The organism is Streptomyces sp. ML-6, from assembly GCF_030116705.1.
Classification (GTDB): Bacteria; Actinomycetota; Actinomycetes; order Streptomycetales; family Streptomycetaceae; genus Streptomyces.
On record NZ_JAOTIK010000003.1, the window covers coordinates 1 to 57671 of the forward strand.

The window sequence follows — 57671 nt, forward strand, 5'->3', positions numbered from 1 at the left end:
GCACCAGCCACAACAGGGCGTGCCCGGGGGGCGGAGCGCCCCGGGCACGCCCGGGGCGGCGCGGCACCGGCCCCAGCCCCCCGGGAAAGGTCCTCAGGCGCGCCCCAGCACGCCCGCGCCGCTCCCCGCCCCTGTGCCCCGTCCCGTCGACGGCTGCATGCTGCGCCCGTCATGCCGTCAGGCACGGCCCCCTCTGCACCCTGCCCCGCAGCCGGGCGGAATTCGGGCCGTCAGGCGCGGCTGAAGAGCCGTCAGGCTCTCCAGCCCGTGCTTGGGCGCTCCCCCAGCCCCCGCATCGCCGCGCCTTGGCCCCCGCACTCCGCGTTCCGGGCCTGCGCTGCGGCCTGATCGTGGCGGGTAGTAAGGCCGGTAGCGCGGAGGGGGCGCAGCGGTGTGACGGGCGGGGTGTGGGTGTGGGCCTCGGCGAGGTGCTGGCCGACGACAGTTCGGCGCTAGCGGGCGGCCGCGCTCGGCCAGGGCCGCGCCGAGGCCCACACCCACACCCCGCCCGTCGGTTCGCTGTCGTGTCAGGTGCGCCTGCCTCCTCGGCACGCCCTCCCAGCGGGTACGTGCAGGTGCACCATGGCCGGCCTTGTCGGACCGTCGACGCCGAGTGGTCGCGTCGCTGCCTCCGGGGAGGGCCCGCCCCGGAAAAACAGGATTAGGCAAAATGGGGTGGAAAATGCTCCCGAGTCCGGGATAATTAATTTCCGCTGCACTGCCTGGATCGCTCGACAAACAGTTAGGAATATCCGATGAAGAAGATCGCCTTATTCGGCCCTCCTGCGAGCGGGAAAACGACGATCGCGAAAGAACTTTCCGCTTCGCTGGAAATTCCTTGCACTGACCTTGACAATGTGCTGTTCACCGAGAACGGTCCTCTTCCACTCGATGAATTCCGGGGCAAGGCCGAGCGGATCACGCGGGGGGAATCGTGGGTGGTCGAGGGGAATTACTCAAAGCTTGCAGACGTGGTGTGGCACCGGGCGGATGTCCTGGTCTGGCTCGACCTCCCGTTGCCCCTGATCGTGCGCCGGATCGTGTACCGGAGCCTGCGCCAGCTCACCGGCCTGGACGCGAGCATCCAGGCGCAGCGGCTCACGTGGAAGCGTGCCTTCTTCGGGCGGCGGTCCCTGCTGCGCACGGCTGTCCGGAAGTATCGCAACAACCGCCCCCGGTATGCCCGGCAGGTCGCCGAGACGGCCGAGCTGGGCGTCCGTGTCGTACGGCTCCGCAGTGGGCGGGAGGCGGATGCATGGCTCGCGCGGCAGCTCTCGGGACGGTGAGCGGGTCGCAGGGGATGAAGGCGGCACCGAAGAGTCTTAGATACTGTAATGTTGTAACTGTCGAATGCTGGGTCGGGAAAAGGTCGAGGCCGACGGAGAGCCGCTCTGAGAGCGACCCGGCACACCGCCGGCCTCGTAACCACGTCGCAGGCCCGGAAAAGGAACCAGCCTGCACCCAAACTCTACAGGTCGCACCTGCGGCACAGCAGCCCTCGAGGAGACGATGTGATCCCCCGTAACCGGCCGGTCATCAACGAAGCCGACGTCGCCCGCCGCATCGGCGTGCCGCTGGCCACCTGGCGCCGCCGCGACGCTCCTGGCTTCCGCAGCCGCGTCCCCAGCCTGCTCCCTGAGAGTCGCTACCTGGTCTACGACCTGGCCCAGGCCGAGGCCTACATCGACGGCAAGCCGATCCCCGCACTGCCGCAGGACGAGCACCCCGAGGACCTGCTCACCGCCGACGAGGCCGCCGCGGTCCTCGGCATCAACCCGGGCACTGTCCGCGCCTACGCCGTTCAGGGCTACCTCTCGGCCGGCACGACCGTCTACGGAGCCCGGCTGTGGCCCCGCCGCGAAGTCAACAAGCGCCGCGACAACCCGCCGGGCCAGGGAAAGGGCGGCGGCCGCCGCGCCGGCGAACCTCAAGTCCCCCGCAAACAGCACTCCTACGAAGGAGACCCGCGGCTCCGTACCGCCAGTGAGGCCCTCGCTGCGGCGAACAGCGCGCCCAAGAGCCGCATCGCCGCCGAACTGGCCGCAGAGCACGGAGGTACACCCCGCACCTGGGAACGGCTCCTCACCGCAGCCGCGGCGCTCCAGGACGGCGCCCCCGAGGCCCGTGCCTGAGAGACCACCCCTGACAACGAGCGCACGGAAGCGGGCCTCCCCGAGGCGGGGCACCGCATCGGTGCTTCCTTCCTGATTACGCGTCACCCGCGAAAAGGAGAACACGGGACATGACCGTGATGAAGCTGCGTGACCACCAGATCGAGGCCGTGAGCGCGATTGTGCGCGGTCTCGATATCCCGCCGGGCGGTATTCCCTGGAATGGTCTGCGCGGCCAGGTGCACGCCGCGTGCGGAACGGGAAAGACCATCATCGCGGCGGCCTCCGCGAAAAGGATTGTTCCCAAGGGCCGCGTTCTCGTGGTGGTGCCGACCCTCGATCTCCTGGCGCAGACCGTGAAGGCGTGGAGCAGCGTCGGGCACAGAGGGCCGGCGGTCATGGTGTGCTCGCCGCTGGAGGATCCGGAGCTGTGGCACCTGGGAGTGCGGTGCACCACGAACCCCGTGCAGCTGGCGCTGTGGCACGCCACGGGGCCAGTGACCATCTACGCCACCTACGCCTCGCTGGGCGTGCTCAGGGAAGCCTTTGAGGGCGCCTACGGCCAGAAACTCGGCCCGGTGGACCTCGCCTGTGTCGATGAGGCGCACCGGACGTCGGGGTCGATGGGGAAGGCGTGGGCGGACATCCATGACCAGACGAAGATCCCGGCGCGCCGGCGGCTGTATCTGACGGCGACGCCGCGGATCTGGGAGGAGCGGCTGAACCGTGAAGTGGCCGAGGGGGTGCGTGACCCGTTGCCGCGGGAGATGGCGGCCTCGATGGATGACGAGAAGGTCTTCGGGCCGGTCCTCTACAAGCTGTCGCTGGCGTCGGCGGTGTCGCGCAAGTTGCTGGCGCGGTACCAGATCATCGTTCTGGAGCTCCAGGACCCGGTCGTGACGCCGGAGCGGCTGATGGGTGAGGAGCGGCACACCGAGGAGGTCCGCGGGCAGCGCCTGGGTGCCCTCCAGGCTGCGCTGCTGCACACGATGGAGCAGCACAACCTGTCGACGTGCATCACCTTCCACCACCGGACCATAGAGGCCGCGGCGTATGCGGAGGGTCTGGAGCGGGTGGCCGAGCGGCTGCACGCCGACCGGCCCGAGAAGTACCCGGCTCGGATCTGGGCGGACTGGCTGTGCGGTGAGCACGTGCCGGAGCGTCGGCGGGAGGTGCTGCGCGGGTTCGGCTCCACCGCCCGGCGGGCTGTGCTCTCGAACTGCCGCGTCCTGGGTGAGGGCGTGGATATCCGGGCCGTGGACTCGGTGGCCCTGCTGGACCCCAAGGGGGCCCCGCACGACATCGTGCAGGCGATCGGCCGCGCTCTACGTCAGAAGCCCGGTGAAGGAAAGCTCGCTTCCCTGATCGTGCCGGTATTCCTCCGGCCTGACGAAAGCCCGGAGGATATGTTCACCTCTGGTTCGTACCGGCCTTTGGTGAAGGTATTGGAAGGTCTGCGGGCTCACGATGAAGAGGCAATCGAGTTGCTGGCTATTCCGCAGGAGCCGCAGAAGGACGTCGTGCAGCCCTCCAGATACCTCGGTGCTGCGCCTGGTGATAACGAGGAGGAAACCCGGTTGCTGCTCCGTTTCGCGGCTCCCAGGGACCCTGTGATGGTCGCGGACTGGGTCAGCTTCAACGTGATCGACACGGAGCGGCAGGACTGGGCTCGTGGCTGGGCGGCGCTCAGGGGCTTCGTCGAGCGCGAGGGGCACGCCCGGGTGCCGTACGAGCACCGCGAGAGGGCGTTTCCTCTGGGGCGGTGGGTCGCGGAGCAGCGGCGGGCGTTCGGGGCGGGGCAGATGGCCGGGGTGCGTGCCCGGCGGCTGGAGAAGCTGGGCATGGCCTGGTCGGCCGCTGATGCGCGGTTCCAGGAGAATCTGGCGGCGGCGAGGGTGTACTACGAGCAGCACTGGACGCTGTGCGCGCCCCGGTCGGCGGCGGTGCTGGACAGGCCGGTGGGGCAGTGGCTGTCCAACCTGCGCCGTCCCGGCGCGCTGGCCGGGCACCCGGAGTGGGAGGCCGCGCTGGTGGCCCTGGACGAGGACTGGAATCCGTCGTGGCCGGCGCAGTGGCAGCGGCACTTCGCCGCGCTGCGGGAGCTGGTGCGCGACGAGGAAGGGCCGGCGGAGGTTCTGCCCGGGTTCACCGTGCACGGCATGGACGTCGGCAAGTGGCTGGCCCAGCAGCGCAGGCCCGAGGTCTGGGCGGCCCTGGTACAGGGTCAGCGCGAGCGCCTGGAGGCGGTCGGTGTCACCCCGCTCCCGGTGACCGTGCTCCCGGAAGTCCCTGCCCCGGCCCCGGCCCTGGCGGAGCCAAGCATGCCCGCCGAGTCGTCCACGGCGCCTGTGAGCGCCTTCGAGAGGGGCGTGGCGGCCCTGGAGCAGTACAAGGCCCGCACGGGCTCTGTGAAGGTGCCCAGGGCTCACGTGGAGGTGTTGCCGGACGGGTCGGAGGTCAAGCTCGGAGTCTTCCTGTCCAACACCAAGTCCAGGCGCGCGAAGCTGACCGTCGACAAGCTCGTCGCGTTGGCCGGCCTCGGGCTGGAGTGGGCGGCCATGGAAGGAGCGGCGTGATGATCGCAGCCGCGGAAGAGCGGGGTGTGCAGGATGCTGTGCGGCGGCACGCCCGCACCAGGGCCTTCGCGGAGGCGGAGGGCTTCGTCTCGGCTGTGCTGTCCGACCCTCGGGTGCAGGTGACGCGGGGGCGGGTGGACGGCGGAGACGGAGCTCGGCATGGAGCTGTGCATCCGTCTCCAGTCGTTCCAGGACCGCTATGACCAGGCCGTGGCGGGTGGCGACGTGGCCCGGCTCCCGGGATCTGCCCGGGCAAGCACGGCCGCTGGGGGCGGATCTGCGTCCTGCCCGACGGGCATGAGACCTCGATGGAGGAACCGCACTGGGGCCGCAACAGCGAGGGCCAGCCGATAGCGTGGGTGGGCAGCACACCTGACGACTGGTGAGCGGCGGTGGTAAGACCGGCGGAGGGACCCCGGGGCGCAGGGCGGCCCGGGGTCCTCCACTGTCCGGGGCCGGGGACGCCTCTCCCAGGTCCTACACGCACTGAGGTGCGATGCCCGGGGGTTCCGAGCTGCGGCATCGCACTGGTGTGCGTGTAGGGCCTGGGAGCTTGGGCCGCTCCCCCTCACCGAACTGCGGCGCGGCCAGGACCAGTTCAGTTCGGAGTGAGACGACCTGACCGACAAGCGCCAGGCGCTGGCTGGCCTCGGGCTGGAGTGGGCGCAGTAGCGCAATGGGGGCTCTATGGGTCCTGCTTTCGGTGCCCTTCTACATGCTGTGCAGCTAGTCGGGGGGAGCGGCAGCGGAAAGCTGCGGTTGGCGCGACTCCCACCGCGAGCAACTTTCAGTGACACTTGAAGCGGTACTGAAAGTTGGCTACGGTGGGGGCTGCACCAACCGCACGGGCAAGCCCTGCGGCATCGCCCCGGAAGGACCTGTGGAATGACCGTGAGCAAACTCCCGACACCCGTGTCTGAGACGGCGACTGTGGCGGTGCGCAACGCCCGGAACACCCTTGCCATGGTGGCCAAAGGGCCGATCCTCCGAACGGGCAACCCTGATGACTCCGCGCGTGTGGTGCTGTGCTGGGGCGAAGGCGGCGCCGGGGCCCTGAACAGGTGGGAGGTCACGGCCTCATGGCGCGGTCACGGCTTCTGGGTGGCACAACACAAGGGGGAGTGGTTCATCACTCGCGAGCGAATGCACCCGGCGGACCTCAGTAAGAACCCGAAGCAGTGGCGCAAGTCTGAGCAGGTCCGACACTCGGACCGCCGCCCGATCCGGAGCCGGGCAGAGGCGGAAGCCCTGATGATCGCCCGGGTAGAGGAGCGGCGTGGCCGTGAGTCCAAAGTGCGTGGGATCATCAAGGCCGCGGCCGATGGCCCGGCTCCGAAGTGGACCCCGGCCCCGAGCATCATCAAGCCGCGCAAGGCCCCGCGTGCGGACTGGTCCCCGGCTGACGTACTGGCCAAATGGGGCGACTCGGTGAGCTACGAGGAGATCATCGAGGAGGAGGCCGAGGACGTCGCCACTTTTGAAGGGGCTGCCGGTCCCTCGGGGCTCGTCGAGTGCCAGGCAGCGGCCGAGACCACAATCAGCCAGAGCGCGGAGGCCGGAGAGATCAAGACCGGAGCACCGACGGGGGCCAGCACGCCGGCGCCTACCAGGGTGTCCGACCCGGGCAGTGTCCAGACGTGGGAGGGCGGCGGCACGGTTCCGGGCGTCGATGATCCCTGCCCGACAGCGCCCTGTCAGGGCGTTAATGCGAACGGGTCGAGCGAGATTCTCCTGCAGGTGGCAGAACCTGTCTCCGACGCGCCCGTAGTACCAACACCCGTCAAAGGCGTGCCCCGGTACCGATTCAGGCGATGCGACGACCGGGGATGCTACCCGGTGACGGTCGATGGCGCGTTTGTCGGCCACGTCTACCGAATTCGCTGCACATGGTTGGCCATCGGCCTTTCCGAAGAGCATGCGACCAGTCACACCAGCCGCGCGGCAGCAGCGGCCCGACTCGTAGCGCTGATTGACATGCGGGTCGCTGCTGAAGCCGACATGGCGCGCAACATGCGGCGGCGCACTGAGCCACCCCAGGGATGGCGCTTCACCATGTGGGACGCGGTCGGTCCGGGCGACATCGTCCGAACCCCGGCCCGGTGCCAGCCCGTACAGGGAGCCTCGGACGGCGGTCCGTTGTATCCGGAAGTGTGGAGCGCCCCGGTGACCTTGACCGGTGTCGACTATCTGTCCAGCGGGGCCATTGTGGCGCGTGGACAGGAGGAGGGCGCGCCTGCATGGTCCGGAATGGGTGTCCTCCTGTCCACGCCAAAGTTCGCTGAGGTCGGCGTCCTGGTGCCGGAGACGACCCCGGCGCGGACGACCCCGGCACAGTGGGTCGGCGCCCAGGCCGAGGGAAAGGGAAAGGTGCTCTTCCCCTTCGGGGGAAGAGGTGTCGGCGGCTGCGTCACGCTGACCCATGCCGCTGACCTGCGAGGACAGCGGGCAAGCGAATCCACCGTTGGCAACCTGTTGAGCAACCCGTTGCGCAACCTGTTAGGCAACCCGTTACGCAACCTGTTGAGCAACCGGTGGGCCTGCGGGCTTTACGTCGACATGGTGGCGACGGTTCCGTCGTGTGGTGGGAGATCGAGCAGCATGGCGTGGAAGAGCGGGGCGGCCGGGAGGGTCGGGCGTAGGCCGCCCAGTGTCTGCCAGCCCCATGATTCGTACAGTGCCCGGACCTTGGGGTGCTCCTGGAGGACCAGGAGCGTGGCGCGTTGTTCGGGCCGGGGTATGAGCAGTGCGTCGTGGAGTCGGCGGGCGGTGCCGGTCTTGCGCCAGGGGGCGCGGACCATGAGCTCGCTGAGTGCGTAGGTGCGAGTGCCGGTCTCGGTGATGGTGTCGGCGGGTGTGTCGGTGAGCAGTCCGCTCCACCACCGGCTGGCGGGAGGCAGCGGGGCTCCGTAGGCGTAGCCGACGGGCTGGTCGTGGTCGTAGGCGACGGTGCAGGTCCAGCCGGGGCGGGTCATCCAGCTGTCGAGTCCTTCGGCGAACCGGTCGAGGGCGCAGAACGGGTCGCTCTGTGCCTCCTTCGCGTAGACCTCGGCGTAGATGTCCAGCAGGAGCGGGCGCAGGCGGGGGGTGTGGCGGGTGGTGTAGTGGCGGATTTCTATGCCGGTGGTCACTTCGGGTGGTTCTCCTATGCGGTGGCGAGGGCGCGGTGGAGGGTGGCAAGCCGGTCGGTGATGGCGCGGCTGCCGATGTGTGTGGTGTCGATGGCGGCTGTGGTGGTGTGGGCGTCGGTGGTGTTTCCCTGGGCGAGCTGGAGTTCGGCGAGCTGGACGGTGTAGTACGCGTGGCTGCGGCGCAGGCCGGGTTCGAGGAGGGTGAGGGCCTGGGCGGTGGCGGTCTCGGCGTCGGCGAGATGCCCCATCGCCTGGTGGGTGATGGCGGCGAGTCCGCTGATCTCGGCCGTGGTGAGGAAGTTCAGCCACCGGGGTGCGGGCTGGGTGGGGTCGATGCGGTCGTGTGCGGTCTGGGCGGCGAGCAGGGCGCGGGCTGCGGCGGGGCGGTTGCCGGTGTGGGCGTGGCTGATGGCCAGGCGGGATTGGAGCAGGGCGGTGTAGCGGGGGTTCTGGCGGGCTGCGCGGCTGGTGAGGGCGGTCTGGCTGATGCGCAGAGCTTCGCGGTGGTGGCCGCCGCGGCGGGCGTGGATGGCGAGGTCGGACCAGGCTCGGGCCTGGGCCTGCGGGTTGGATCCGAGGATGGCTCTTTGCAGGGCGGTGGTGCGCCACCGGTGTGCTGCGTCCAGGTTGCCGGCGTCGTCGGCGGCCCATCCGGCAGAGCTGCACAGCGATGCGATCGTGGTGTGGAGTGCCTGTTCGACGCGGGGGCCGTAGGTGCAGTGGTCGGCTGCGGTGGTCAGGCGGTCGAGGTAGGTGGTGGCGACGGTCAGGAGGGGTTCGCCGCCGATCGCTGCGAAGTGGGCGTCGAGGCGGTTGATCCTCTCCCGGGCGCGGGTGATGTCGCTCATCGCGAGGCGGCCGCCGGTGGGGGTTTCGTCGATGCTGAGGGCGAGGGCGACTGTGGTGGCGGCGGTGGCGATGATGAAACGGCGGCGGCGCACGGGCACCTCCTTCGTCGGTGCGGGAGGCCTTGGGGGGGTGGGCAGGTTCGCGCTGTTTTTGCCTCGGGGGATGAAGCCGAGTGCCTGCGCCGGGCGGTCGAAGAGCTGTTCCAGGGCGTGAAGGTAGCGGGTCCAGGGCCATCGGACCTCGCCGCTGATCCAGCGCCGTACGTGGCGGTCGGTGCACTTGCGGGGGTGGTTCTCCCCGAAGATCCGGGCGGTGACCTGGTTGATCTCGTCGGCTAGGCCCTGGTGTGTGAAGCCGTACTCGGCCATCACCGCCTCGAGCCGGGTGTTCCGCTGCCTGTCCATCAGGTCCCCCCGTAAGTACCGGTCGCGGCGCGGACGGTAGTCCTGCCGGTTTTCTCCTGTTGGTAAAACTGTCCGGTCCCTGGCCGGTACTTGCCCGGAATCCGGCCTGAGCCCACCCGAACGTGTCGCGGTTGTCTGGGAGTACGCCGACAACCGTCCCGGGGAGGCCCTCATGCCGAACTCGTCCGGCCACCACCGCACCGCCCGGCCCTTACCGGCCCGGGTGCGCAGGAAGATCGCAGCGCTCCGCGCCCCGGCATCAGACGGGCCCCTCGTCGTCCCGGTGACCGCGGTGGCGCTGTATGCCGTGGTACCGGTGCCGGGCACCGAACACCTGGTGCTGCCTCCTCTGGCCGCGCACGCAGAGGCACGGGACTGGAGGGTTCCGGCCGGGTGTGCGGTGACCGACACCGGGCCACTCGACCAGGAGACGGAGCTGCGGCCGGGCTGGGCACGCATCCGCGCAGCGGTGGACGGCGGCCGGATTTCCGGGATCGTCGTCCCTTCGTTCGCGCACATCGCCTACCGCTGGCACGACTGGAACGCGCAACGGTCCTGGCTGCTGGGCCGCAATCTGTTCGTCACCGCCACCGACACGGTCACGGGTCTGGAACCGGAGGAATCACGGGCATGAGCTACGGCGTGCTGCACGACCCCGAGGCGCTCCTGGCCGAGGAGCTGCCGCTCGACCGTACCCCCGTCACGGCGCTGGCCGACGCGATTCTGGCCCGGAAGAACGTGAAGGGTCTACGGGCGGGCGACTGCGCGCAGATCGCGCTGCTCCTCACAGGGCACGCCCGCGTCGTCGCCGCCGAAGTGGGCCGGCGCTTCGAAAACCTGCCCAAGGACAGTGACCTGCGGCCGCTGATCGACCAGGTCCTCCAGGAAGCGGAGCGCCGCCTGTCGGTCACTTCCCGGACCACCCTTGCGTACGCCCAGCAACGGGCCCGGCTGGTGAAAGCGCTGTACCGGGCGCTGGACCGGCTCCCCCAACCCCGGCCCGCGCCCGAGGACTCCTGACCTCTGCGGCTCCCCCGGTGGCACGGGATGAAGGAACCCTCGGGTCGGAGAAGGTTTCCATCCCCGGGGGTTCCTTCGTCTCGTGAGGACGGCCGGATGCTCGGGCCTCGGTCAGCCCGCCCACCCGATGTCACGGACCTCCAGACCGTCGCGGTAGGCCACGTACGAGACCCAGCACCGGCTCCCGAACACGTCGACAACGTCCTCGCCGCCGGGCGTCGGCCACCGGTCGGGTCGCTTCGCGACGTCGACGATCAGGTCCTGCACAGTGCTCCGCGCCGCGGCGGACGGCAGCCCGTCCATCACCTCCGCGGCCAGCCACTCCAGCCGTACGTACCGCATTCTGCGCACCCCCGGTGATCGGCAGGAGAGCACGCTACGACGGAACGTCTGGGCTTGCCGGGGCCTGTGGATATCCCGGTGATGGGCCTGTGGCGGCCAACGGCAGTAGTGGCATCTGGTGGTTACCCGGGTCAGCGCGAGCGCTCAGTGCGACGTGGGTCTGCTTTTGGGCAACCTTCTGACCTGCGCATTTGATGGTTTGGGTCAGCGGTCGGGTCAGGGGTGCTGAGAAGAGTTCACGGCATCACCTGAACGGGAGCTGTCGTGACTGGAACGCGGGTTTTTGAGTCGCTGGATGCCGAATGGGCGCTGGTCTGCGCCGAGGCCGGGAGCGCCGAGATGGTGCTGGGCTGGTTGCAGGAGGGCGGGGTGGTCCTCAGCTGCGGGCGAGCAGCAGGTCTCGAGGATGTGCTGGCCGAACTGGGGGGTCGGGACCGGGGGCAGGGGCGTGTGCACAGTGACCGGTGGATGCGGGTGCTGCTGGAGCGGGCGGCCGGTGAGGGTGTTGGTGCGCAGTTGGCTGCGCGGGTGGTGGTGCAGGCGATGGTGCCGGGTGCGGTGCGGCTGACGCAGCGGCTGTTGCGGGCCGGCCGGGATTTCGACGAGGTGGGGCAGGTCGTCGTCGCGTGCCTGTACCAGGTCGTACGCCGGTACCCGTTGCAGAGGGCGGGCGGGGTCGCGGCGAACCTCCTTTTGGAGACGCTGCATCTGGCGAGCCGTGAGCTGAGGGCGGATGCGGAGACGGACGCGCTGCCGTGGCACCCGGCCCTCGAATCGGCGGTGGTGTTTGACGGGCCGGTGGCCGATCCGGCGGAAGAGGTCTGGCAGACGGTCGTCGGACGGCAGGCTGTTGAGGCCGGGCTCCTCGCAGCTGGTGAGGTCCCGGACGGTGCGCGGGGCGAGCTGGTCGAGCTGCTGGTGTGGGCTGTGGCTGCCGGACTGCTCGAGGTGGTACGGGCTCGGGTGATCGCGGAAGAGTCCCGGGCTGGGGCGCGGGAGAGCGCGGAGCGGGCTGGTGTGTCCGCGATTGCGTGGCGGCAGCGTCGGAGCCGGACCGTGCGGCAGCTGCGGTCGGTCGCGGACCGGTGGGTGCAGGCGGCGTGATGACGATTTCTCAGATTTCTCGGCTGTGGCTGTCACGTCTGGGGGGCGGGCGCTCCTTGGTCTGGGTGTGCGGCGGAACGGCTGCCGTACTCGGGCTTGGAAGGGGTGAGCGGGACATGGCGGATCCGGTGCTCGCGGCGGAGGACGGCGGGGACATCGAGCTGCTGGTGCGGGCGCGTCGACGGTTGCGTGATCTGGTGGTGCAGCTGGAGGTGGCGCCGTTCGCTGACCGAACGGCGCGGTCCATGCGCGCCTACCTCGATGAGGATGCGGCACCGGCCCAGGCCGCGTTCGCCCGCTGGGCCGCGTTGCCGAAAGCGGCTCGGGACACGCTGGCCGCCCGGATGCGGCAGGAGCAGCCGTGAAGCGCCGCAAGGAGCAGCCGCAGGATGTGCTGCCTGCCGAGGCGGGTGGTTGGGCGCTGGGTTCCCTGGGCGGTGCGGCGAACGCGGTAACGGTGATCCGCCGTACGGCCTGGGTGCTGTTGGTGGCCGGGCCGGTTCTGGCGGGGTGGGCGCTCGTGTCCCGGCCTGCGGTCACGGCGCCTGCGGCCCCGGTGCGCCAGGAGCAGCCGGCGGCCGGGCAGCCTGCGGGGCCGGGTGGGTTCGCCGAGTTGTTCGTGAGCGCGTATTTGACGGCTGGGGAGGGCACCGAGGAGTTCTTGGCGCCGTTCTTGCCGAATGCCCGCGAGGTGAGTCTGACGGCTGATCCGGGCGTGCAGCGGGCGCAGGAGGTCGCGGCGGTAAGGGTGCGGGCCGTGTCTGCCGGGTACTGGTCGGTGACCGTGGCTGCCCGGGTGGTCTCGGCCGGTGCCGCGGGCGGGAAGAAGACAGGGCTGGAACCGGGTGGGGCCGGGCCGGTGCTGCGGTATTTCCAGGTTCCGGTCAGGGCCGGTGCGGGCGGGGGTTTGGCGGCTGTGGCGCTCCCGGCCGAGGTGGGTGCGCCGTTGTCGGGTGAGGCTCCGTCGCTGGCGTATGGGCAGTCGGTCCCGGTCCGCAGTACCGATCCTGCTGCGCAGACGCTCACGGGGTTCTTTGCCGCCTATCTGGCCGGCCGCGGCGAGCTCGACCGCTACTTGTCCCCCGGGACGGCCCTGGCCGCGGTGTCGCCTGCCCCGTACGGGCGGGTCGAGGTGGCCCGGTTCGCCGAGGTCGGCACGAACGACCCGTTTGGCACCGACGAGCGGGGCGTTCCCGTGTCCGACGGGGAGCGCAGGCAGCTCCTCGTCGATGTCACCGCATCCGATGCCGGCGGGCAGGAACGGCCGCTGACGTACGCCGTCACGATCACCGCGCGGGACGGGCGCTGGGAGATCGCATCCGTGGAAGGGGCCCCCGTGCTGAGCAAGGAGCCGGTCGGGGCCGGGACGAAGGAGAGCGCGCAGTGATGGACGTGACGGTACTGGCTGGGGCGATCGACGACGTCGACCAGCTCACCCAGAGGATCACCGGTTTGCTGGTCGGCTCGGTGATGTCGTTCATGGTGGTTGCGGCAGTGGTGACTGCCTGGGCCAAGTCGAAATCGATTCTGGCTGCCGGTGTGGCGCTCGCCGGTGGCGTGGCGTTGTGGTTCGCGGTGATGAATGCTGCGGTGTTCCGCGACAGTGTGGGCGAGGACATCGCTCCGAACAGCGGCTCCGTGAAGAACGCGGGCGCTGTTCATGCGGTGGTCCGAGTCGTCGAACCGGTGGACGGTGCGCGGCGATGACCAGCGTTCTCGCCGTCTTCCTGACGGCAGTTGTGGTGCTCTTCTCGGTGTCGCATGTATGGGCCAAGGTCCGCTCACTGTTTTCTTCGGTCGCAGTACTCGTCGGCACGGCGCTCTTCTTGTACGTGCTCCTGGCGGCCGTGTTCCACGACAGCGCCGGTGTCGAGATCGTCTTCGACGGTTCCGTGAAGAGCGCGGGCGCCGGTCACACGGTGGTCCGGGGCATCGAACCTGCGGCCGGTGAGCAGCGGTGAGCGGCGTTGCGGCGCCGGAAGTGCTGGTTGGCCGGTGCTACACCCGGGCGCGCCGTCACCCTTTGATGATCGGGAAGTGGCCGGGTGGGCGGGGCCGGATCTGGGGTGGTCCGTACACGGTGCCGCAGATCGTGGTCCTGGCCGCCTCGCTCGCGGGCCTGGTGCTGACGCGGGGGGTGTGGGCTCATTTCGGGCTGTTCAACTATGCGATCGCGATCGGTGGGCCCTATGGGTTGTCGCTGCTGGTGCGCCATATCCGGGTCGACGGCCGTAATCCGCTGGCGGTGGCCGCGAGTTCCGCCTCGCTGGTGGCGCGGCCGCGGGGAGGGCGGCTGGGCGGTCGTCCGCTCAGGTCGCGGGGTGGTCACCAGCCGCTGATCGGGGTGTGCAGCGTGACCTGGGCCGCACCGCAGCCCGGGGCAGGTGCCAGGGGCGCGGGCCGCCCCGTGCTCCGCCCGGTCCGGTCTCAGGCTGCGGCCTCCCGTGTGATGGGCGCCGGCCGCACCACCACAAGCGCTTCTGTGTCCGAGAGCCCTGTGCCCGTCGGCCGGAAGGACGTCGGCGCAGCCCGTGGAGCGGTTGGCCGTCGGCCGGCGCCGGTCGCGGCTTCGTTGCTCGCCGCCCGGCGCCGCGGCCGCCAGTTCAGCACGAGTGATGCGCCTGTGGCGCAGCGAGGGGAGTGACCTGTGATGCGGATGCCGATCCGGCATGTGGCCGGGAATGTGATGTGGACGGTGCACGGTCAGGTCTGGGCGGTCTACCGGGTGGCGGGGGCGGATGCCGCTCATGCCTCGCGGCGGGCGAAGGAGCAGCGGCTGGGGCAGCTGGAGGCGCTGGTCAAGGCGCTCAAGGGTGAGTCGATGCTGCTGAGTCTGTGCCCGGCCGTCGACCCGGCGAGTGTGGTCGCGAAGATGACCGAGGGGATCGATCTGGCGGGCTGTGGCCGGTACCGGCAGGCCATCGGTGTGCTGCGGGGGCAGTTGGAGCAGTTGGAGCTGACGGGGCGTACGGACTGGCTCGCAGTTCCGCTTGCGATGACGCGCGGGGAGTCGGTACGGGAGGTTTTCGCGGCGGCGCGTGCGGATGTTGCTCTGCAGCTGGGGCTGCTTCCGCGGCCGGTGTCGGCGCGCGAGGAGGACGAGCGCCTGGCCCAGGCGCAGCGGATGGCGTCGGTGTGGCCGCCGGGTATTGCTCTGCGTCCGGCGACGACGGCGGAGGTTTTGTGGATCTACGGGCACAGTGCCCGTCGTGGGGTGTTCGAGCCGGTGCTGCCGGAGGGTGCGGGGCCGGGGATGCGGGGCCGGGGGCGGGGTGCGGCGGCGCTCGGCCAGGTGGTGCTCGCCGAGGGCGGCAACCTGTTCGACGAACTCGACGGGCAGGGCCTGGGCGGTGGCGGGGCCGGTTCTGTCCGGGCGGGGAGGCAGAAGGCAGGGCGAGCGAATCCGTTCGCGCGGCGCTGGCTGGAGGTGACCACGGAGTGGGGGCCCTCGTATCAGGTGATGCTCGCGCTCTCCGAGATGCCCGAGGCGTTCGCGTTTCCCGGGTCGGAGTATCTGTCCTCCCTGGATGCGTTCTCGTTCCCGGTGGACTGGGTGGTGCGCCTGAGCGTCTCCTCCGGTACCGAGGCGGAGGCGAAGACGCGGCGTCAGGCGCGTGAGCTCGCCAACCAGTACAGCGAATACGACGGTGAGACCGCGGGTGTCCCGGCCAGCGTCGACAAGGCAGTGGGCGGGCTGGACGAGTACCGCGAGCGGCTGACCGCCTCGCAGACGGAGGTCGAGGTCCGTGCCATGACCGCCCTGTGCGTGTGGGGCGGCACCCCGGAGGAGGCCGAGCGGCGGGCCGGGGAGCTCGCCGGGCACTTCACCGGCAACGAGTACACCTTCACCCGGCCGCACGGTGAGCAGGAGAACCTCTGGTACGGGATGCTGCCTGGTACCCGCACTCCGCGGGTCATGGCCCAGTACGCGCAGTACCTGGTGGCGCGGGACTTCGCGATGGCCGGCCCTTTCACGGGCAGCGGGCTGGGGGATGCCTCGGGGCCGTTGTTCGGGCTGCAGCTGGCCGGCGGCGGGGTCAGGCCGGTGCTGACGGACTGGGCGCGCGGCCCGCGGGAGAACACCTCGGCGACCGCGGCGTTCATCGGGGAGCTCGGTGCGGGCAAGACGACCGCGATGAAGTCGGCCGTGTATTCCGTGCTCGCCGCGGGCCGGCGGCTGCGGGGCGGTACCCGGCGGGGCCGGGCCGTGATCGTGGACCGGACCCCGCGCCAGGAATGGCTCCGCTACGCGCAGGCGTGCCCCGGCGAGACCGAGTGCATCACCATCGACGACCAGGCGGCCGTTTCTCTCGATCCTTTGCGGCTGTTCGCCGGGCGGGAAGCGCAGCGGTTCACCGAGTCGTTCTTGACACTGCTGCTGGGGCTGGCTCCCATGAGCGATGAGGGCATCGCCCTGTCGGAGGCGGTCGAGGCGGTGCTGGCCGAGCCGCATCCCTCGATGCGGGTCCTGGTCGAGGAGCTCACCAACCGCGGCGCCTCGGGTGATACGCATTCGGCGATGGCTGCCCGCCGCCTGTCGGCGGTGAGGCGCAAGGACCTGGCTCGCGCGGTGTTCGACGAGTCGCTGCCCGTGGTCCGCGGCTCGTCGGCCGACACCCTGGTCTTCTCGGTGTCCTCGCTGGCGTTGCCCACCAAGAGCGAACTGCGCGGCGGGGAGCGGCTGGAGAAGATGGAGTTCGAGAAGATCTTCGGGCGTGCGGTGATGTACCTGATCGCCGCCCTGTCCCGGAAGGTCGCCTATGCGGACCTGGACGAGTTCGCGCTGGTGGTGTGGGACGAGTGCTGGTGGCTGACGTCCAGCCCGGAGGGCCTGGCGCTGGCGCTGGAGCTGGTCAAGGACGGGCGTAAGCACAATGCCGGTGCTCTCTTCGGCGGGCACGACGATGACGACATCGGCCCTGACGACGAGGGCGGGCAGATCCTGCGCGGGCTGATCCCCCGCAAGTTCGTCTTCCGGCAGACGGACCGCAATCTCGCCCGCCGTACCCTGCTCTTCCTCGGCTGCAACCCGGACGACGAGGACCTCCTCGCCCTGGTCATGACCGGGCTGTCGCCCAACAGCGCCGAGTTCGGTGACGAGGAACGGGCGGCGCGGGCCGGTGAATGTCTGCACCGCGACCTGACCGGCCGAATCGGTGCCATGCAGGTCACACTGCCCGCCGACGAGCAGGCTGTGGCCCACATCCATTCCCAGCCCATGCAGAGCGCAGCAGCATGACCAGGCGGGCTGCCGCATCGGCGGGGACACCGAGGGCGCGCGCCCGGGCCCGGGGCGTGGGGGTGCTGCAGGGGGTGAAGCGGTGGGCGCGCCCCGGGCGGTCCATGGCTGCGGGGCTGATGCTGCTGGTGCTGTCGTTCCTGGTGTCGCTGGTGCTGGCGGGCGTGTCGGCGAGCGCGGCCCCCACACCGACGCCGGCGCCTTCGCCTTCGGTGGGTCCGACGCTGCCCGGCCCGCAGAACCCGCTCGAGCCGAGCCCGCTCGTCCCCCAGCCGGGTACGTCGGGCCGGCCGGATGACTCCCCGCTGATCCGGGACGGGATCAAGGAGGCCGAGAAGGAGGAGAAGGCCGCCCGCGCCGAGTTCGACAAGCTGGTGGAGAAGTACAAGAAGGACCGGGCCGCGCAGGGCGGGGTGCTGTCCGCGTTCGAGGTGACCGACCGGGACGGGAATCCGGTCAGCTCGTACCGCATCTACTCCGACACCGGGGACTGGAACGACTGGGACCTGAGTGTGCAGGGGTTCCTCGTCGAGATGATGTTCATGGGGAACAAGTGGATCGTCAGCTTCGCCTGCTTCCTCTTGACCTGGAGCCTGGCGTTCTCCCTGGCCGGGCTGATGCTCAAGCCGGCGCTGCAGGTGTCGACGTCGCTGTACGGGAGCGTTGTCGTGCAGATGGGTCTGCCGGTGCTGTTCCTCACCTTCACGATGGTCGTCGCGTCGTGGCATCTGCTGTTCGGAAACCGGGTGCGCGGCTGGGGCGAGATGGCGGCTGCCCTGGTCATCTCCGCACTCGCGCTCGGTGCTCTCGCCTCTCCCCCGCAGCTCCTGCTCAGCAAGGACACCGGGGTGGTGGGCGTGGTGCGGGACCTGGCGGTCGAGACCGCCGCCCTGGTCCTGGACAAGGAAGCCATCGACACGGCCCGGCCGACCACTGAGAGCGGATGGGAGAAGAAGCCGTCCGGGTCGACCGTGGGTGCGCAGGTCCGGTCCTCGCCGAGCGCGCTGGCCCGCCCCATCACCGACGCCCTCGTGGACGCGTTCGTGGCCCGGCCGGCCATGCTCCTGTCCTACGGGCGGACCTTCGAGGGCAGGTGCGGGAAGAAGTTCCGCGATTCACGGGTCCAGCAGGCCGTGTTCGACCAGCTGGTCGACACCAAGATGGAGAAAGGCAAGTCCTTCCTCAAGGACCTGCCGGGCTTCGGGATCGCGCTGCCCGACAGCGTCAAGAACTGGATGGTCGACACCACCGTCGACGCCGCCACCTCCCAGATGCTGGAACAGGTCCACGCGTCCGGCCCCATCAAGGCGTTCGAGAAGGCCTGCGTCCAAAACGCCGGCACACTGAAGAAGGCGTCGATGGACAAGGTCGGCGGCGCGCTCTTCATGCTCCTGGCCGCGTTCCTCACCTGCATGTTCGTCATCGTCCTGGACGGTGCATTCCTCTTCGCCCAGCTACAGATCGCCATCGAGGCGATGATCGCAAAGGTGGCCCTCGCGGCGGGGATCCTGCCCGGCCCCGGCCGGGCCTGGCTGTGGGGCCGGGCCGCGGCCATCGCCCGCGGCCTCGCCCTGATGCTCGCCTCCATCGCCTCCATGTCCGTCTTCATCGTCGTCGTCAACGCCGTGCTGAACACACCGGAAAGCGACCTGCCGGGCGGTCTCACCGTCCGGTTCGTCCTTTTGGACTGCGTCTGCGTCGCCGCGTTCATCTACCGCAAGAAGCTCGCCCGCTCCACCCGCGGAGCGGTGGCACGCGCCCGTCACCGCCTCGGCAACTCGCCCCTGGGCGGATCCGTCTCCCCCGCCCCCGTCGACATGCCGAGGCGCGGCGGGCTCGGCAAGGGCCTGCTGCTCGGCGGGCTCATGCTCGGCGCGGCCGCCGCCACCGGGGGAACCGGTGCTGTGCTCGGCGGCGCCGGACGCATCGGCTCCACCCGGCTCGCCGGACGCATCGGCGGCTGGCTCGCTCACGGCGGGGGCCGTGCCGTGGCGGGGCTGACCCGGCTCACCGGCCGCACCATCGAGGCCGGGGCGAAAGGCACCGTGAAGGCCGGGGTGTTCGGCCTCAAAGCCACTGTCGGACTGCCGGTGTACGGGCCGCGCGCGGCCCGCAGGGTCGGCGCGGCTGCGACCGCTCTGCCCGCCCAGGCCGCAGGCCGGGTCAGCAGCGCCGTCCAGAACCTCCAGCAGAGCGCGCAGAGTTTCCACCGGAGCTACGTCCAGCCCGCCCAGCAGTTCGCCGGGGAGTACCGGCACAACGTGCGCTCCCTCGGCCGGATCGTCCGGGGCCGGCCCGGGCTCGGCCCCTACACCCCGCCCCGGGCCGCTGTTCCCGGTCCCCGGCGGGCACCGGCGCCCCGCCCCGCCCGGCCGGCTCCTGCACCCCAGCCGGCCCCCGCACCGCCCGTCCGGCGGCGCCCTGCGCCGCCGCGCGTCGCCCAACCGCCCTCCAGCGCGGCCCAGGCCATGCTCCAGCAGCGCCTGCACCGCATGCGCCAGCCGCGGAACACCGGGAGCAGCACCCCGCCTGCGCCCGTCCCCTCCGCCCCTGCGCGTCGTTCGCAGGCCGCGCCGCGCCTGGGAGGGCGCTCATGAGCGGCGCACGGAAAGTGGCCTTGGCCGTTTCCCCTGTACTGGTTTCGGCTGTGGGTGTCGTCGGCGTCCTGGTGCTGTTCATTGCCGCTGTCGCAAACGGGGCGGCCGGACACGAGAAGGAGGCCGCCGCCCCGCCGTCCGTGTCCGGGGCGGCCCCGGGGGCGGTGGCCGGCATCAGTCCGGTGATGCTGTCCGCCTACACCCGCGCCGCCGCGAACGTGCGCGCCCTGCGGCCGAAGTGCACGGGCATGCGGTGGTCCGTCATCGCTGGGATCGGCAAGGTCGAGTCCAACCACGCCTCCGGGCGCACCATCACAGTCGGCGGGGATGTCCGCCCGCGTATTCTCGGGGTCCGGCTCAACGGATCCGGGGCCGGGGGGAACACGAGCGTCTTCTCCGACACCGACCACGGCCGGCTCGACGGCGACACCGCGTACGACCGGGCAGTCGGCCCCATGCAGTTCCTGCCCTCCACCTGGAACGGCCCCAGCGGCCAGGACGGAAACGGTGACGGGGTGAAGGACCCGCACAACGCGTTCGACGCCGCGCTCGGAACCGCCGTCTACCTGTGCGGAACCGGGACCACCGACCTGTCCCGGACCGACCAGCTGCGCAAGGCGGTCTACCGCTACAACCGTTCCGAGGCGTACGTGGGCGACGTCACCGGCTACGTCGACGAGTACGACCACCTCCCCGCCGCCCAAGACAGCACGGCGGGGTCGGCGACCGGCCGGGCCGGCGCCGTCGTCGACGCCGCGCTGGCACAGCGCGGCACTCCCTACGTGTGGGGCGGCGGCAGTACCACGGGCCCCACCAAGGGCGGCTACGACTGCTCGGGCCTGATGCTCTACGCCTTCTACCAGGGCGCCCGGGTCACGCTTCCCCGCACCTCCCAGCAGATGCGGCACTCCGGTACCCGGGTCCCCCGCTCGCAGATCCGGCCCGGCGACCTCATCGTCATCAACAACGACGGAAACTGGGGACACGTCGGCCTCTACACCGGCAACAACACCATGGTCCACGCGCCCCGGCCCGGAAAGACCGTCGAGACCACCTCAACGTCCGGGTACTGGGAGCGGTACGACTGGGACGTACGCCGAGTGCTATGAAGTCGTGTAGATTCTCATTGGAGATGTCGTTGTCTCAGTGTTCTGTCATCAACTTGTCGTCCAGCAGCCCGAGTTACAGGACGGGCTCGACGTAAACGACGAACGTCATCTCGGTTCGAGAACCAGCCTTTCGCTTGGTTTTCCATGCCTTCCGTGCAGATTCCCGCTGGCCACGCGCCATCGTCCCGGTGTCGGTTCCGCCTACACAAGGGGTCGCTGTGGCACGCGCTTCGAGCCAGAAGAGCACGACAGAAGGTGAGACGGTCTCGGTCCGCTACCGGCAAGCGGATGGCCAGTTCGTTGAAGCGGTCCTGGACCGCCTCATCGTTCCCGAGGTGACCGGCGGCCTGCCGGTACGGGATTTCCGCTGGTACAAGGGCCGTCGTCATTACTCGGGCTGGTACCACGCCGCCACAGTGGGGCGGCTGGTGGCCTACGAGAGCCGGTTGGAGCTGGCTCGGATTCTGCTGGCCGATTTCGACCGCGGTGTCGTGGAGATCGCCTCCCAGCCCTTCCAGCTGGCCGGTCGTGACGGTGACCGGCTTCGGCGGCACATCCCTGACCTGCTGCTTGTCCACTCTGACGGTCTGGTGACCGTCGTCGATGTCAAAGCCCCCTCACGCATGAAGGACCCGAAAGTGACTGCACAGTTCGCCTGGACGAAGCGCATCTGCGCTCGTCGCGGCTGGTCCTACGAGACCTGGTCGGGCGGCGATCGGGCCGTGGTGGAGAACGTACGGTTCCTCGCGGGCTACCGGCGCCCTCAGCTGCTGGAGATGGACCGGGCGCCGGCAGTGCTCGCGGCGGCCCGGGGCCAGTCGACCATCGGCGGCATCGAGGCGGCCCTGGCCGCTCGGTTTCCGGCACATGCGGTCCGTCCGCTGGTGCTGCACCTGATCTGGTCGGGAGCCCTGGTCGCGGACCTGCGGCGCCCCTGGCGGCGGCCACCTCGATCGAGGTGGCGTCATGACCGGCCGGGCAGTGACCGTCTTCCCGGGGGTGCGGCTGCTCTACTGCGGCGACGTGGCCGAGGTTGTCGAGCTGGAAGGACTCACGGCCACGCTGCGCAACGAGCGGACGGGTGAGTTCAGCACACTGCCGCTCGGGCGGTTGGCGGCCGACGCCCGGTCCCTGGGGGCGGGGAGTGAGCCGGAGACGCAGGATGGGTCTGTCCTGCTGGCGAACCTGTCCCCGGCCCGGCGGGCGAGGCTGCATGAGAGGGCTCGGCATGTCCGGGAGGTGCTGACCGGCTTCCGAGCCGGGCACCCGGACGGCGCCGCGGCCGACGAGCCGCGCCCGCAGTTCCAGCCGGATCTGCCGCTCGGGGACCGCACCGCGGCCAAGGCGACGGAGCTGAAGGTCTCACCTCGGACGATCGACCGGTGGGTGGCTGCCTACCGTGAAGCAGGCGAGGCCGGGCTGGTGGACGCCCGAGCCGTCAAGGGCCGGGGTTCGCGGGTGGATCCGCGCTGGGAGGAGGCCCTGCGCTGGGTGCTGGCCGAGTTGGTGAACGCCTCTACCCCCACCCGGTCCGCGGTGCTGCGCCGCACCGAAGATCGACTGGAAGAGGAGTTCGGGGCCGGGACGGTGCCTCTTCCCTCGCGCGCTACGGCCTACCGGCGCCTGGCGGAGCTGACGAAGGGCACGAGCGCGGTGTCCGGCAGTGCCAAGTCCCGCCGCTCGATCGCGGACCGGCCCCGCGGCGCCTACGGTCGGCTGCGGGCGACGCGGCCGGGTGAGTACGTGGTGCTCGACACGCAGGACCTGGACATCTACGCGATGGAGCCGGTCACCTGCCGCTGGGTTCCCGTCCAGCTCACTGTCGCCCAGGACCTGTTCTCCCGCTGCATCGTGGGCCTGCGGGTGACAGCGTGCTCCACCAAGGCGGTCGACGTCGCCGGGGTGCTGTTCGAAGCCGTCTGCCCGCCCATGGACACTGCGGACCGCCCCGAGCTCGCTCCCTATCACGGGCTGTGGGACCACGTGGTGTTCACCGAGGAGGACGCGGTTCCCGGGCGGGGGCTGTGTCCGCCGGAGACGCTGGTCGTCGACCACGGCAAGGCATTCATGTCGGCCCACGTGATCAGTGTCTGCACCCGGCTGGGCATGTCGATCCAGCCTGCCCAGCCGAAGAAGCCCACCGACAAGCCAACCGTCGAGCGCTTCTTCCGAACGCTGCGGGAGGGGCTGATCCAGCATCTGCCCGCCTACAAGGGCCCGGACATCCACAGCCGCGGGGAGAGGATCGAGGACCAGGCGTTCTTCTACCTCCACGAGGTCGAGGAGATCGTCCGCGAGTGGATCAGCGAGGTGTTCCACCGCCGCGCCCATGAGGGACTCACCGTCCCGCACTGGCCCCACCTGCAGTTGTCCCCGCTGGAGATGCTCCGCGTCGGAGTGCACCGGGCCGGACGGCTGCGGATGCCCGCCACCGCCGAGCTGGCCTTCGAGTTCCTGCAGGTCAGGCCGCGCACCATTCAGCACTACGGCGTCGATGTCGACGGGCTGCGTTACAACGGGCCCGCGCTGGACGGGCTGCGCGGGACGACGAGCCCCTACGGCGGGCGTCTGGCCGGGCGGTGGCCGATCCGCGTCAACCCCGACGACGTGCGGTTCGTCTACTTCCAGGACCCCGACGACGGCTCCTGGCATGCCCTGGAATGGGAACACGCTCCCGCGCTGAACATGGCCTTCAGCACCGAGGCCGCCGCCTACGCCCGGCGGCTGGCCGCCCGCACCGGACGGCACATCGATGCCTCGAAGGCTCTGGGAGATCTGCTGGCCCGCTGGGACCAGGGGCTGGTCACCGACCGCCGCGAGCGTCGCATGGCGGTGCGGCTGTCGGCCGAGCGGGCCGCGCTGTCCCTGCCCACCCTGCCGGACCAGGCCACGGCCACGAGCCGGCCGGAGCTGACGGTGGTGCCAGATCCTCCCCTCGGCGACAGCGACGACGAGGACGAGCTCTTCGATGCCCCGCAGGGCGAGGACTACTACGCCGATGCCTTCGAGGTGATCGAATGAGGCAGCCGCATCTGTTCAGCCTCTCCCGCAAGGAGGGCTGGCGCCGCTTCGTCGACGAGCCGGCCCGGCAGCGCCCCGCGACCCTCACCCGGCGCCAGCTGGCGGCCCTGGGCGAGGAGGCGGCCGAGGACTACAACGACGCCCGGCACGACTGGCATGCCAACTTCGGCATCGTGCAGACACCCCAGCTGGCCTCCGTCCACGATGCGTTGGACGAGATCGTCGCGTCCAACCGGCAAGACGGCGACCGCATCCGTTCCGCGGCCGTCATCGACGCCCTGCCGGGTCTGGGCAAGACCACCATCGCCAACCTCTTCGGCCGCACCTTCGACCGCCAGCAGATGCGCCGCCTGGGCCAGGTCACCGACGCCGGGCACGAGCGCATCCCCGTCTTCCGTGTCGGGCTGACCTCCAACACCACACTGCGGACCCTGAACCGGATGATCTGCGAGTTCTACGGCCACCCGGCCGCCGACCGCGCCAATGCCGCCACCTTGGCCAGTCACGCGCTCGACTGCGTTCTATCCTGCGAGTCCCAGCTGGGGATCATCGACTTTACCGACCGCCCGTAGTCCTGCCCGTGATGTCCGTCTGGGACTGTGACCAGCACGTCCTGGGCTTGTTTACCGACCGGGTCCGGGACGTCTGTCATGTTCTGGAGTCGGTACGGAGGACAAGTGGTACGGCACGTTGTGGTGGGGGACCTGAGGGTCCAGCGGATCGAGCGGAAGGACGGGCAGCGGTCATGGACGATCGTCTGGCCCGAGGGAACACTGCACGCGGAGGCGGACCGGTTCCTGCGTGAGCACGAGGGCTCGGGCACGCAGAGGACGTACGCGTACTACCTGGTGGACCACCTGCGGTGGCTGGAGCGCGAGTGCCTGGCCTTCGACACGGTCCAACTGCGTGACCTGGAACGGTATATGGGGATCGTCGGCGCCGAGGTCCGCATACCGCTCGGGGAACCGTGGCGGGTGGGCAAGCGCCCCTACGGCCGCTCGGCGCTGTCGACCGCGGCGGCCTGCTTGAAGGGCTTCTACCTGCAGCAGGCTTCTCGCGGCATCAACGGCGAACTCGGCAAGAAGCTCGACAAGTCCCGTCTGCCGACGCGGGCCGACAAGCGCCGCTCGTTCCTCGGGCACGTGAAGAACAAGCTGCCGACCAACCCACTGGCACCGAAGGGGCCGCACCGCCGGCACCCGAAGATGCTGCCGGAAAAGGCCAGGGAGAGGCTGCTGGGGACAGTGAACGCCGCCCGGGACCGGCTGGTTATCGACTGGCTCGCCGACGGCGGACTTCGGATCGGCGAACTCTGCGGGCTGCACCTGGTCGACCTGCACCTGCGCGAGAACGCGGCCTGCGGCGAGTGCCGCACCCGCACCTGCACGTCTGCCACCGGCCCGGCAACCCGAACCGGGCCGAGGCCAAGACCAAACATCCCTGGCGGGTCGAGCGCGGGACGGTGACCGGCGGGCTGATCAAGCGGGTCAGCCCGGCGATGGTGCACTCCTACTTCGAGTACATGACGACCGAGTACCCGCGGGGCGCCGGGCACGGCATGCTCCTGGTCCAGCTGCACGGCGCCGATAGCGGCCAGCCGTGGGCTCCGGTCGGCGCCCGCCGGATGCTCGGCCGGGCCGGGAAACGCGCCGGGTTGGGGCTGGTGAAACCCCATGCCTTCCGGCACACCTTCACCTCGGCGGTTCTCGATGCCGCGGACGGCAACACCCTGATCGCCCGGGACGCCGGCGGCTGGGCGTCGGCCGCGATGGTCGATGAGGTCTACGGGCACGTCGATGTCCACGACCCGGTCTTCGATGCCGCGCTTCGCACGGTCTGGGGTGAGACGAAGTGACCGCGAACTCGCTGCTGCCCCTCTACACCGAACGTTCCGACCGCGAGGGCCGTGACAGGCTGGAGATCCTCACCGCGCTGATCAGTGCCCCCTTTTTCGACCCGATCTTCCGTGGAGTACTCGTCCGGGTTCCCCAAGACCACTCCGTCTACCAGTGGGGATGCGTCGTCGGCGCCTGCGAACGCGTCCGCTCCGGAGGGACGGACCTGTGCTCCAACCATCTCCGGCAGTGGGGAAAGGCGCGGGAATCGGGCACGACCCGGGCGGAGTTCCTCACTGCGGCACAGCCGCTGTCCCGGGCCGAGTTCGAGCGCGAGGGCCCGTGCTCGATCTGCCCCGATCGGCCGGCGGAGCCGCGAACCGACCTGCGGTTGTGCCGCGCCCACTACAGCTCCTGGAAGTACTACGTCGCCCCGCGCGATTCCGGGGCGGACTTTGAGCAGTGGGCTGCTGAACAGGAGCCCCGCGGGGGTTACGGCAACTGCAAGGTCACGGTCTGCCCCGGGCTGGCGGAGTCGCCGCTGGGTTTGTGCAGCTGGCACTGGCACCGTTACAAGCGCGACCGCCGCCCCGGCGGGGCGGCCCTTCCGGCCAGCTGGTGGCAGCGATACGAGAGCCAGGGACGCTCCGTCCCCGTCTCCTGCACGGACGAGAACGCCTTCCGCACCTGGTGCGCGAGGGTCGATCCGGCCCCGAGGCCGGGACTGGTCAACCTGCGCGGTCTGCGGCCGCTGCTGCGAGCCGAGATCCAGTACACCCTGTTCGCCCACACCCAGCAGGACCGGCACAGCATCTGGCGCCTGGACTGGATCCAGAAGCTCGTCAACCTCGCGCGAGAGCGCGACGCCGGCTCGCTGACCGACCTGGACTTGGACGACTTCCCGCGGTTTCACACCTCGATTGTGAAGAAGATGCTCCACTACCTGCGGCTGGTCTACTTCACCCCCGAGCAGACGCGGGACGCCGGGTTCCTCGAGACCGACCACTTCGGCATCCGCTTCCCTCACCGGGCCAGCCACATCGACCTGACCCGCATCACCCAGCGCTGGCTGCGTGACCTGCTCTGGGACTACACCGCCGAGCTCATCCGCTCGCCCCACCGCCCACGCACCGCAGTGCCCATCGACGGCATCCGCCGGGCCTGCACCGAGCTGAGCGCGTTCATAGAGGTCGACGCCCCCGGCGGCGGCCACGACCCGAGCGCCTTGCGGGTGGAGCACATGCACCGGTTCATCGCCGATCAGCGCCATCGTGAACGCCACGGGCTGCCCTCGCTGGTGATGAAGGGGCTCTACGGAAAGCCGTCGACGGTCACCTCCGTCACCCGCACCGACGTGTTCAACGGCGTCCGCAAGCTGCTGCGGAACGCGATGGAGAACGGCGCCGCCGAACGGCTCGGCCTGGACCGCGAGTTCATCATCGCCATGCCATTCGCCGGCGGCGAGCCGCTGCGAGCCCGGCGTCCGTTTCCCGACGAGGTCGCCCGAGCCCTGGCCGACGAGGCCAACCTCGCCCAGCTCACAGAGCAGTACGACCCCGATGACCAGGGGATGCGGGACGTCTGGGAGACCATCGTGCTGACCGGCCGCCGCGTGAACGAGGTCCTCAAGCTGCGCTGGAACTGCATCGGCCGCTACGGCGGCCTGCCGATGTTCTGGCACGACCAGACCAAGGTCGGCAACTACGACACCGCAATCCGTATCCCCGACCGGCTCTACGACCTCCTCGCCGAACGGCAGCGCAAGACACTGGACCGGTTCGTCGCCCGGCACGGACGCCGCCCGACCGGCACCGAACGCGCTCAGCTTGCCCTGTTCACCAGCAAGGTCCGCAACCCCGACGGCGCTACCGCTCTGTCCTACCAGTGGTTCCACCGAAGGTTCCGGGAGTGGGCCACCGAGCTCGACCTCGGCCAGCTCGTCCCCCATCAGGCTCGCCACACTCTGGCCACCAGCCTGCTTCGGGCCGGGGCGAGCCTCACCCACATCCGCCGCTATCTCGGCCAGGTCTCGGACCGGATGGCCGAGCACTACGTCCACCTGACCAGCGAAGACCTGGAGAACGTCCTCCAGCACGTCTGGGTCACCGGCCCCGGCACCGCCCAACCCGGCGAACTCCTCGCCGGAGAGACCACCCCACTCACCCGAGAGCAGGCCCAGGCCCTCGCCATCGACCTCTCACGCCGCAGCACCCCCTCCGAGGGCGGGTTCTGCACCTTCCAGCCCGTCGTCGACGGCGGCGCCTGCCCCTGGAACCTCGACTGCCACAACTGCGACAAGTTCGTCCTCTCCGGCGCCGACCTCCTCTACTGGCGGCGCAAACGCGAACAGTGGCGGCTGCTGGCCGAAGGCGCCCCGGACGACGCGATCGCCGACTATCTCCACCGCTACTTCGAGCCCACAGCCCGCGCCATCGACGGCCTGGAGAAGGCCCTGGTCGGCCTCGGCCTCCTCGGCGACGCCCTCGCCCTTGACCTGCGCAAACCCCAGGACTACTTCCACCGCGTGTGGTCCACGGCCTTCCGCGCCGCCGACCTCGCCGACGCGGGCGACGACGAGCAGAGCGAGTACAGCGATACGTGCACAACCGACAACGACCCCGAGCAGGACATCGCATGAAGACCTCTGCCGTTCCAGAACCCCGCACGGCCGCCGCCCTGGCCGCCCGCCGCCACAAGACCGAGACCGCCCTGAAGCGGGTCCGTGAAGCCATCATCCGGCTCCGGCGTGAGAAGGCCCAGGTCAGCGTGACCGCCGTCGCCCGTCGAGCGGACGTCTCCCGCACCTTCCTCTACGACAATCCCGAGGCCAGAGCCGTCATCGCCTCCGCGATGGCCGAGGCTGGAGAGCGCCGGACCCAGTTGCTCGCCGACCAGGGCGAGGAACGTGAGGCGACCTGGCGTGAACGCGCTCTGAATGCCGAAGACGCCCTCAAGACCGCTCACAGCGAGATCCTCGCCCAGCGGAATCGCATCGGTGAACTCATCGGCCAGGTGCGGGACTTGGAGGCCGAATGGGCCGAGGAGGCCGTCCAGCGGATCACTACCGAGAACACCACCCTCAAACAGCGAGTCCGTCAGCTCACGGCCGACAACCGCAGCCTTGACGAGCGGCTCAAGGCGGCCCGCTCCAACCTCCGCTTCCAGGACCGCCGCGTCGCTGACCTCGAAGCCCGGATCGTTGACCCAGCGTCAGGCATCTGACCTCGCCTTCGCTCTTCCGGCCTCATGGCCCGTTCTCCGTCCGGTGGACGGGCCATGTCGGCGTACACGTGAAAGTGGCCTGCAGTCACTCCAGGAATCCTCCGTTACAGAAGGCACCATCCGCTGCGAGGGTCCGGTAGGTCACGCCTTCCCACCCGTTGGGTTGGACAGCGAGTCGAGTGGCGGCTTCGGCCGCGAGGTATTCGTGCACGAGCTCCTTGCCGCCAGCCTTGAACTGTCCTTCGAGGGTGTGTTGGATGTTCCTCAGGGTCCGGTTGGCCTGCACTGCGTAGGTCTTCGCCAACCCGAACATAGTGAAGTGGTGCGTGGCCCGGGCTATGAGGCCCTGCCCCCATGTTGGTGGCGGGGTCACGAAGAACTCCAGCCGCACGGGGGCGTCGTGAATGACTTTGGCCTGCAGCCAGGTCACGTCGTCGATACGGTCGAGATACGGGTGTAAAGGTGTGGTCTCAACCGTGGTCGGCTTTTGATCGCCTTTGATGTGGTTGCAGTCGCTGCAGGCTGGCACCAGATTGAGTGGGGCCACGCAAAGAGCGGGGAAGGACATCTTAGGCAGGACGTGGTCGAGCTGACGGACGGTTCCGTGCCCGCACAGGGGGCACCTCTCGTCGACGGGGGCGCCCATGAGCTTGTCATAGATTAGGCGGCCCTTTTTGGTTCCCCGCATCCCGTTCTCGTACGCCCAGGTCACGGCGGCCTTGTCGTCGATGCCTGGAACCTTGAACTCGGCGGCTTCCAGGGCGTGCAACGTCTGGCTGTGGGCTGCTTCCCGGAAGCGCTCTCCTGCAGCTTCGACGGCTTCGGCCGCGGCTGTCAACTTCTCTTGCCGACTGGTGTCCCGGGTGCTGCTCACACATGCGTCGTAGCTCTCGCGGGCTGTCTCGGCGGGGGGCTCCAGCGGCCACATCAGCGGCTCTCTCCTGCGGCCTTGTCTGCGAGGAGGATCCGCACCAGCCCCTTGGCCTCGCCGCCCAGCTGGCCGCCGAAGTGGGCAAGGACTTCTTCGTAGGTGCCATGGGCCCTGACCGCCCTTTTGACTTCCGCGTAGAAGCCGGACTCCTTCACCTCCAAGCCGAAGATCTCGTGTGTGAGGACACCGACGTTCTCACCGAAAGTCTCGATGGTGGGCCGCTCGGCCTGACGGTTGCCCCAACGGCTCAGTTTCCAGATGCAGGAGCGGGGACCTCTTGGAGGACGACAGGGGAGTGGGTGGCGATGACCGCGACTGCGTTGCGGTCATCCATCAGGTACGACAACGTCCTGATGAAGGAAGATAGGAGCGGTGGGTGCAGGTGGGCCTCGGGTTCGTCTAGGAGCACCAGGGACTGCTCGGCCACGAGCGTGGCCAGCTTCGTGATGGTCAGCAGCACGATCGAGTGGCCTGAACTGAGTTGGCCAAAGATCCTTCGGGCTGCCTCTTGATCGCTCTCCGTGAATGTCTGTGGCGACTGCTCACGGAGGCGTCGAGCGAAGTCATGGACGGGGAGGCGGCGAAATGCGGGTCACTGCTCAGAATGCGCAGGGCATGGACCCACCGTCCGAGCCGTCCGGCCGCCCAAACCTCTTTGAGGCAACTGGCGAACTCCGAGCCCAGTTGTTCATGTGATTTGGGCTCGCCGAGGTTGTTCCCAGCGCTAGCGAGCCCCACGTACGCGTACGTGGTCGCTGCGTGGTCGGGGTCGCCAACCACACTGACGAAGGGGTCGAAGGCACTGAAGGTGACGGAGACGACGTTGACGAAGGGTTCACCGTCCTCCGCGGTGGGGGTGGGGAGGTGTTCGATTCGGCCGGCATTGACGTCGGCGCGGTCAGGGTGGACGGCCGCTTGGGCCATGTTGCGCAGCAGGGTGGTTTTGCCGACTCCGTTGCGTCCGATCAGGACGTGAATGTTGCTGGACGGGGTGGTGCGGGGGGTGACCACGAAGCTGAGTGGCGGGGGCGGCGGGACGTCGCTGTCTGGCGCGGGAACGAGGTAGTTGAAGCGGTACTCGGTGAGCCGGGAACCACCGCTGGCGATGCGCTTGAACTGGGCCATGACCGTACGCTTCTCGACGCTGCGCAGCAGCGAGAGGGCCGTCACGTCGTATTGGAGGGCGAAGTCCAGACGCTTTGATGAGAGAGCGATATCACCCAGTCCGATGAGGATCTCCAAGCGTACCTGGGTGCCGAGTTTCCTGATGCTGTCGTAGTACAGGTCGTCTTGGCCCAGGGAGAACAACTCGGGCCTGCGGAGGGAGTCAAGGTGCTCGAACTGCCCTACGGGGAGGGGACTGGGCCCCGGTTCCTGGGCGCCGAGGGCGATCTTGACGCGGCCCAGGCGCTGGATCTGTCTGTTTTCGTCCCGAAACCAGAGGTCGTAGCTGGTCTGGTAGCCGTGGTCGTCCCCGGCAACTGGGACGAGGATGGCTTCTTGGGGGCCTTCGTCCGACGGGGACTGTCGATCGGCTTGGACCACGAATCGCACAGGGTCTCCTGGGAGCCACTCAGGGGCGCCGAGCCTTGACGAAGCGGATGCGGCGCCGGGACTCGTGAACGGTATCTGGTCCTGGGGCCTGGTAGCGGCGTGTATTCAACTGCCGTGAGTTGAGCCCGTTCATCAATACTCGGCTGAACTTCGGGGAGTACGCGGACAGCCGTCTCACGAGACCACACAGACGAACGACAGCAACTCTCCATCACGGACATGTAGTCTATGAATCGTCGCAGTTCAGAGCCGGTTTCCGAGCTCCTGCGGTCGGTAAAGTCGACGACATCCACTTCATCGACCTGGACCGCCGCGACGGCCTGGCCGTGTCCAACCACCTCAAGTGGCTCGCCAACGAACTGCCCGTCACCTTCATCTACGTCGGCGTCGGACTGGCCGAACGGCGCTTCTTTGCTGACGGGTTGAGCGGCAAGAACGTCGCGCTCGCGCAGACCGCCCGGCGCTGGACCCGCCTCGGTGTCGACCCGTTCCGCCTCGACACCGACCAGGGAAGGCGCCACTGGCGGAGCCTGCTCAAGGCCACCGAGCGTCAACTCGTCCTGGCCGAGCACCGGCCCGGGATGCTCGGACGCAACGCGAACTATCTTTTCGAACGCACCAGCGGGCACATTGGGTCGTACTTCACGCTGCTCATGCGGGGCTGCTACCGCGCGATCCGCACCGGCACCGAGGCCCTGACCCGGGATCTACTCGACGGGGTTCGTCTCGATGAAGCCTCCGAACAGGCCCGCCAGCAGCTGGCCGCCGCGATCGCCCAGCAGGACCGGGCCTCGCGCACGGAGGTGGCGTCATGACGGCGCCGCGAGTACTTCCTCTGCGGGTCACCCCGCTGCCCGGGGAGAGCCTGGACAGCTGGCTGGAGGCCCTCGGCCGCCGCAGCGGCCTGCCCTTGGCCGCGCTGCTGACCATCCTGGGCCTGCCGCGGGTGTTCACCACGCGGCTGCTGGTCACCAGCCTGGAGCCGCACGTCCTGCGGAACCTGGAGCACCTCACCGGTCTGCCCGAGCGTCGCCTTGATGCGATGGTCTTCGGCCCCGGTATGCCTTGGGGCCCGCAGCGCCAACCCCGTTGCCGGTTCTGTCCGCAGTGTCTGGCCGAACGCGAGGGCCGTTGGCTGCTGCGCTGGTGGCTGCCCTGGGTGTTCGCCTGCACCACCCACCAAGTGCTGCTGCACGACCTCTGCCCGCGCTGCCAGAGCGCTCCGCGACGCCACCTGCCCCGCCAGAACCACCGTCAGCCCCCGGCCACTTGCCTGCGCAAGCCACTGAGCGAACCCGCCTGCGGCACCGACCTGACCACCGCCCCCGCCTTGGCACTCCCGGCCAGCCATGAGCTGCTCGAAACTCAGCGCTGGATCGACAGCCTGCTGAACCAGACCGATCTGTCCGAGGCCCACACGGTGTTCTCCGATCTCGACGCCTGCACGGGATGGCTGCAGCGCGCGGTCCAGGCCGCGGATCTCAAGCCGCTGGGCGACCTCGTGGTCGACGGCTGGGCCGAACAGCCACAGCCGTCCCGCCAGAGCCGACTCATGGCACTGTCCCCGACGGTCCGCGGCGTCATCGCCCACACCGCACGCCCCATCCTGGCGGGCACGGACACCGAAGCGATCGACGCCATCCGCGAGCTGCGGCAGCGAGAAGACCCCACAGGATCACCCACCCCTCACGGCATGGACTTCCACCCCTGGCGTCGGCTCTCCACGGCAGCTCACCGGCGGTTCCTGCAGGCCGCCGACCCCCAGATGCGCGTCCTGGACCGGCTCCGTCTGCGGTCGGCCACGCCCCGCGCCGGCTACCCCTCGGCCGAGGCGACCCAGTCAACGGACCGCATCCGACACGTTCCCCAAGTGCTCTGGCCCGCCTGGACGGTCCGCCTCATGCCGCACGAGGGCACGGCCGAGGACTACTTCCGGGCCATGGCCTGCGCACTCCTGCTGCTGCCCGGCGAACCACAGCGCACGCCTCGGGAGATCACCGACCGGCTGCACCCATACTTGTCGGACTCCATGGCCTTCGTACTGCGGCAGATCACCCACGCCCATCCCGACGTGATGGTCGCGCTCTGCCGCCTCGCCGATCACCTTGACGAACACGGCAGCACCATCGACTACCAGCGCCGCCGCGACCTCATCCCTGATGAGCCGATCAGCTACGAGGAATGGAAGCAGTTGTGCTTCGCCACCGGCACGCAGCCAGGCGAATCGCTGCACCGCGCCACGCAGACCCCGCGCTTCGTCCAGGTCCAGCGCTACCTCCACCAGATGCTGACCGGATCCGACCTCACCTACCCCGCACACCCTCTGGCCTGGCAGAACGCCAGGGACCGCAGCCGCTTCCTCGCTTTCCTGCCCACCCTCACCCTGGATCAACGCCATGCCCTGCACAGCCACGCACGCAACCTCCTCGAACAACTGGGCATCGACGAGCCCTTGACCTGGGAGCCGCCCGAAGAGTGCGCCGCTGGTCTGTCGCTGCCCGGCCGTCCGCTCCGCGACATCGATCTGGACGTTCTCAAGCACATCGTGCTCATCGAGCAGCGCGCTCCCAGCGAAGCCGCCAGGGAACTGAGCACCACCATCACCCATGTCCGGTTCGCGCTCGAACATCTCGGAGCAGAGCCCCAGGAGTGGACCAGCCGGCATTCGCCCCTGGCCGCCTGGCGACTGCGCGAGCGAGCACGCACGGTCCTCACCCCCGAGTTCCTTGAGCGTGAGTACACCCAGCGAGAGAAGACCCTCACCCAGATCGCCCAGGAGACCGATCTGCCCCGGCACATCGTGGTCGAACAGGCAAACGCCATCGGCCTGACGATCTACCGCTCCCGGCGCCCCCACCCCATCGATGAGGACTGGCTACGCGAGCAATACCTCACCCACAAACGCTCCACCTATGACATCGCACAAGCCATCGGAACCGAAGACGAAACCATTCGCCGCCGCCTCCAGCGACTCGGCATTCCCCTGCGCCCGCGAGGCGTTCACAGCCGGACCGTCATGACCGCGAAGCTCGCCCCCTCCATCCCCCTAGACGTCCGCGCGGCTGTCGAAGGCACCCTGCACGGCTGGCTCCGGCTCCACCGCTTCCAGATCGCCATGGCCTTCCCGAACCTGACCACCGCCGGCACCTACCTCGGTGCCATGCAGACCGCTCTCACCACACAGTTCCAACGACTCGAAAACGACATCGGCCACGTCCTCTATCAGCGATCCGTCCAGACCACGCCCCAACACCCCACCACACACGGCCAGTCACTGCTGCGACACCTCGACCAACCCGACATCCGAAAGCTCATGCACAACGCCCTTACTCCCAACGAGATCCACCCTCTACCCGACGAAACCGTGCTCGCTGAAGCAACAGCAACCTTCCGGCAGCGGCGCCCGCCCGGCCCGCTGAAGCCCTTCGACAGCATCGGCGTCCAGCGCATCCGCGTCCGCCAGGAAACCCTCACGCTGCTGCACCACCTCCTCCACCACGCCGACAAGGAGTTCTACGGGGCCCAGGTCCACGCTCGAACGGGCCTGGCGCAAGGGTCCGTCTCAGACCAGCTCCGGCGACTCCGACAAGCCGGTTGGCTGACCAGCCGCCCCGAAGACGACAACAGCTGGATGCGCCGAGCGACACCAGGGCGCGGCCCCGGACGTCGCATCACCTACTACTCGCTCACTCCCGAGGGCCGCCGCGCCGCAGCCCACGAACTCCACACCCGGGGCATCCCCGCCTCAAGGAATTCGACAGAACGGTGGGACGAAACCGTCGACAAAACGTCGAGACAACCCACCAACGCCGCAGGTCAGAAGAACTCCGACTGACAGAAGCAGTCGGAACCTACAAGTCGTTGCAGGGCTGCTTCAGCTCTGTCGGATTCTCTTCGCTCTGTCGTCAACCTGCCGTCTACGACAGATCGAGGGAAAAGCAATGGAATGCGACGAACAGGGTGTCGAATCTCCAAGGAGTTGTATCCATGCGGTCTTGTGGCGCTCCGCTGATGATTCTGTAGCCAGTCGCTAGGGTCCAGTGCAGGGAGATCGAGTGCCGGGGGTGGGCCTGTGCGGGTGCGTGTGTGGGCGGCGGGAATCGTAGCGCTTGTCAGCCTGGGAATTGGGCTGGCGATCGTGCTGGCGTTGGCGGGGAACGCCGCCACGGCTACTTCACGCTGGCCCTGGCTACTGGATGAACCGCCCCGGGTTCGGTAGAGATCTCAGATTGTGGTTGTGACCTGGGGTTTCGTGGATTCCATGTAGTGATTGGCCTCGTATTCGGCGGGCGGGACGTGGCCTATCTCACCGTGAAGTCGGCGGTGGTTGTACCAGTCGACGTACTCGGCGGTGGCGAGCTCGACCTGCGAGAGCGTCTTCCAGGGCCTCTGGGGCTTGATCAGCTCGGTCTTGAACAGGCCGATCGTGCTCTCCATCAGGGCATTGTCGTAGGCGTCCCCGACCGATCCGATCGAGGCGGCGATGCCGGCGGCGTCCAGGTGCTCGGCGAGCCGGAAACTCGTGTACTGCGAACCCGCATCGCTGTGATGGATCAACTCTCCCGGCCGAATGGGGTGTTGGTCGCGGTCGCGTTGCCAGATCGCCATCTCCAGGGCGTCCAGCACGAAGACCGTCTCCTTCACGGTGGCCGCGGACCAGCCGACGATCCGGCGGGAGAAGGTGTCCACGACGAAGGCGACATGGACGACACTGGCCCAGGTCTTTACATGCGTGAAGTCCGCGACCCAGCAGCGGTTCGGGGCGCTCGCGACGAAGTCGCGGTCCACCAGGTCCGGGGCCCGCTCGGCCTGGCCGCCGGGAAGCGTGGTGATCACACGTCTGCCGCGGACCGCGCCGGCGATGCCGAGCTCGCGCATCAGGCGTTCGACGGTGCAGCGGGCCACGACGTGGCCCTGCCGGTTCAGCTCCCTCCAGATCTTCCTCGCCCCGTAGACACGGTAGTTGGAGTCGTGGACGTGCTGGATCAGTTCCTTCAGCTCGCCGTCCCGCACGGTCCTGGCGGACGGCACGGTCCGGCGCTTGTGGTGGGCGTAGTAGGTGGAGGGGCGATCTTGCAGTCGTGTGCGCTCAGCACACGGCAGATCGGCTCGACGCCGCCGAAGCGGTCCCGGTGCTCGTCGATGAACGCTACGAGCGTGTGTGTGGCCGGTCGAGCTCGGCCGCGAAGAAAGACGCCGCGGCCTTCAGGATCCCGTTGGCCCGCTTCAGCTCGGCGACTTCCTTCTTCAGAGCCTTGACCTGGGCGGACTCCTCCGTCGTGGTCCCCGGACGGGTCCCCGCGTCGATCTCGTGCTGCTTCACCCAGTTCCGCAGCGTCTCGCGGGAGCCGATGTCCAGCTTCTCGACCACCGCCTGCAAGGCCGCGGTCTCGGTCGGGTGGTCGCCGCGGACCTCGGCGACCATGCGCACCGCACGTCGGCGCAGCTCAAGCGGGTAACGGGAAGGTCGTGCCATGACTCGATCCTTTCATGAAATCGAGTCTCCACTTCACCCGGGGCGGTTCAGCCGGACGCACCACCTCCGCCGAGGCCGTGGCGGGCGACCTGCGATGGGTAGAAACCCGACTCGCCGAGCGCGGGCCGATCGCCCCCTGGACGGACCTCACCCGCATCGACACCCCCCACACCCGCCCCTTATCTCGCAGCCTCGCCCAGACCGCCCACCTCCTCACCTCCACCGACCCGTCCCACGCACTTGCCGGCGTCCTGCACACCCGCCTCAGCACACACCCGCACTGGCAGCCCCAGATCACCGCACGCCAGCACGACCCTGCCCAACGCCCCTGCCTCACCAATCGTTGGCCCTTGCCCGACGTCCCCTCCCCCGCCCTACACCGCACCCTCACCGGCCACACCGACTCGGCGGTGTCGGTGGCGATCGCACCGGACGGCACCTGGCTCGCCACCACCAGCGCTGACAACACCGTACGAATCTGGGACCGGACCACCGGAACCTGCACAGCAACCCTCACCGGCCACACCAACTCGGTGACGTCGGTGGCGATCGCACCGGACGGCACCTGGCTCGCCACCACCAGCGCTGACAACACCGTACGAATCTGGGCCGCCCTGGGGCAACGAACCGTGGCCATATCGCGAGCCGAAACAACGCCGACCTCGTGTTCCTGGGGGGCTGATGGCGAACTCGCGGTGGGGAGCGACAGGGGCCTGTTCCTCTTCGCCCTCCTCACCTGAAGAGTGGCCCGGGCGCAGGTCTGCTCCTGCTTCAGCCCCGTTCACCGGTCGGTGCGGCGTTGATATCCGACTGCGCAGGTCGGAACCGGGGAGCGGCGGATCAGTCTCCCGGGCTTTTCGTCCGGTGGGGTGGTGCGGACCCCTTGCGGGTCAGAAAGAGACGCCCGTAGGTGGTCAGTGGTCCTGGCTGGCAGCAGGTCGCGAACGTGGCCGTCATCAGGCCTTCCCGGCTCCGGCTCCGTTCCCCTAGGGGCGCCGACGCTTTCGTACGGCTGAGGGCAGGGCCATCGTGAAAAAGCTCTCGGAGAAGTGTCGCGACGAGGCTTGGCGGCGCAACGCGGCGCGGATCGTGATGGGAGTGGTGAGAGAGACCCTTCGGTACGCCTGGGGCCTGTGGGGCAGGGCTAGAACCAGCGCCTGAGCCCCGCTCCCCGACGGAGGTCGGCGTGGGGCCCGGCCCCGCCAGTCAGTCCTCGCTGAAGCAGCGCACCAATTTTCCTCTCATTCCTGTGTCACGTTTTCGGTCTGCAGGTTCCTTGCGCAGGTAGGGGACGGCACCCGGCCGTCCTGCGCGGGAGGTGCATTGCGTATGGCACGGCACGCTGCTGGGTTCCGGAGCACGGCAGGGCGCAGCCGGCTGGATGCGGATGTCGAGGCGCTGGTCAGTCTGTGCGGGTGGCTGGTCGCAGTGGTGTTCGTGGTCGGGTTCGTGCGCGGGTGGTGGTGGGGCGGGGATCTGCGCAACCTTCCCTGGGGGTTGGGAGATCCGGCTGCGGAGGCGGCTGAGGAGCGGCGGGGTTGGCCGCTGGTTCCGGTTCTGTCGGCGGGACTGGGTGCGGTGTGTGTGCGCTGGGTGTGGCTGGCGCTGGCTGATCTGGTGTGTGGGATAGATCCCCGGGCCCGACGACGGGGGTGGCGGCTTTGATGGGGTGGCCCCCGGCCGTCGGCTGGTTCGACGTGAGTTCGCTGGTCGGTGTGTTCTGGGGTGTCCGGTGGTGGGTGGTGGGCGCCGCCGTCGCCATGATGTGCATGTGGCTTTGGGCACAGCGATGGTGGCTGCGGCGTGCTCGGACCCTGTTGCGGGGCCGGACGGTGGTGACGCTGGTGCCAGCTGCGGGTTTCGATCCGTCGCTGGAGGAGATCGAGCGGCACGCGGCGCGGCTCGCGCGGGTTCCGGGAGTTGTGGGGTGGGCGCCGAAGCGGGCGGTGGGGGTGCGGATCCGGCTGTCCAGTGATGAGGGCCGTTTGTCGTACCGGCTGGAGGGACCGGCTCGGGCGGCGGCGCTGCTGAGGCTGCGGTCCTTTCCTGATGTGGACGTCGTGGATGCCGGGGCCGGTGGCGACGAGGTGCCACGGATCCGGTTCGACGGTGTGCCCCCGCTCGGCATGGAAGACCACGAGGAAGAGGAGGAGGCGTGATGGTTCGGCTGGGGAAGGTTCTGCGCGGCAGGGCCGTCGGTGTGGATGGCCGTGCCGAGGGGGCAGGGGGCGGGGGCCGGTTGTATGTGGCGCGGGCGGAGTTGGTGCTGGCCCGGTCCGATCACCGTCAGCTGACGGCCGCCGGCCTGGATCCGGATCCGCTGCAGTTGATGGCCGCCGCGTGCGCGCACGCGGACAGCGAGCGCGGCGAGCGGGTGGAGCTCGTGGTGGACCTGGTGCCGGTGGCCGGGCGGCGGGTGGCGCGGTGGCGGCACCGGCTGGTGCGGCGTGCGCAGCAGCGGGGCCCGTCGGCGTTCGGTGAGCAGCTGGGCAGCGGGGGGCGGGCGGGGGCGGGCGGGGCGTTGTGGTCGCAGGTTCTCGCGGGTCTGAACGGCGGCAGTTCCCGCGGCCGTCAGGGGCAGAGGGCGGGCCGGGTTCCACGGGCGTCGGATCTGGCCGACGGGGTGGGCAAGTTCGTTCCGGGTGTGGATGCGCAGGTGTTCGCGGTGCAGGTGATGGTGCGGGCGGTTGCTGGTCACCCGGTGAAGGCGCGGGCGCTGCTGCATCAGGTGATGGCGGTGATGGATGCCTGGTCGGGTGAGAACTGGTGGCGTCCGGTCGGGCCGCGGAGGGGTATGTGGCGGCCGTACAGCAGTGTGTGGTGGCGGCGCCGGAGTTTCGAGCGGCGGTTCGTGTCGGGTGAGTTCGCGCCCTCGAAGCGGCAGTGGGTGACCTCGCGGGAGATCGCCGCGCTGCTCAAACCGCCGTCGGTGCACTGCACGCCGACGAACGTGGTGCGGACCGGGGGTGTGGTGCCGGCGGCGCCGTCGCGGCTGCCGGAGTGGACCGGGCAGCGGGGGGTGGTGCCGCTGGGCATGGTGACCGGTGCGGACGGGCGTGCACGGTTGGCGGCTGTCCCGCAGAAGGACGTGCTGTTCGGGGCGAGCCTGGGACGGTCGGGTTTCGGGAAGTCGGAGCTCGCGCTGCTCCAGGCGCTGACGCTGGGGTATGCGGGGTTCGGGGTGTGGTTCCTGGATCCGCACGGTGCGGCGGTCCAGCGGGCGCTGCCGTATCTGACGCATCCGGCGGTCGTCGACCGGGTGCAACTGATCGATCTGAGCGTGAAGGATCCGGCGGCGCGGATCGCGTCGTGGAACCCGTTGTCGATGGAGGGGCGGGGCCGGGCGCAGATCCAGGACGTGGTCGGTGCCGTCGTCGGCGGTCTCGCCTCGGCGCAGGGGTGGGGCGACCGGGCGCCGCGGGCGCGGGCGATCCTGTCCCACGCGGTGCAGGTCCTGGCCCACCTCGCGCTGCTGATGTGCGAGCGGGGCCGCCCGGACCTGCAGCCGACGCTGTTCTCGATCACGCGGCTGCTGACGGACGAGCTGTGGCGGATGCAGGTGCTGGAGCAGCTGCCGCGGCGGCTGTCCCGGTTCTGGCGAACCACGTTCCCGAAGTACGAGGGCAGCGCGGTGCCGGTCGTGACGCAGATGCTGGAGCAGCTGGAGACGTCGGATTCGCTGCGGGCGTTCCTCGGCCAGCCGCGGTCCAGCTACAACGTCAGGGCGGCGATGGACGGAAACAAGATCGTGCTGCTGCGGTGCTCGGGCACCGGGGGCGGCGACCAGATCATCACGAGCCTACTGCTGTTCGATCTGTTCCTGGCGGGGCTGTCGCGTGAGGGTGTGCCTCCCGAGGACCTGGAGACGATGTTCGCGTTCGCGGACGAGCTGACCGCGATCGACGGTGCTTCGCGCGGGTACGTGGCGGCGATCCTGGAACAGCTGCGGAAGTACGAGGTGAGGTTGATGGGGCTCACGCAGATGGTGATGCGGCTGTCCGAGGAGACCCGGCAGGCCCTGATGCAGAACCAGTCCCTGCTGTCTGCGGCGGGGGCGGACAGCGACGAGGCCGCGTTCATCTCCCGGCGCCTGGCCGGGGTTGTGTCCCCGGTGCTGGAGCAGCTCGCGAAGTACCAGTACGTGATGTCGACGATGCTGCACGGGGAGCGCAGTACCCCGTTTCGGGTGCGGGGTGTGGCGGTGCACCAGGTGCTGGCCGACTACCGCCGTCCTGACCTCCTTCCCGGCCTGGACTCCGCGGTCGACCGCAACCTGGGGCGCCGGCCGGTCGGCGAGATCCTCAAGGCGCTGGACGGGGACGACGAACGGGTCCCGGGCCTGGACGACATGCTGCTGGCCCATCTCACCGGCCACATCCCGGCCGCGCCCGCCCAGAGCACCGGACGAAGCGAGGTCGCGTGATGTCCCCTTCCCCTTCCCTGGCCCCCCAGGCCCGAGCCGCTGGTCTGTCCCGGTTCGGGCAGCAGCTGCTGCCGGTCCTGTACCAGCACCGTCTCGTCGCCACCAGCCAGCTTCACCGGCTCCTGACCCCGCACACCCGGCGCCCGGTGTATCTGCTGCGCCAGCTCGGGCGCCTGCGTGCGATGGGCCTCACGGAGTCCACCGACCGGCGCACCGGGCGGATGGGGCGCTGCGAGCAGCTCTGGTACATCACCCCGTTGGGCTGCGAGATCGTGGAGGCGGGCGGTGAGGTCACCGCCCGCTCGTACCGCATCAGTCCCAGGGCGGCCGCCTCCCGGCTCCAGGAGCACACCCTCGCCGTCGTCGAGACCGGGCTCGCGTTCACGGAGTGGGCAGAACGTCTGGGCGACGAGTGCGGGGCGCTGGACTGGGAGCCGGAGCTGGCCCACCGTGTCCGTGACGGCGACAGCCGGCTCGGCGACGATGCGTTCCTGGTCCCGGATGCGGTGCTTCGCTACACCCGGGCGACGGGTGATGGGCGGCGTCAGCTCCTGACGTTCTTCCTGGAGATCGACCGTTCCACGATGCAGGTGGCCAAGCTGGGCCGGAAGCTCGGCGCGTATGCCCGCTATGCCTCCTACATCCCTCAGCCGTCGGGGCGCCGTCAGCAGGTGGGCACCCGGGAGGCGTGGCGTGAGCGGTATCCGGCGTTCCCGCGTCTCCTGATCGTTCTGTCGGGGGCGTCCGAGCGGGTTCTTCGGCGCCGTACCGAGGATCTGCGGGCGCTTGCTTCCGCCAACTCTCTTGTTGCACAGGGGAGTCGGCTGCGTGCCGGTATCACCACAGCTGAACTTCTGGGCAGGTACGGTCCTTTCGCTCCGGTAGTCACTCCGGTGCTGGGTGATGCCGAGCCCACCGACATTCTGCTGGCGGATGCCCGGTGAAAGCGCCCGCCAATGCAGATGAGTCGACAAAATCAGCTGCCGCTTTCGTTTCGTTCCGTGCTCGGCTTTCCCGCCGGACGGGCGCGCGGGAGACGGAATCTTGGGGCTGGATCCCGTCATACGGGATTGTGCCGGTTTATGGCACATTCCATGCGACTGAACTGCGGGAACGGGGTGGGCTGTTGGCCAGAATTTGCGTACTGTATGGGATCAGACCGCACGGTCGGCTTTCAGGCCGCGTCCGGCGCACGCTTCTGCTCGCAGCGCGCACCGCAGGTCGGAGCGCCGTGGCATATGCATCGGGAGGCAGAGTGACGCAGTCAGTGCGACCGGGAAGCTCAGAAGTTCGCAAACGGAATCATGCACTTCCGGCAACGCTGCTTGCCGTCGCCTGCACGCTCGTGACCGTCGGGGGATGCAGCACCGGCAAAGCAGAAGACCCGAAAGAATCCCCTGCGCCGACCGCTTCGGCAAAGGCAAAGCAGACGCCGTCCGCGCCTGTGGATGCCACCGAGACTGCCAAGACCGACGCCATCGCCACGTACAAGAAGTACTGGCAGGAAATGGAGCGTCTCTACGCCGACATCGACGGAAACGAAAAGGGTCTGGAGCAGTACGTTGTGGGCGCGGCGCTGAAGAACGCCGAAGCGGATGCCAAGCGCATGCACGAGAGGGGCAACGTCGTCACCGGCCGGGTCGTTGTCGACCGCCCCACCGTGACCAGTGCCGACATCAACCGCAAGATCCCCAACGTAATGCTCTCCAGTTGTCTGGACGTCTCGGAGTGGAAGGTCATCGACCACGCCACCAAGAAGCCGGCGGCTCTTCCCTCGACGCGGCTGACCAGGTACATCATCGTGTCCACGGTGGAACGCTGGCCGGAGGGCTGGAGGGTCATCAGGGACGAGCCCAAGGGGCAGAAGTGCTGAGCCGTCGGGGCCTGGTCCCTGCCGCGGCGGTTCTGGCGGTTCTCTCCGGTTCCGGGACCGCCTGGGCCTCGGACGGTCCCGGAACCGGAGTGGAGGGCTGCGGCCTCTTCGTGTGCGTGGAGGCCGATGCCCCCGGCACCGCCGCGGGCTCCAAGCCCGCCCGCCGTCCTGGAACGGACCAGGCGAAGGGCCGCGGCAAGGGCCCCGTCAGCGGGATGCCCTGCACGTACAAGCTGGCCGACCCGCAGCCCCCGGCCGGGAGCGTGGAGTGGGGCGGGCACGAACCAGGCGACGGGGCGGTCTACGAGAAGACGTGCGCTCCCGGGGACGACGCGACCGCGATCACGCAGCTGGTCTGGGCGGCCGATCCGCCCGAGGAGCAGGTCGACCCTGCCGTCGTGGCGCAGCAGGCCGTGGACAAGATGCTGCTGTCCGGTCCGCGGATCGGGATCACGCCGAAGCCCGGTGGCAAGGGTGTGGTCGGGATGCCGGTCTACCTGTGGACTACGAAGAGCGCCTCGACGTACGGGCCGAACACGGCCTCGGCGACGGCGGGGTCGGTGACCGTCACGGCGACCGCGAAGGTCAGCAAGATCGTGTGGTCGATGGGGGACGGCTCAAGCGTCACCTGCACGACGGCGGGCACGCCGTACCGGGCGGAGTACGGCAAGAAGCCGTCCCCGGACTGCGGCCACCGCTACACCCGGCCCTCCTCCACGCGGGAGTCCGGTAAGTATCACGTCACCGCAACGTCGACCTGGACGATCGACTGGACCGGGGGCGGCGAGAGCGGCCAGCTCACCGAGATCCGCGACAGTGCCGTCGACGTCACCGTCGCCGAGGTCCAGGTCCTCAACTGACCCCGTTTTTCCCTTCCTTGAATTCCCGAGAGGCAGCACCGCATGGAGTCCCCTGTCGCCGTGCCGCCGGCGCCCCGCGCCGCCGGTCCGGCCCGCCCCGACATCCCCATCACCACGACGGCCCCGGTCAAGCGGGAGCGCCGCTGGTCGGTGGCCGCGCTCTGCGCCGTCCTGGCGGTGGTCGCCGGGCTCGGGGCGGCTGCGGCGGTCACGTCGGCCGGTGACCGCACCCGTGTCCTGGCCGTTGCCCGGGACGTCCCGGCCGGGCAGGCGCTGACGGAGGGCGATCTCGTTGTGGCGGAGGTGTCGGCCGACGCGCACCTGTCTCCGGTTCCCGCCTCGGACCGGGCCGGCGTGATCGGAAAGCGCCCTGCTGTCGATCTGCGCAAAGGCGGGCTGCTGACGGCCTCGCAGCTGGCTGCGGGAAGCGGGCTGGGCGACGACAAGCAGCAGGTGGGTGTGCAGGTCAAGCGGGGCCAGGCCCCCGCCGGTGCCCTGGCCCCTGGCGACAAGGTGCTCGCGGTCACCACCCCGGCCGCGGGCGACCAGCCCGATGCCAAGGATGTCGAGGCGCCTCCGTCATCGGTCAACGGCGTCGTGGTCTCCGTGTCCCGCCCGGACGCCTCGGGCACGATCGTGGTCAACCTCGCGGTGTCCTCCACGGACGGGCCGCTGCTGGCGACCCGGGCCGCGACGGGGCGGATCACCCTGGTCCGCGAACCGCGGAGCAGCTGACATGCCCGTGACCGCTCTTGTCTCCGCCAAGTCCTGCGGGGTCACCGCTTCCGCGCTCGCCCTGACCCTGGCCTCGAAACGCCCGTCGCTGCTCGCCGAGTGCGACCCGGCCGGAGGGACCGTCCGTGCCGGGTTCCTGGACGGCAGCGTCACCGCCGGGTTCGGCCTCTACCACCTCGCCGCCGCCGAACGCACCGGCCCCGACGCCCTGGCGAACGCGTTCGCCAATCACCTGTGGCCCCTGGACGAGGCCGGGCACCGCAAGCTGCTGCCCGGCCTGACCGATCCCGCCCAGGCGGCGGCACTCGGCAGGACGTGGCCGGCCCTGTCGGACGTGATGCACGTCCTGGCCGGGGAAGCCGGGTACGACGTGTTCATCGACGCCGGGCGCCTCGCGCTGGAGGCCGGGCACCTCCACCCCGTCCTGACTCCGGCTCCGCTGCTCCACCAGGCCGACATGGTCCTGCTCGTGGTCCACAGCACCGAGCAGTCCCTCACCCTGGCCCGGCACGTCATCGACCCGCTGCGCACCGAACTGCAGGAACACGGCTCGGGCGCCGACGCCCTGGGCCTGCTGCTCATCGAGGGCGGAGCCTACCGGGCGCACCAGGTCAGCGACGCCCTGAAGGGTGTGCCGGTGCTCGGTGCCCTCCCCTGGGACCCGGCCACCGCCCAGTACCTCACCACTGGAGGCAGACCTCCTCGCGGTCACGCCCGCAGCCCGCTGCTCCGGCACGCGCGTACCGCGACCGAGCAGATCGAGGCGGCCACCTCACGCCGGCGGATCCAGCAGGAGTACCCGGCCCGGCCCGCCAACCCGCGGATGGCCGGTGTGCTGCAGCGCCTGGCCGAGCAGCGCGGAGGAAGCCGTGGCTGACACCCACCAGCGTCCCGGCACCAACGGGCATCCGGAGCCGATGGGCCGCCAGGAACTCGCGTCGTTGCTGTCCGGGCATCTCGGCCAGCGCCGTACGCCCCCGCCCGCCCAGCCGCAGGCCCCTGTTCCTCCCCCAGCGGCGAGTGCGGGGCCGGCCACGGTGCCGCGGCTGGCTGGCCTGCCCGGCGACCTCCCGGTGGGCTGGGACGTGATCGAGGCGCTGCAGAGCAAGGTGTCCAAGGCACTCAGCGAGCAGGACCCCGACAAGCACCTGGAGGAAGCGGACCGAAGGGCTCTCGCGCGGGCCCTAGTCACCACCGCGGTCGCGGACTGGTCGACCAAGCACGCCCACGGCAACACCCCGCTGACCGCCGAGCAGGAGAGCGCGATCGGCACCGCAGTCTTCAACTCCATGTACCGCGGCGGCCGGCTCCAGTCCCTTCTCGACGAGAAGGGGGTCGAGGACGTGATGGTCGACGGGCTGCGCGCGCACGTCGAGTACTACGACCGGCCGCGCCGCACGATCGAGAAGGTCGCCGACAGCCATGAAGAGCTGATCGCGTGGGTCAACCGGATGGCCCGTCTGTCAGGGCACGGCGAGCGGGCCCTGACGCAGGCCACACCGATGGTCGGTTTCCGGATGCCTGACGGTTCCCGGGTCACCTCCTCGCTGCTCACCACCCGCCCGTCGGTTGTTATCCGGCGTCACCGCATCCAGCAGCACGGCATCGCCGACCTCGTCCGGTGGGGCTCGATCAACCCGATCCTGGAACGATTTTTGACCGCGTGCGTCCACGCCAAGATGAACATGCTGGTCGTCGGCGACATGGGCGCGGGCAAGACGTCGCTGCTGCGTGCGCTCGGCCGTGAGATCCCTCCCGCCGAGCGGCTGGTCACCTTGGAGTCCGACCGCGAGCTCTACCTGGACGAGCCCGGCCCGAAGCCGGGACCGGTGACGTTCGCGTTCGAGGCCAGGCAGTCCAACGGCGAGGTCAGAGGCGGCGACCGGGCCGGCGAGGTCAGCATTTCCGACATGTTCGCCACCGCGCTGCGCTACAACGCGAGCAGGGTCATCGTCGGCGAGGTCCGCTCCACCGAGATCGTGCCGATGCTGAACGCGATGTCCTCCGGCGGCTCCGGCTCCATGTGCACGCTCCACGTCCGCCGCCCGCACGCCATCATCAGCCGCCTGGTCCAGCTGTGCACCGAGGCCGGTATGCAGACCGAGGCCGCCCACCACCTCATCGCCGCCTCCATCGACGTGGTGGTCTACCTGACCTACCTGGACGAGACGGCGATCGGCGGCAAGCGGCACCGGTTCGTGAGCAGCATCTACGAGGTCCACGACACCGTCGGGGAGGGGGGCCGGCCGGTCACCACCGAGCTCTTCGCGCCCCAGGGCGGCGAGTTGCGCGCCGTCTACAAGAGCATGCCGACCTTCATCGGCGATCTGGAGCGCACCGGTCTGTTCAGCCGGCAGTGGCTGACCGAGAACCCGTACGGTGCGTGGCTCGGGCCGCTGCAGACGGTGGGTGCGCGATGACCACCTCCCAGCTCGCGCTCGTCGCGGCCTGCTGCGCCGTGCTCACCCTGCTCGCTGTCGTCGCCGCCGTGCGCGAGATCCGGGGCCGCATCCCCGACCCGGCCAAACCGAGATCCCGCATGACCGGCCGTATCCAGCGTGCGAAGGCCGAGCTGCCGGAGGCGTGGCAGCGGCGCTGGCGGCATCTGCTCACCACGGCGGGCATCGTGGCGCTGGTGGTGTGGGCCTGGACGGGATGGCCCGTCCACGGTCTCCTCGCCGGTGCCGCCGTCCTCGCCCTGCCCTACCTCCTCAACCCGGGCACCGCGGCCACGCAGCGGATCGAGCGCCTGGAGGCGCTCGGGCAGTGGCTCAACCACCTGGCCGGTGTCCACCAGGCCGGGATCAGTCTCTCCCAGACGATCCAGGCCTCCGCGAAGGCCGCGCCCGCGCCGATCGCCCCGGGCGTGCGGGCCCTGGCGGACCGGCTGCGCTCCGGAATGGAAGCGAACGACGCCTTCGCCCTGTTCGCCGACGAGCTCGCCGATGGTGTGTCCGACCACGTCGTGCTCCTGTTCCAGTCCCATGCCGTCTACAAGGGCCCCGGGCTGTCCGACGCGCTGGAGGCCCTGGCGGTCACGATCCATCAGCAGGCCGCGGACGCCCGTGACATCGAGGCCGACCGGGCGAAGGTCCGCAAGAGCTCGCGCATGGTCTCGGTCGTCATCTGCATCGTCGTGGTCGGCTGCATGCTCAACGACGCCTGGTCCGGCTGGTATCAGTCACCGGGCGGGCAGATCGTCCTCGCCGGCCTCGGCGGGCTGTTCGCCTACACCCTGCGCTGGCTGCGGAAGATCGCCAGGACCGAACCCGACCCCCGGCTCATCGACCCGCTTCCGCCCGCCCAGCTCACCACCACGGGAGGCGCCCGATGATCCCCATGAACGCGGTGCTCCCCGCAGCGGCCGCAGGCGTCCTGATCGGCCTGGCCGTACGCGCGGCCATGCCCGCCCGCCGCGACCTCGCATCCGCCCTGGACCGCCTGGACGTCTCCAAGACCGGCGGACCGCCCCTGTCCTCAACCGCCCCCGCGACCACCACCGGCACAACGTTCCAGGAACGCGTCGGCGCCCGGCTGCTCGACGAACTCGGCGGCCGCATCACCCTGCCCGTCAAGGACCTGAACCTGCTGAGGATCAGCCCGGCCGAGCACCTCGGCAAACGAGCCCTGTTCGCCCTGTACGGCCTGCTGCTCCCGCAGCTCCTCCAGGCGCTCCTCGCCACAGCCGGCGCGGCCTTCCCCTTCGCGGTTCCCGCGATCGTCTCCCTCGCCATGGCCGGCCTGTTCTGGTTCTGGCCCGGCAAGGACGTCGCCCGCGACGCGGCAGCCGTCCGTCTCATCGTCCGTCACGCCGCCGCCTCCTACCTGGAGCGCGTCGCGCTGGCCCGCATCGCGAACTCCGGCGCGGCCCAAGCCCTGACCCAGACCGCGGAAGTCGGTGACGGCTTCATCTTCGTGCGCATGCGGCAGGTCTTCCACCAGGCCGACCTCTCCGGTGTCACCGTCTGGGACGCCCTCAAACAGCTCGGCGACGAACTCGACATCCCGGAGCTGACCCGCCCCGCCGACACCCTCGCCCTCGCCGGTGACGGCGCGGCCGTCTACACCACCCTGCAGGCCCAGGCCCGCCAGCTGCGCATCGCGCTGCTGTCGGACGCGAAAGCCCAGGCCAACGCGGCGAGCGCGGCGATGATCCTGCCAGTCACCTTCGGCGTCATCCTCATGCTCATTTTCGTGATGATCCCCGTCACGATCACCATCCTCGGAAGCTGAAAGAAGAACGATCATGGACATCCAGACCCTGACCGTGTGGATCCGCGGCCGGTACGCGGCCCTGAAAGCCGCCAAGGACGCCGGGCAGACCTCCACCGAACTGGCGGTGATCGCCGGTGCGCTGCTGGTCGGCGCCGGCCTGCTGGTGCTGGCGATCCGCACCAAGCTCCTGGAGAAGATCGGCATCATCAACGGCGGCTGACCACACCCCGCACCCGCATCACCATCACGTCGAAGAAGCCGAGGAAGATGAAGCACGCACACGAGCCCCGAACAGGCGGGGGGAGGCTGACACGTCCAGGACGACGTGTAGCAGCGCTCCTTCGGCGGCGGGCGCGGGGCGACCGCGGTTTCGGCAGCGTCGAGTTCGCGGTCCTGGCCGTCGTCGTCCTCGCGCTGATCTTCACCGCCGTCCAGGTCGGCCTGTACTACCACGCGCGCAAGGTCGCCCAGTCCGCCGCCCGCCAGGGCGTGGAGGCCGGGCGGCAGTTCGGCGCCGGCGAGGGCGACGGCGTCGCCCAGGCTCAGGAATTCCTGAACCGGTTCGGCGGCAGCGTCCAAGGCGCGAGCGTGTCATCGGCCGGCAGCAGTGCGCAGGAGATCCGCATCACCGTGCGCGGCAGTGTCGCCACGCTGGTCCCCGGCCTGACGCTGGACGTCGTCCAGCACGCCGCCGCCCCCGTCGAGCGCTGGACCAACGTCCCCCGGTAGTTCGCGATTTCTGAAGTATCGACCGTCACGAACCCACGGGAAGGGGGTGCCTCTGATGACTATCAAATCATTGGGTTCAGGAACCGGAGCGGTGGCGGACCACTGCCCGCTCGAAAAGGTGACGCACCGCGGGGTGATCGAGTGTTCCGGTGTACCGGGCGGCCCCGTGGATGCTCATGCCGAACAGGTCGCAAACCCGGCGGAGGTCTCCGTCCGTAGCTCGGACCTCATCAAGGATGCGGTCCTCGCGCAGGTGTCGCGGCGTCATGCCCAGGAGACGGTAGAACCACACGGGGCCCGACGCCTCGGCGCGACCTGCGGTGTGCTGATTGATCAGCAAGTAGGGGTTGGTCGTGCGCGGCCAGCGTTGCTGGCGGTGATCGAGGTAGGTGACGAGCCGTTCTCGGACGGGTTGGGCAAGAGGGATGACCCGATCGTCGATGTACAGGGTGCCGTCGCGGAGGTTCGTCAGGAGCAGACGACGTACCTGTCCGGGCATGAGGGCGTGGAAGGCGAGCAGGGCGGCCACGAGCGCTGCGGCGGGGTTGTCGCTGCCCAGGCGTTGGCGTACGGCGGCGGGAGCGAGAGGCAAGGGGTCTCGGTACTCGGCTCGGCCGACGGGGATGCGGGCTGTGGGGTTGGCGAACAGGACCCGGCGTCCTTTGAGCAGATAGAAGACCGACCGGAGCCCCTGGATGCGGTGGGAGCGTGGGGTGCCGTTGTCGGGGAGAGCGTCCTCGACATGCTCTTTGGTGATCTCGCGCAAGGAAGTGTGGCCGTCCGCGGCCCACTGCTTCAGGGCGGGGAGTGCCCAGGCGAGGTTGAGGCGGATGGTGGTGGGGGAACGCGGCGTGCGGCGGGGAGGGGTGCTGCTGCCGTGGAGTATGACGTCGAACCAGATCTGCAGTTCCTTCGTCATGGGGTCGGGCAGGCCGGCGGTATGGCGGTGAAACCAGGTCACCACGGTCGGATCGAGGTCGTCTTCGAGCAGGTCTGCCGCGGACAGGATCTCGGTCACCGTGGAGGTGGGAAGGGCGATGGCGGAGAGTTGCCTGACATCTCCGGATCGGATCGGGGCTCCGGGGGTGTCCTGGGTGCCGAGGAGGATTCTCATCGCCCGGCGGGCCCGGTTGGTGGGGTTCTTGGACCAGCCGTGCCGTGCGGCCCACTCGCTGGTGAAGTGATCGAGGAAGTCTGCCAGGGCAAGGTCGCGCGGTTCGGGAAAGTTGGTGCGAAGGCCTGCGGCGAGGTCGTGGGTCATCTCGAAGAAGACCAGTTGCTGGTGTTCGACCGTGCCCGGGTGCTGAGGCACCTGGTGGAGGTCGGGGCGCGGGTCGGCCTGGCGGCTGTTCCGGGTGGGCAGGGCGATGAACAACTGCTGGCCGTGCCGGTTGGCGTCGGCCGTGGTGATGGTCTTGTCGTGACGGCGGATTCGTTCGGCGGCTCTCTGCCGCCAGCACAGGCGGCAGGTGCCGCCGGTCTTGGTGGGGCGGTGGTGGCCGCAGATGGGGCAGTCCGTCAACGGGTACCGGTCGGGGCGTGCGCGCCATGCGGTACAGGCCCGGCACAGCCACTTGCTGTGCCGGGTCACGCCCCAGGCGTGGCAGTCCCGGCAGGCGTCCGGCGGCTGGGGCGCGAAGTGGTGGCACAACCGGCACAGGCCGCTGGAGTAGTAGTCGCGGTCCGATCCGCAGCGTGTGCAGGACGGAGGGGTGTGAGGACCGCCGGGCATGCAGTCGTAACAGGACTCGGCCCTGCTGGTGGCGACCGGTCTCCTGCGGCACGCGGGGCACACGCGGGGGTGGTTGCGCTTCACGCCGGCGGCGCCGAGCGGTTGCGCCCGAACCGTGGAGTGACCACCGATCCCCCTGCCGCTTCGGCGAGTTGGGCGGGTGTGGCGGGTCTGCGTGCGGCGACCTTGTCCGGCTCGCAGATGAGCAGGTCGGTAGGGCTGCATTCCAGGACGGCGCACATCACGTCCAGGTCGTCGAGGCGAATCATGGTGGGCGTGCCGGTCCACAGGGCTGACATCTTGCCCGCGCTGATCTCCAGCCCGGCGTCGGCCAGCCGGCGGCGCAGTTCGGTGGACTTCCAGATCCCTTGTTCGGCCGCCCTCATGCGAAGTTGCCAGCGCACCAGGTCACCTCGCCTCTCCGCAGAGCCGGGCGGTCACGCGGTCGTTGGCGCTTTCCCAGGCCCTCTCGATGTGGTTGGTATGGACGTGAATGTACCGGGTTGTAGTGGAAAGCCATTCGTGGCCGAGGACCTCCTGGATCGCTTTGAGATCGAGGCCTCGCAGGTACAGCGACGAGGCGCAGTAGTGCCGCAGGCCGTGCGGGGTGAGGCGGTCGTTCCACTCTGGCAGCCAGGTCGCCACGGCCTGGGCGAGGCCCGAGCGCAGTGCGTCATCGCCCACCCGGGTGCAGTAGCCGGTGACGGGGTCGTGGCGCTCGCTGGGCAGCAGGGGGGCGTCGGGGCGCTGCCAGTCGTCGCCGAACTGGTGTCGGATGTCGGTCAGCCACCAGTTCATGAGCGTGTCGACGGAGTTGATGCCGGGGACGAAGCGGGTCTTCGGCCCTCGCCCGCGGCTGCCCTTCCCGTGGCGAACGTGCAGTTTGCCCTTTTCCCCCAGGTCGGGGCGCCAGTCACGGATGTCGAGCATGACCGTCTCGTTGATCCTGAGCCCAGCGCGGCGCCACAGAGAGGCGGCGAAGTAGTTCCGTGCCGCCGGCAGGTACTTCCTGGCGCCGGGCAGCGCCGTGCCCCAGCTTGTGAAGAGATGGTCCACTTCGGGGTCCGTTGGGGGCACGCGCACCGACCCGTCGCCGATCCGGGCCGGTCGGTTGAACTCGTCGATGGGCTGGATGAGCGTGTGGCCGGTCAGGGCGTGGATCTCGCCCTGGTAGCGGTTCAGGAGGAAGTCGTAGAACCCGGCGACGGTCTGCGCTTTCTTCTGCACCGTCGTTTTGGCCAGCCCGCGGTCTTTGCGCTGGTAGGCGAGGAAGCGGTCCGCGTCGGCCGGCTCAGCAGTCCACATCGGGCGGCCCAGGAACCGGACGAACTCGAATACGCCCCCTCGCTCTTCCGCGACCGTGCTGTCCGCCAGGCCAGCCCCGACCATCGCCAGGGCGTACTGGTCGACCAGCTCCTGCTCGAAGTCCTCACGTTCCTGCTCGGAACGCAGCCCTCGGGCCGAGCCGATCGAACGGACTGCCGCGAGCGCCATGAGTGCCTCAGTTCATTCGGAACGTCTGTCCACCACGCTTTTCCACATTCGGTCAGGAATCATGACAAATGGTCGAGATCTTGCGGCAACCAGGTGAACCAGAGCTGGCCTGCGCTGCTGTCCCGCCAGGGCACTTCTGGCCAGCAGGAACTCACGGCAGTAGCGGTACCGTGACGGCCCCCGCCCTCAGCCGTCGGCTGCTGCGGGGGCTGCGCCGCGACCGGGGCTCCTACGCGGTGGAGACCGCGGTCCTGGCGCCCGTGATGATCGCCCTGCTCCTGCTCATGATCGCCTTCGGACGGGTGACGGACGCCGACGGAGCCGTAGACTCCGCCGCCCGCGCTGCCGCCCGGGCCGCGTCCCTGGAGCGGGATGCCTCCAGCGCCCAGGCCCAGGCCCAGGACGCGGCCGCCCGCAGCCTCCAGGGCGAGGGCATCACGTGCCGAACCTCCAGCGTCGTGGTCGACACCTCCGGCTACGCCCTCGACATCGGCGTGGAAGCGACCGTGACGGCCACGGTCGCCTGCACGGCGAACCTTTCCGACATCGGGCTGCCGGGCCTGCCCGGGGCCAAGACGCTGACCGCGTCGTGGACCAGTCCCATCGACACCTACCGGGGGCGCCAGTGAACACCACGGTCCGCTGTTTCGTGGACCGGCGGCGTACGGCACTGGCCGCTCGCCGTGACCGCGGATCGATGTCCCTGTTCTTCGCACTGTCCTCGCTCGCGATCCTGATGGTGATGGGGCTGCTCGTCGACGGCGGCGGCGCACTGAACGCCGGCAACCGCGCCACCTCGCTCGCCCAGGAGGCCGCCCGCACCGCCGGCCAGCAGCTTGACCCCGCCCAGGCCATCGAGGGCACCGCCATCACGATCGACCCGGACGCCGCTGTCGGGGCCGTCCAGGACTACCTCGCCGCCGCCGGCGTCCAGGGCGACGTACAGATCACCGACGGCGGACAGAGCCTCACCGTCACCGTCCACGCCACCTACGACACGTACTTCGCGCAGTTCGTCGGCGTGGGAACGATCACCGTGACCGGCACCGCGAAAGCCCACCTGCAGACCCAAGCCTCCGGAGGCTGAGCCGACCATGGCCCCCCGCATCCCCGCCCCGCTGCGCGCCGTCGTCACCCTGCTGCGGTCCCTGCTCGGCCTGGCCCTCCTGACGGTCCTGGTCGGCGGCGTGCCGTACCTGCTGCTCAAGGTGGGCCACCAGCCGTCCGAACTCTCCGGCGGCCTGGACCTGCTGACCCAGCAGGACGACGGGACGCTGTTCTTCGTAGTCCTGACCTGCATCGGCTGGGTCGCGTGGGCGGCGTTCACGGTCTCTGTCCTGGTGGAGCTCGTGTCCGTGCTGCGCCGCCGCTCCGCCCCCCGCATCAAGGGACTCGGCGGCATGCAGTCGCTGGCGAGCTTCCTGATCGGGGGCATCGTACTGCTCGCGCCGACCGCCGCGTCCGCAGCCACGGTCGCTCCTGCGGTCGCCGCGACCGCGACCCACACCATCGGGCAGGACACCAGCAGCCCGTCCGTGCAGCACGAAGCCGTACAGACAAAGAAGGCGGGGCTGCGGCACACCGTCGCCTCCGCCACGGAGTCCCCGTGGGAACTCGCCGAGAGGTATCTCGGCAGCGGCCCGCGGTGGAAGGACATCGCGGCCCTCAACCCCAACATCCCCGAACTCGCCGCCGGCGACCAGTACCTGCCCAAGGGCGCGGTCATCACCCTGCCCGCCGATGCCCGGCCTCCCGCCGCGGCCGCCGCCACCAAGGCGGCTAAGGCCTTGGCCGACGCTCAGGACGAGGCTGCAGGCTCCCCCGCGTCGTACACCGTCCGGCCGGGCGACTACCTGTCAAAGATCGCCGACGAGCAGCTCGGTGACGGGGACCGGTGGCCCGAGCTGTACGAAGCGAACAAGGGGGAAAAGCAGCCCTACGGGCAGGTCTTCGACGACCCCGACCGGATCTATCCGGGCCAGGAACTCGCCCTGCCCGCCCACAACCAGACCGACCCCGACTCCGAATCCGGTGAGAAGCCCCCCGCTCAGGACGATCACGACACCGCGACGCCGCCCGAAGCGGACACCACCACGCCGCCGCGACCGGCCCCGGACACCGAGCCGCCGTCAGCCGCCGCCCCCTCCCCCGGCCAGAGCCGCACAGCATCTCCCTCCCCCGCTGGGACGCCCGCCCCCGACACGACGACACCGGCACCCGCCGAACCGGCCCCGTCGGCAACCCCCGCCGACGACCGGCGGACGACGACCGGGATGCGGGCCGGCATGGTCGGCCTGGGAGCCACCGGAGTCCTGGCCGCCGGGCTCGTGGGCACCCTGGCCACCCGGCGAATCCTGCAGCAGCGCCGCCGACGCCGCGGCCGCCGCATCCCGATGCCCTCCGGCCAGAGTGCCCTCACAGAGATCGCGCTGCGCAGCGCGGACGCCGGCGAGGAACTGGCCGTGCTGGACCGGGCACTGCGCACCGCGGCCGCGGCCCTCGCCGAGGAGAACCGGCAGCTGCCCACCCTCACCGCGGTACAGCTCGGCACCGAAGGAGTCCGGCTGCACCTGGACGCGCCCGCACCGGCGGTCGCCCCGTTCACCACCGACCCCTCGCAGAGCACCGTGTGGTGGTGCCCGGCAGACTCCGGCGAACTGCTGCCCTCGCAGGAGAGCCGGGAGGTCGACCCGCCCTATCCGGGGCTGATCTCGCTGGGCGAGGACGACCAGGGCGCGATCGTGCTCGTCGACCTGGAGCACACCGGCGCGCTTCACCTCACCGGCAGTCTGCGCAACGAGGTCCTGCGGACCCTCGCGCTGACACTCGCGCTCTCGCCGCTCGCCGAGCAGCTCGACATCGCGGTCGCCGGAGAGGACACCGCCCCCGAGCTGGCGATGCTGGACAGCGACCGGGTCACCCCGTACCCGGACCTGGCCGACGCGGTACATGCCCTGCAGGCCCATCACGCGGAGCAGCAGCAGGCCCTGGACAGGCTCGGCGGCGGGGAGGAGGCGGGGGCGGGCGGGCTGTGGCCGCTGGTCGTCGTCGCGGACCTGGATTCCTGCCCGGCTCCCGAGGGGGCCCGAGAGGTGCTGTGGGAAGTTCTGGGCCAACAGCCCCGGCCGGCGGTGGCCGTGGTCACCAGCAGCACCGCCGTACCGGAGGAAGCGGGCGGGGCATGGCCGGTGGACACCGACCTGCCGTACATCACCGTTCCGGGCACCACGCTCCACGTCGCGCTGTCGGTGTGCTCCGATGCCGAGTACGCCGACATCCTGGACGTCGCACTCACCGCGGACGCGCCCGGCGATGTGCCCGCCCCCGTGCCAGAGCCGGCCGCATCCGCACCGTCGGCGGAGAACCAGCAGCCCGCCTCTGTGCTTCCGTCGCAGCCAGGGGTGTCTGCCGCGGGCGAGGCGGCCGGGCCGGTCGGCAAGCCGGGGCTGATGGCCGCGTTCGCCGAGCTGGAGGACGATACCGACGACGATGTCGACGACGCAGAAGACCCTGCGGACCCGACCGCCGGGCAGGAGAGCACGCCCGGGCCGGAGCCCCTGCCCACCTCGTCGCCGTCCCCCGGAGCTCCCGTGCTGCCGGCGCTGTCCAGCCCCCCTCTCCGGGTCAGCTCGCGGATCCCCGACCCCGCCGGCTCGGAAGAGACCGAACCCGCCCGCCCGGCAGCCGTCCCGCTTCCCGAGCAGCCCGTCCCCTCCTGCCCTTCCGACAGCCCGGACCGCCCGCTGGTGCGGGTACTCGGGACGGTCGATCTCCTCGGCGCCCGCGGCACCGTCAAGTCCAACCGGCGCACCCTCGCCCTGGAGATGACCGCCTGGCTGGTGCTCCACCCCGGAGCCAACCACCACCAGCTCGACGAGGTCCTCGCGCCCGGCGGGATCGTCACCCGCAACACCCGCAACACCCGCCTCGGAGACGTCCGCAGGTGGCTGGGCGCCGACACGCAGGGCAACAAGCACTTCCCCCACGTGAGCACCCAGCCCGACAAGCTCTACCGGCTGGCCAAGGTGGACTGCGACTGGGACCGGTTCCAGGAACTGGCCCGTTCCGGCCGGACCACCGACGGCCCGGACGGGGAACAGCTGCTGCGCCAGGCCCTGGAACTCGTGCACGGACGGCCGTTCTCCGGCATCCCCTCCCGCCGGTACGCGTGGGCGGAATCCCTGACCCAGGAGATGATCGCCGAGATCGTGGACGCGGCCGACGACCTCGCCGAGCGGTACCTCGCCCGCGGCGACGCACGCAGCGCCCTGTGGGCCGCCACCCACGGCCTGACCGTCGCGCGGGAGATGGAGTGCCTGTGGCGCCACAAGTTCCGGGCGCTGTCACTGCTCGGTGAAGAAGCCGCACTTGAAACGTCGATCCGGCAGCTGGACGAACTCCTCCTGGAACTGGGCTCGTCCATGGACGAGGAAACCGAACAGGTCCTCCGCCTGCTGTAGCAGGCCGCACCGGCAGCTTCCCTCCGCACAGGGATGGCCGAAGAGCACTGCACCCGAAACTGCGCGGGGGCCGGTGAACCGAGTGGTGGAACGCCGATGGCCCTGCACTCCCGAGAGGGAGTGCAGGGCCATCAGTATCCGGGCGGTGAAGGAAGGTGCGGGGGCGCTGACCCAAATGCTGACCCGGTCGGAAAAGCCGCAGGTCGGCGCGTCTTCCAGTGCTTGCGGCTGCGCACATGCTGACGCGCAACTGCGCTAGGCCGGGGCCGCCCTCATGTCACGCCGGTTTCTTCCGCTTGGGCTTGGCGGCCTGGCGCTCCTCGGATGCTCGGGCGAGCCATCCGGGGTGGGCCTTGCCGATGAGGTCACGAAGGTGCTGGACATTGATGCCCGCCTCCCGGGCGACGGCGGAGACATGGCCGTACTCGGTCGAGGTCATGGCCTCGGCAATGGCGGCCTCGTACCACTCGGCCCTGTAGCCTGCGGCGGTCTTCTCGGCCTTCTCGACCCGTTTCCGCAGCGCCGCAAAATCCGGTTTGCTCATGGAGCGAGAGTGACACACCCACCACCACACTTCAAGTTTCACTGAAAGTTTGCCCCTGGTTGCAAAGCGGGCGACCACCCGCGCCCTG

At 69.7% G+C, this 57671-nt stretch carries 50 protein-coding genes and 1 pseudogene; 39 read left to right on the forward strand and 12 right to left on the reverse strand.

Annotation, left to right across the window (positions count from 1 at the left end; all coding sequences use genetic code 11):
* Positions 1-755: 755 nt before the first annotated feature.
* The 3 genes from OCT49_RS38100 to OCT49_RS38110 all read left to right on the forward strand — a co-directional run bounded on the left by OCT49_RS38100 (position 756) and on the right by OCT49_RS38110 (position 4687).
* Positions 756-1286: a P-loop NTPase family protein gene (locus tag OCT49_RS38100; RefSeq protein WP_283849805.1), complete on the forward strand. Its 531-nt coding sequence runs from the start codon at positions 756-758 to the stop codon at positions 1284-1286.
* Between the two features lie 225 nt (positions 1287-1511).
* Positions 1512-2132, forward strand: a complete 621-nt coding sequence (locus tag OCT49_RS38105; protein ID WP_283849806.1) for a helix-turn-helix domain-containing protein — start codon at positions 1512-1514, stop codon at positions 2130-2132.
* A 110-nt stretch (positions 2133-2242) separates the two neighbouring features.
* On the forward strand, positions 2243-4687 hold the full coding sequence (locus tag OCT49_RS38110) for a DEAD/DEAH box helicase (protein WP_283849807.1): 2445 nt from the start codon (positions 2243-2245) through the stop codon (positions 4685-4687).
* A gap of 2546 nt (positions 4688-7233) precedes the next feature.
* Here the strand turns inward: OCT49_RS38110 and OCT49_RS38115 are convergent.
* Together OCT49_RS38115 and OCT49_RS38120 are read right to left on the reverse strand one after the other, a co-directional pair.
* The gene (locus OCT49_RS38115; protein WP_283849808.1) at positions 7234-7815 is read right to left on the reverse strand and encodes a GNAT family N-acetyltransferase; all 582 of its coding nucleotides are present in this window, start codon (positions 7813-7815) and stop codon (positions 7234-7236) included.
* Positions 7816-7829: 14 nt separating this feature from the next.
* Entirely contained in the window at positions 7830-9068 is a 1239-nt protein-coding gene (locus OCT49_RS38120; protein ID WP_283849809.1) for an NsdA family TPR-like regulatory protein, read from the reverse strand.
* A gap of 172 nt (positions 9069-9240) precedes the next feature.
* Between OCT49_RS38120 and OCT49_RS38125 the strand changes: the two genes are divergently transcribed.
* Both OCT49_RS38125 and OCT49_RS38130 read left to right on the forward strand, forming a co-directional pair.
* A complete protein-coding gene (locus OCT49_RS38125; RefSeq protein ID WP_283849810.1) occupies positions 9241-9702 on the forward strand; it encodes a hypothetical protein in 462 nt (153 codons plus the stop codon).
* On the forward strand, positions 9699-10088 hold the full coding sequence (locus OCT49_RS38130) for a DUF6415 family natural product biosynthesis protein (protein WP_283856783.1): 390 nt from the start codon (positions 9699-9701) through the stop codon (positions 10086-10088). Before OCT49_RS38125 ends, OCT49_RS38130 begins: the two co-directional genes overlap by 4 nt.
* A gap of 111 nt (positions 10089-10199) precedes the next feature.
* On the opposite strand, the gene OCT49_RS38135 is transcribed toward OCT49_RS38130, so the two are convergent.
* Positions 10200-10430 carry a hypothetical protein gene (locus OCT49_RS38135; protein WP_283849812.1) on the reverse strand — a complete coding sequence of 77 codons (231 nt, stop codon included), beginning with the start codon at positions 10428-10430 and terminating at the stop codon, positions 10200-10202.
* A gap of 264 nt (positions 10431-10694) precedes the next feature.
* Here OCT49_RS38135 and OCT49_RS38140 point away from each other — a divergent pair, with 264 nt between their 5' ends.
* From OCT49_RS38140 to OCT49_RS38215, 16 genes are all read left to right on the forward strand, one after another.
* Positions 10695-11534, forward strand: a complete 840-nt coding sequence (locus tag OCT49_RS38140) for a hypothetical protein (protein WP_283849813.1) — start codon at positions 10695-10697, stop codon at positions 11532-11534.
* A 116-nt stretch (positions 11535-11650) separates the two neighbouring features.
* Entirely contained in the window at positions 11651-11899 is a 249-nt protein-coding gene (locus tag OCT49_RS38145; RefSeq protein ID WP_283849814.1) for a hypothetical protein, read from the forward strand.
* Positions 11896-12921: a conjugal transfer protein gene (locus OCT49_RS38150; RefSeq protein ID WP_283849815.1), complete on the forward strand. Its 1026-nt coding sequence runs from the start codon at positions 11896-11898 to the stop codon at positions 12919-12921. The genes OCT49_RS38145 and OCT49_RS38150 overlap by 4 nt, the downstream gene beginning before the upstream one ends.
* The gene (locus OCT49_RS38155) at positions 12921-13241 is read left to right on the forward strand and encodes a hypothetical protein (protein ID WP_283849816.1); all 321 of its coding nucleotides are present in this window, start codon (positions 12921-12923) and stop codon (positions 13239-13241) included. Before OCT49_RS38150 ends, OCT49_RS38155 begins: the two co-directional genes overlap by 1 nt.
* Entirely contained in the window at positions 13238-13495 is a 258-nt protein-coding gene (locus OCT49_RS38160) for a hypothetical protein (protein ID WP_283849817.1), read from the forward strand. Before OCT49_RS38155 ends, OCT49_RS38160 begins: the two co-directional genes overlap by 4 nt.
* Positions 13496-13614: 119 nt before the next feature.
* Complete coding sequence (locus tag OCT49_RS38165; RefSeq protein WP_283849818.1) at positions 13615-14178, forward strand: hypothetical protein; 564 nt, start codon at positions 13615-13617, stop codon at positions 14176-14178.
* A gap of 6 nt (positions 14179-14184) precedes the next feature.
* Positions 14185-16773: an ATP-binding protein gene (locus tag OCT49_RS38170; protein WP_283849819.1), complete on the forward strand. Its 2589-nt coding sequence runs from the start codon at positions 14185-14187 to the stop codon at positions 16771-16773.
* Positions 16770-19370: a hypothetical protein gene (locus OCT49_RS38175; protein ID WP_283856784.1), complete on the forward strand. Its 2601-nt coding sequence runs from the start codon at positions 16770-16772 to the stop codon at positions 19368-19370. The genes OCT49_RS38170 and OCT49_RS38175 overlap by 4 nt, the downstream gene beginning before the upstream one ends.
* A 20-nt stretch (positions 19371-19390) precedes the next feature.
* Positions 19391-20479, forward strand: coding sequence for a C40 family peptidase (locus OCT49_RS38180; RefSeq protein ID WP_283856785.1), 1089 nt, complete (start codon positions 19391-19393; stop codon positions 20477-20479).
* A gap of 218 nt (positions 20480-20697) precedes the next feature.
* Positions 20698-21564, forward strand: a complete 867-nt coding sequence (locus tag OCT49_RS38185; RefSeq protein WP_283856786.1) for a TnsA-like heteromeric transposase endonuclease subunit — start codon at positions 20698-20700, stop codon at positions 21562-21564.
* Positions 21446-23500 carry a TnsB C-terminal domain-containing protein gene (locus OCT49_RS38190; RefSeq protein WP_283849824.1) on the forward strand — a complete coding sequence of 685 codons (2055 nt, stop codon included), beginning with the start codon at positions 21446-21448 and terminating at the stop codon, positions 23498-23500. Before OCT49_RS38185 ends, OCT49_RS38190 begins: the two co-directional genes overlap by 119 nt.
* Entirely contained in the window at positions 23497-24072 is a 576-nt protein-coding gene (locus tag OCT49_RS38195; RefSeq protein ID WP_283849825.1) for an AAA family ATPase, read from the forward strand. Before OCT49_RS38190 ends, OCT49_RS38195 begins: the two co-directional genes overlap by 4 nt.
* Before the next feature lie 105 nt (positions 24073-24177).
* Entirely contained in the window at positions 24178-24966 is a 789-nt protein-coding gene (locus OCT49_RS38200) for a site-specific integrase (RefSeq protein WP_283856787.1), read from the forward strand.
* Positions 24963-25355, forward strand: coding sequence for a tyrosine-type recombinase/integrase (locus OCT49_RS38205; protein WP_283856788.1), 393 nt, complete (start codon positions 24963-24965; stop codon positions 25353-25355). The genes OCT49_RS38200 and OCT49_RS38205 overlap by 4 nt, the downstream gene beginning before the upstream one ends.
* Positions 25352-27973, forward strand: a complete 2622-nt coding sequence (locus tag OCT49_RS38210; RefSeq protein ID WP_283856042.1) for a tyrosine-type recombinase/integrase — start codon at positions 25352-25354, stop codon at positions 27971-27973. Before OCT49_RS38205 ends, OCT49_RS38210 begins: the two co-directional genes overlap by 4 nt.
* Entirely contained in the window at positions 27970-28557 is a 588-nt protein-coding gene (locus OCT49_RS38215) for a DUF6262 family protein (protein ID WP_283849829.1), read from the forward strand. Before OCT49_RS38210 ends, OCT49_RS38215 begins: the two co-directional genes overlap by 4 nt.
* 85 nt (positions 28558-28642) lie before the next feature.
* Here OCT49_RS38215 and OCT49_RS38220 read toward each other — a convergent pair whose 3' ends face one another.
* From OCT49_RS38220 to OCT49_RS38235, 4 genes are all read right to left on the reverse strand, one after another.
* The gene (locus tag OCT49_RS38220) at positions 28643-29431 is read right to left on the reverse strand and encodes an HNH endonuclease (protein ID WP_283849830.1); all 789 of its coding nucleotides are present in this window, start codon (positions 29429-29431) and stop codon (positions 28643-28645) included.
* Positions 29432-29484: 53 nt separating this feature from the next.
* Positions 29485-29649 carry a hypothetical protein gene (locus OCT49_RS38225; RefSeq protein ID WP_283856789.1) on the reverse strand — a complete coding sequence of 55 codons (165 nt, stop codon included), beginning with the start codon at positions 29647-29649 and terminating at the stop codon, positions 29485-29487.
* Between the two features lie 86 nt (positions 29650-29735).
* On the reverse strand, positions 29736-29981 hold the full coding sequence (locus tag OCT49_RS38230) for an AAA family ATPase (RefSeq protein ID WP_283856866.1): 246 nt from the start codon (positions 29979-29981) through the stop codon (positions 29736-29738).
* Complete coding sequence (locus OCT49_RS38235; RefSeq protein WP_283849831.1) at positions 29939-31042, reverse strand: hypothetical protein; 1104 nt, start codon at positions 31040-31042, stop codon at positions 29939-29941. Before OCT49_RS38235 ends, OCT49_RS38230 begins: the two co-directional genes overlap by 43 nt.
* Before the next feature lie 326 nt (positions 31043-31368).
* Between OCT49_RS38235 and OCT49_RS38240 the strand changes: the two genes are divergently transcribed.
* Together OCT49_RS38240 and OCT49_RS38245 are read left to right on the forward strand one after the other, a co-directional pair.
* A complete protein-coding gene (locus OCT49_RS38240; RefSeq protein WP_283856790.1) occupies positions 31369-31857 on the forward strand; it encodes a hypothetical protein in 489 nt (162 codons plus the stop codon).
* Complete coding sequence (locus OCT49_RS38245) at positions 31854-34877, forward strand: TniQ family protein (protein ID WP_283856791.1); 3024 nt, start codon at positions 31854-31856, stop codon at positions 34875-34877. Before OCT49_RS38240 ends, OCT49_RS38245 begins: the two co-directional genes overlap by 4 nt.
* A gap of 389 nt (positions 34878-35266) precedes the next feature.
* Here the strand turns inward: OCT49_RS38245 and OCT49_RS38250 are convergent.
* Positions 35267-36518: pseudogene (locus tag OCT49_RS38250) on the reverse strand (IS3 family transposase).
* A 14-nt stretch (positions 36519-36532) separates the two neighbouring features.
* Here OCT49_RS38250 and OCT49_RS38255 point away from each other — a divergent pair.
* The 13 genes from OCT49_RS38255 to OCT49_RS38315 all read left to right on the forward strand — a co-directional run bounded on the left by OCT49_RS38255 (position 36533) and on the right by OCT49_RS38315 (position 49353).
* Positions 36533-37258 carry a WD40 repeat domain-containing protein gene (locus OCT49_RS38255; RefSeq protein ID WP_283856792.1) on the forward strand — a complete coding sequence of 242 codons (726 nt, stop codon included), beginning with the start codon at positions 36533-36535 and terminating at the stop codon, positions 37256-37258.
* A 924-nt stretch (positions 37259-38182) separates the two neighbouring features.
* Entirely contained in the window at positions 38183-38677 is a 495-nt protein-coding gene (locus tag OCT49_RS38260) for a hypothetical protein (RefSeq protein WP_283856793.1), read from the forward strand.
* Positions 38677-40941, forward strand: a complete 2265-nt coding sequence (locus OCT49_RS38265) for a type IV secretory system conjugative DNA transfer family protein (protein ID WP_283856867.1) — start codon at positions 38677-38679, stop codon at positions 40939-40941. The genes OCT49_RS38260 and OCT49_RS38265 overlap by 1 nt, the downstream gene beginning before the upstream one ends.
* Positions 40941-41885, forward strand: coding sequence for a replication-relaxation family protein (locus OCT49_RS38270; RefSeq protein ID WP_283856794.1), 945 nt, complete (start codon positions 40941-40943; stop codon positions 41883-41885). Before OCT49_RS38265 ends, OCT49_RS38270 begins: the two co-directional genes overlap by 1 nt.
* A 311-nt stretch (positions 41886-42196) precedes the next feature.
* A complete protein-coding gene (locus OCT49_RS38275; protein WP_283856795.1) occupies positions 42197-42814 on the forward strand; it encodes a hypothetical protein in 618 nt (205 codons plus the stop codon).
* Complete coding sequence (locus OCT49_RS38280; RefSeq protein WP_283856796.1) at positions 42808-43674, forward strand: ATP/GTP-binding protein; 867 nt, start codon at positions 42808-42810, stop codon at positions 43672-43674. Before OCT49_RS38275 ends, OCT49_RS38280 begins: the two co-directional genes overlap by 7 nt.
* A 42-nt stretch (positions 43675-43716) precedes the next feature.
* Positions 43717-44409, forward strand: a complete 693-nt coding sequence (locus OCT49_RS38285) for an SAF domain-containing protein (protein WP_283856797.1) — start codon at positions 43717-43719, stop codon at positions 44407-44409.
* A 1-nt stretch (position 44410) separates the two neighbouring features.
* Positions 44411-45286, forward strand: a complete 876-nt coding sequence (locus OCT49_RS38290; protein ID WP_283856798.1) for a MinD/ParA family ATP-binding protein — start codon at positions 44411-44413, stop codon at positions 45284-45286.
* Entirely contained in the window at positions 45279-46829 is a 1551-nt protein-coding gene (locus OCT49_RS38295; RefSeq protein WP_283856799.1) for a TadA family conjugal transfer-associated ATPase, read from the forward strand. Before OCT49_RS38290 ends, OCT49_RS38295 begins: the two co-directional genes overlap by 8 nt.
* Complete coding sequence (locus OCT49_RS38300) at positions 46826-47743, forward strand: type II secretion system F family protein (protein WP_283856800.1); 918 nt, start codon at positions 46826-46828, stop codon at positions 47741-47743. The genes OCT49_RS38295 and OCT49_RS38300 overlap by 4 nt, the downstream gene beginning before the upstream one ends.
* Positions 47740-48642: a type II secretion system F family protein gene (locus OCT49_RS38305; protein WP_283856801.1), complete on the forward strand. Its 903-nt coding sequence runs from the start codon at positions 47740-47742 to the stop codon at positions 48640-48642. The genes OCT49_RS38300 and OCT49_RS38305 overlap by 4 nt, the downstream gene beginning before the upstream one ends.
* Before the next feature lie 13 nt (positions 48643-48655).
* Complete coding sequence (locus OCT49_RS38310; RefSeq protein ID WP_283856802.1) at positions 48656-48844, forward strand: LPXTG cell wall anchor domain-containing protein; 189 nt, start codon at positions 48656-48658, stop codon at positions 48842-48844.
* 47 nt (positions 48845-48891) lie between these two features.
* Entirely contained in the window at positions 48892-49353 is a 462-nt protein-coding gene (locus OCT49_RS38315) for a TadE/TadG family type IV pilus assembly protein (protein WP_283856803.1), read from the forward strand.
* A 76-nt stretch (positions 49354-49429) separates the two neighbouring features.
* On the opposite strand, the gene OCT49_RS38320 is transcribed toward OCT49_RS38315, so the two are convergent.
* The 3 genes from OCT49_RS38320 to OCT49_RS38330 form a co-directional block, all read right to left on the reverse strand.
* On the reverse strand, positions 49430-51085 hold the full coding sequence (locus tag OCT49_RS38320) for a site-specific integrase (protein WP_283856804.1): 1656 nt from the start codon (positions 51083-51085) through the stop codon (positions 49430-49432).
* Between the two features lie 80 nt (positions 51086-51165).
* Positions 51166-51489 carry a helix-turn-helix domain-containing protein gene (locus tag OCT49_RS38325; RefSeq protein ID WP_283856805.1) on the reverse strand — a complete coding sequence of 108 codons (324 nt, stop codon included), beginning with the start codon at positions 51487-51489 and terminating at the stop codon, positions 51166-51168.
* A 4-nt stretch (positions 51490-51493) separates the two neighbouring features.
* Positions 51494-52579, reverse strand: a complete 1086-nt coding sequence (locus OCT49_RS38330) for a tyrosine-type recombinase/integrase (protein WP_283856806.1) — start codon at positions 52577-52579, stop codon at positions 51494-51496.
* A 170-nt stretch (positions 52580-52749) separates the two neighbouring features.
* Here OCT49_RS38330 and OCT49_RS38335 point away from each other — a divergent pair, with 170 nt between their 5' ends.
* The 3 genes from OCT49_RS38335 (at position 52750) to OCT49_RS38345 (ending at position 57039) form a co-directional block, all read left to right on the forward strand.
* On the forward strand, positions 52750-53208 hold the full coding sequence (locus tag OCT49_RS38335) for a TadE family protein (RefSeq protein WP_283856807.1): 459 nt from the start codon (positions 52750-52752) through the stop codon (positions 53206-53208).
* A 68-nt stretch (positions 53209-53276) separates the two neighbouring features.
* Positions 53277-53666, forward strand: coding sequence for a pilus assembly protein TadG-related protein (locus OCT49_RS38340; RefSeq protein WP_283856808.1), 390 nt, complete (start codon positions 53277-53279; stop codon positions 53664-53666).
* Between the two features lie 7 nt (positions 53667-53673).
* Positions 53674-57039, forward strand: coding sequence for a LysM peptidoglycan-binding domain-containing protein (locus tag OCT49_RS38345; protein ID WP_283856809.1), 3366 nt, complete (start codon positions 53674-53676; stop codon positions 57037-57039).
* 277 nt (positions 57040-57316) lie between these two features.
* Here the strand turns inward: OCT49_RS38345 and OCT49_RS38350 are convergent, their stop codons facing one another.
* Entirely contained in the window at positions 57317-57583 is a 267-nt protein-coding gene (locus tag OCT49_RS38350; protein ID WP_283856810.1) for a hypothetical protein, read from the reverse strand.
* Positions 57584-57671 lie beyond the last annotated feature (88 nt).

Coding starts and splice junctions, on each gene's coding strand:
- OCT49_RS38345 (WP_283856809.1), top strand. CDS start 53,674: ATGGCCCCCCGCATCCCCGCCCCGCTGCGCGCCGTCGTCACCCTGCTG.
- OCT49_RS38305 (WP_283856801.1), top strand. CDS start 47,740: ATGATCCCCATGAACGCGGTGCTCCCCGCAGCGGCCGCAGGCGTCCTG.
- OCT49_RS38110 (WP_283849807.1), top strand. CDS start 2,243: ATGACCGTGATGAAGCTGCGTGACCACCAGATCGAGGCCGTGAGCGCG.
- OCT49_RS38350 (WP_283856810.1), bottom strand. CDS start 57,583: ATGAGCAAACCGGATTTTGCGGCGCTGCGGAAACGGGTCGAGAAGGCC.
- OCT49_RS38170 (WP_283849819.1), top strand. CDS start 14,185: ATGCGGATGCCGATCCGGCATGTGGCCGGGAATGTGATGTGGACGGTG.
- OCT49_RS38245 (WP_283856791.1), top strand. CDS start 31,854: ATGACGGCGCCGCGAGTACTTCCTCTGCGGGTCACCCCGCTGCCCGGG.
- OCT49_RS38125 (WP_283849810.1), top strand. CDS start 9,241: ATGCCGAACTCGTCCGGCCACCACCGCACCGCCCGGCCCTTACCGGCC.
- OCT49_RS38320 (WP_283856804.1), bottom strand. CDS start 51,085: ATGCCCGGCGGTCCTCACACCCCTCCGTCCTGCACACGCTGCGGATCG.
- OCT49_RS38135 (WP_283849812.1), bottom strand. CDS start 10,430: ATGCGGTACGTACGGCTGGAGTGGCTGGCCGCGGAGGTGATGGACGGG.
- OCT49_RS38145 (WP_283849814.1), top strand. CDS start 11,651: ATGGCGGATCCGGTGCTCGCGGCGGAGGACGGCGGGGACATCGAGCTG.
- OCT49_RS38130 (WP_283856783.1), top strand. CDS start 9,699: ATGAGCTACGGCGTGCTGCACGACCCCGAGGCGCTCCTGGCCGAGGAG.
- OCT49_RS38310 (WP_283856802.1), top strand. CDS start 48,656: ATGGACATCCAGACCCTGACCGTGTGGATCCGCGGCCGGTACGCGGCC.
- OCT49_RS38265 (WP_283856867.1), top strand. CDS start 38,677: ATGGTTCGGCTGGGGAAGGTTCTGCGCGGCAGGGCCGTCGGTGTGGAT.
- OCT49_RS38330 (WP_283856806.1), bottom strand. CDS start 52,579: ATGGCGCTCGCGGCAGTCCGTTCGATCGGCTCGGCCCGAGGGCTGCGT.
- OCT49_RS38340 (WP_283856808.1), top strand. CDS start 53,277: ATGTCCCTGTTCTTCGCACTGTCCTCGCTCGCGATCCTGATGGTGATG.
- OCT49_RS38100 (WP_283849805.1), top strand. CDS start 756: ATGAAGAAGATCGCCTTATTCGGCCCTCCTGCGAGCGGGAAAACGACG.
- OCT49_RS38190 (WP_283849824.1), top strand. CDS start 21,446: ATGACCGGCCGGGCAGTGACCGTCTTCCCGGGGGTGCGGCTGCTCTAC.
- OCT49_RS38120 (WP_283849809.1), bottom strand. CDS start 9,068: ATGGACAGGCAGCGGAACACCCGGCTCGAGGCGGTGATGGCCGAGTAC.
- OCT49_RS38285 (WP_283856797.1), top strand. CDS start 43,717: ATGGAGTCCCCTGTCGCCGTGCCGCCGGCGCCCCGCGCCGCCGGTCCG.
- OCT49_RS38290 (WP_283856798.1), top strand. CDS start 44,411: ATGCCCGTGACCGCTCTTGTCTCCGCCAAGTCCTGCGGGGTCACCGCT.
- OCT49_RS38255 (WP_283856792.1), top strand. CDS start 36,533: ATGAAATCGAGTCTCCACTTCACCCGGGGCGGTTCAGCCGGACGCACC.
- OCT49_RS38300 (WP_283856800.1), top strand. CDS start 46,826: ATGACCACCTCCCAGCTCGCGCTCGTCGCGGCCTGCTGCGCCGTGCTC.
- OCT49_RS38155 (WP_283849816.1), top strand. CDS start 12,921: ATGGACGTGACGGTACTGGCTGGGGCGATCGACGACGTCGACCAGCTC.
- OCT49_RS38260 (WP_283856793.1), top strand. CDS start 38,183: ATGGGGTGGCCCCCGGCCGTCGGCTGGTTCGACGTGAGTTCGCTGGTC.
- OCT49_RS38195 (WP_283849825.1), top strand. CDS start 23,497: ATGAGGCAGCCGCATCTGTTCAGCCTCTCCCGCAAGGAGGGCTGGCGC.
- OCT49_RS38315 (WP_283856803.1), top strand. CDS start 48,892: ATGAAGCACGCACACGAGCCCCGAACAGGCGGGGGGAGGCTGACACGT.
- OCT49_RS38270 (WP_283856794.1), top strand. CDS start 40,941: ATGTCCCCTTCCCCTTCCCTGGCCCCCCAGGCCCGAGCCGCTGGTCTG.
- OCT49_RS38175 (WP_283856784.1), top strand. CDS start 16,770: ATGACCAGGCGGGCTGCCGCATCGGCGGGGACACCGAGGGCGCGCGCC.
- OCT49_RS38215 (WP_283849829.1), top strand. CDS start 27,970: ATGAAGACCTCTGCCGTTCCAGAACCCCGCACGGCCGCCGCCCTGGCC.
- OCT49_RS38160 (WP_283849817.1), top strand. CDS start 13,238: ATGACCAGCGTTCTCGCCGTCTTCCTGACGGCAGTTGTGGTGCTCTTC.